This is a genomic window from Paenibacillus sp. EKM10P, from assembly GCF_011800655.1.
GTDB classification, from domain to species: Bacteria; Bacillota; Bacilli; order Paenibacillales; family Paenibacillaceae; genus Paenibacillus; species Paenibacillus polymyxa.
Genome location: NZ_JAALET010000005.1, coordinates 179,526 through 237,196 on the forward strand (window position 1 = coordinate 179,526; position 57,671 = coordinate 237,196).

Below are 57,671 nucleotides of genomic sequence, written 5' to 3' on the forward strand. Positions count from 1 at the left end.
GTTAATCCATCCGCCATTCGTCTTCTTTAAGCCTGATTTTCTGAATTTTCCGGGCTTTCCCATCGTCATCATTGAGCTCTACGCTGATGGCATGAAAGTGCCATTTGCCCATGTCCACTTGAAAGCGTACCGGAAGCTGGGTCTGAAATTTCTGTAATACAGCCTCTTTCTGCATACCAAGCACGCCCTCATAAGGACCTACCATTCCCGCATCTGTCTGATACGCAGTTCCTTGTGGCAAAATCGTATCATCATTACTTTGTACGTGTGTATGCGTTCCTACCACGATTGATGCGCGTCCATCCAGATGCCAGCCCATAGCAATTTTTTCGGAAGTGGCTTCAGCGTGAAAATCTACTAGAATATGTTTATGTTTTTTGCGTAGCTCGTCTACAATTTCATCTGCTGCCCGAAATGGACAGTCAATAGCTGGCAAAAAGGTTCTACCTTGCAGGTTAACAATGGCTAGTTCCTTACCTCCACCTTTTACAACAGTATAACCCCGACCTGGTGTCCCTGGTGGAAAGTTAGCCGGACGGATGATCCGCGGCTCATCATCTATAAAATCAAATATCTCCTTATTGTCCCATGTATGATTGCCCATCGTAATCCCATGAACGCCCCAATCAAAAAACTCTCTGGCGATGGCTTGAGTAATTCCTCTTCCCGAAGCTGCATTTTCTCCGTTCACAATAATAACATGCGGGTTGTATTTTGATTTTAGCGAAGGGAGATTCTCCCTCAGTGCCTTTCTGCCTACACTGCCGACGATGTCTCCAATAAATAATACGTTGATAGAAAACCCTCCCTAGTCTGCCTTACATAATGAAAAGTGGCCCTACAAGCAGCGGCCACTTTTCATTGAAATGCTTTTATTTTGCGTATTCTACCGCACGGGTCTCGCGAATAACGGTAACCTTAATATGCCCTGGATAATCCAGTTCATTCTCAATCGTTTTCGTAATATCGCGGGCCAATCGGAATGCTTCCGCATCATCAATTTTCTCTGGCTGTACCATGACACGAACTTCGCGTCCGGCTTGAATTGCGTATGATTTCTCAACGCCTTCAAAAGATTCGGAGATGCGTTCGAGCTTCTCTAGACGACGGATGTACGTCTCTAGCGTTTCACGCCGCGCTCCCGGTCTTGCTGCTGACAGAGCATCTGCCGCTCCAACCAGCATGGCGATCACTGAAGTCGCTTCGCAGTCGCCGTGATGTGAAGCAATGCTGTTGATAACGACCGGGTGTTCCTTGTACTTCTTCGCCAGTTCCACGCCAATTTCAACGTGTGATCCTTCCACTTCGTGATCCAGCGCCTTCCCGATGTCATGCAGCAATCCTGCCCGTCTTGCCAGTACAACGTCCTCGCCCAGTTCCCCGGCCATTAGACCTGTCAAGTATGCAACTTCCATCGAGTGCTTCAATACGTTCTGTCCGTAACTCGTACGGAACTTAAGACGTCCCAAGATCTTGATCAAATCCGGATGCAAGCTATGCACACCCACTTCAAAGGTAGCCTGTTCACCATACTCACGGATTCGTTCGTCCACCTCTTTACGGGATTTTTCCACCATCTCTTCAATACGAGCCGGATGTATCCGTCCGTCCGCTACGAGCTTCTCAAGAGCAGTACGCGCAATCTCTCTACGAATCGGATCAAATCCGGACAATATAACAGCTTCCGGCGTATCATCAATAATGAGGTCGATTCCAGTAAGGGTTTCAAGTGCACGAATGTTACGGCCTTCGCGTCCGATAATCCGGCCTTTCATTTCTTCGTTCGGCAATGTCACAACAGAAACCGTCGTTTCTGCTACATGATCTGCCGCACAGCGTTGGATGGCCAGTGTGATGATTTCGCGGGACTTTTTGTCCGCTTCTTCTTTGGCCTGCTGTTCAATTTCCTTAATCATCTGAGCTGTTTCATGACGAACTTCCTGCTCTACGTTGGTCAGAATAATACTTCTTGCATCCTCCATCGTAAGATTAGAAATACGCTCCAACTCAGTTACCTGGCTCTTGTAAATCAAATCAATTTGCTGCTGGGTTTCATCGATTCGTTTCTCTTTGTTGGCCACTTGTTCTTCTTTGCGTTCCAGCGATTCCAATTTTTTATCCAGCGATTCTTCTTTTTGCAGCAATCTTCGTTCCTGTCGTTGAATTTCATTACGACGTTCACGAGTTTCTTTTTCAGCTTCGGCACGGATGCGATGAATTTCATCTTTTGCTTCCAATACCGTTTCCTTCTTCAGCGCTTCTGCCTCTTTTTTCGCGTTCTCCACGATTTGCGCGGCAGCTTCTTCCGCACTGGAGATCTTAGCTTCTGCAATAGATTTGCGAATAAAATAACCAATCCCGAACCCAAAGAATAACGCGGCTACAGCAACGAGAACGAACCAGATCGCAGTCATCATACTGTTCACCTCCCCGTTGGTTCCTCCAAGGCATTCCTTGGGACTTTTTGAAATTGTCACATTTACTTTGATCGTCAAACTAAGATAACGACTCAAGGTCGCTTCATTTCATATGCACATGCTTTCACACGTACAATTCCGCCTGGCATAGCGGCATCACTTGTTATTTGGCGATGAGAACTTTACCGTGGATTCCGCTTTTTTGGAAGGAAAAAGGGCACTCCACAAATATCGTTTCATATATATTTTATTATTTGACAAATGGCATTGTCAAGGGAATGCAAACATTAGTAGACTACCGTGCAGCTGTCCATATCATAATTAGCTCATCTAGCCAGAAGTTCAGCTACCGTTTTGCAACTTATTCCTCCCAATGCAGTAATTCCTCGTCATCGAAAGCTCCGTCTTGCTCAGCCGCACTGAGATGATTGACCACGCGGCGTGTCATATCCCCCGAATATCCGCGTCTCATAAGAAACGGAAATGTTTTCCTTTTTTTATCCATTATATCACCACGTACCTGATTCCATTTTTTACGTCCAATCGACAATGCACTCTCCCACTCCTCATTGTCAGTGATCTCACCTAATGCTTCCCCGATAGAGGCTTTAGAGATGCCCTTCTGACGAAGTTCTTGTCTGATCCACATCTTACCCTTACGTCGGCTTGTTATACGCTGTCTTGCCCACTGACGGGCGTATAAATCATCATCTACAAGCTTCTCCCGTTGCAATCGCACCAATATCTCATCAATAACAGTCTGATCCACTTCCTTTTGCGCTAAACGCTGGGCAATTTCCTGACGTGTACGAGGCTTTTGCCCCAAATAGCGCAGCGCATGTACATAAGCCTGTTGTTTTTCATCTGCCAGAACGATATCTTCTAGTTCTTTTTTGACGAATGACGTTCCTTTGAACATGTTGTACTTGATCATTACATCTTCCAATACAGACAGTGAATATGGACCAAAATGAATGATGTATCTTCCACGGTTGCGTCTCTGCCCCTGCTCCACTCTAGTAATCATCAATTCCTCATGATCTGGAAAAAGAGAAATCCCTTGCTGTTTATCTTCTTCCGAAGTGTATTCATCTTTATCGTCCAACTGCACTATGTTTCCCTCACTTTGAAATTCACGAAAGCAGCCTATGATCACCTGCTACGCAAAAGTTAGATTCTGCTGACAAAGCAGACTGTATTTGATGCAAAAATGCCCTGCACAACTGTGCAGGGCATCAGAATTATGCTATTCAAACGGACTGTACCATAATCCCTAGGCTACAGTTCACATGACAGATCAAAAGCGAAGTCTCAGGCAAGCTTATTCAAGCTCCAGCAATTCCTGTTCTTCCTTGGCCTCCTGCGCTAACTCTTCTTCTGTCGGTGGAGCAATTGTTGTAATCAAATTACTGGCCACCCGGATTTTTTGCTCGATCGTACTAGCAATGTTCGGATTTTCCTTCAAAAATTGCTTTGCATTCTCACGTCCCTGACCAAGGCGCTCGCCTTCGTAGGAATACCAAGCTCCGCTCTTGTCGACAATGTCATGCTCCGTGCCGATGTCAATCAAGCTTCCTTCTTTGGAAATACCCTCACCGTACATAATATCCACTTCGGCCTGACGGAAAGGAGGCGCAACTTTGTTCTTCACGACTTTAATACGTGTGCGGTTACCCACGATGTCGTTACCCATTTTCAAGCTTTCGATACGACGAACATCCAAACGTACCGTAGAGTAAAACTTCAAAGCACGTCCACCTGGTGTAGTTTCAGGGTTACCGAACATAACACCTACTTTTTCACGGAGCTGGTTGATAAAGATAGCAATGGTTTTCGATTTATTAATGGCTCCAGACAGCTTACGTAATGCCTGTGACATCAAACGCGCTTGAAGACCGACATGGGAATCTCCCATTTCGCCTTCAATCTCTGCCTTCGGTACAAGTGCCGCTACAGAGTCTATGACGATAATATCCACTGCCCCACTACGCACAAGAGCTTCGGCAATCTCCAATGCCTGCTCACCTGTATCTGGTTGCGATAGTAACAACTCATCAATATTGACACCCAGCTTGCTCGCATACGACGGATCAAGCGCATGCTCGGCATCGATAAAGGCGGCTTGTCCGCCTGTTTTTTGCACCTCTGCGATAGCATGAAGAGCTACTGTCGTTTTACCGGATGATTCCGGTCCATATACTTCAATAATCCGGCCTCTTGGAAAGCCGCCCGTTCCTAACGCAATATCCAAAGCAATCGAACCACTGGGGATTGTTTCCACTTGCATGTGGGTAGACTCACCCAACTTCATAATGGAACCTTTACCAAATTGCTTTTCTATTTGACGGAGCGCCATATCCAGCGCAGCACGACGATCTGACAATAAACTCACATCCTTCATTGTTTGTACTTTAATAATACCTTGTTTTGACACGCTTGCCAAGCATTTTTTCGAACATACATTCGTTTTTTTATTTCCCACAACTCTCTTCTATAATTAAACCTTTCTCATAAAACGAAAAAAGAACCGCTGGCAAAAAGCTTTGCAACGGTTCTTCCGATAAGGAGATTATATCATGAATATCTATCTAAAACAACTCATCGATAATTAAGAGAGTTTCTCGTTCTCTACCAATCGACGCCACAATCTGTACAAGATAGCTTTGACGGATCGCAAGCGAATGGTCTCACGGTTACCGCTTAAATTTAGCTCATATACCTCCGTTTCCTTGTCACGCTGAGCAATACCAATATACACCAGACCGACTGGCTTCCGCTCGGAATATCCGGGCCCAGCTACACCAGTAACGGAAAGTCCGAAATCACTGTCCATAATCATTCTTGCCTGCTCTGCAAGCACAAGGGCTACTTCCTTACTCACTGCGCCTGGCGCATGATCGCCTTCCAAATAATCATAGGGCACATTGAGCAATTTCATCTTCATTTCATTGGAATAACACACGATGCCACCTTGAAACATAACAGCACTGCCAGGTATAGAAGTGATGTGTTCCATCAGCATACCGCCTGTACAGCTTTCCGCCGCACTCACAGTGAGTCCGCGTTTGGCCATTAAATCTACAATCACCTTCTCCAGCGTAACATCTTCACTTGCATACATATATTCGGAAAGACGTTGCTGAATTTGTACTTCCGTAGCCGTTAGCTTAATTAAAGCTTCACTCTCACTGGCCGCCTTGGTGGATATACGGATCGTAACTTCCCCTTCCTTGGCATAAGGAGCAATCGTGGGGTCCGTCTGGGATTGGATCAGATCTAGCAAGCGAGTTTCAAGAGCTGACTCACCGATCCCTGCAAATTTTAGCATTTTCGAATAAATTGGCATCTCCTCACCGCTCAATGCCTGCTGAAGCAACCATGGTTTAGCATGATTTGCAAACATAGGTTTAAGCTCCTTAGGCGGTCCGGGCAAAACCACATAAAATTTACCGTCCTGTGCAATCGCATCCCCTATAGCTAAACCTGTCTCATTTTCAAGCGGAGTGGCTCCTTCAATAGAAAGCGCCTGCCGGCGGTTATTCTCGGTCATTTCGACCCCGCGGTTCCGGAAAAACTGATCAAGCTTGTCCATGGCAAGACGATCTATCTGCAATTTCCGCCCCAATACAGCCGCTATCGCATCTTTTGTCAAATCGTCCTGAGTTGGTCCCAGCCCACCAGAAAACAAAATAATATCCGCACGCTTCTGAGCAAGTCGTACCGCTTCCTGAAGTCGATCCATGTTATCGCCAACTACAGTCTGAAAATATACATCAATGCCGATTGTAGCTAGCTCTTGTGATAAATATTGGGCATTTGTATTTACTATTTGTCCAAGTAATAACTCTGTTCCTACTGCAATAATTTCAGCTTTCATCAATTCGTCCTCCTATGATGCGTATATTGTGGGAATTATGTAAAGAAACAGCAATAAGTTAAGTCCCTATTGCTGTTTCCATAAGATTTATCCTGTTACACTTTAGAGGAGCTCAGCAAATGGATATTCTTTACAAAGTAATCAATACCCGAATAAATGGTGATTAACACAGCTGCCCATATCGCTATTAAATCAAACGGAATACCCAGAAAAACAAACGGGAAATTATTAATGAGCAGTGCTACAATAGCAACGATCTGGATGATCGTCTTTAATTTCCCCCAATTGCTTGCAGCAACCACAGAGCCATCCAATAAAGCGATCTGTCTTAGACCCGTAACCGCAAACTCACGACTGACAATCACAACAACAACCCATGAATCGATTTTTCCCATTTCTACCAAAGAAACCAAAATAGCAGTTACCAACAGCTTATCAGCAAGGGGGTCCAACAGCTTGCCCAAATTGGTGACCATATTATTTTTACGAGCCAAATATCCGTCAAGGCCGTCTGTGCTGGCTGCTACAAGGAAAATAATAGCCGCAATCAGCTGATTATACGGCAGCTTGAAAGCACCGATCTCAATCGGTGGCGGATAAAAATCAAAATCCACCAGCAAAGCCAGCATCATCACCGGGATAAGGCAAATCCGCGTTATTGTAATTCTGTTGGGTAAATTCACAACACACTCTCCCCTGATTATCGTACTTGATTACAAATGGCAGCTTTCGGATTGAAATCAATCCTATGTAAAATCGCTTTCGACGAGCGTTATACACCTTAATGTCTGCATTTTCGTTACAAGTATAATATGGCGCAAAACGCATGTCAAAATAACCTGCTGCACATCAAGCAACGTTTAGTCCTACAAAATCTATGAGAGAAAACGGCTTATTTCATGTTTGTAAATTGAAGCTCCAACGGCAGATCAGCTTTCCGCAGCAATTGAATAATGGCCTGTAGGTCATCCCTATTTTTTCCAGTTACTCGAATTTGATCACCTTGAATCTGACTTTTCACTTTTAGCTTGGAATCCCGAATAAGGATATTAATTTTTTTGGCGTTATCCTGATCAATTCCCTGCTTAAGAGAAAGACGCTGACGCACTGAACCTAAAGAGGCTGGTTCTAATTTTCCAAATTCCACATTTTTAAGGGATAAACCTCGTTTGACCATTTTAGATTGCAAAATATCAATCACCGCATTAAGCTTGTATTCATCTTCCGATGCAATCGTAAGAGCATCTTTCTCAAGCTTGAGGCTACTTTTGCTCCCCTTGAAATCAAATCTTGTTTCAATTTCACGCTCCGTCTGATGAACCGCATTTGTTAACTCCTGCATATCCATTTTGGAGACGATATCAAATGAATTTTCTGAAGCCATCGTTTCACTTTCCTTTCCACAACAAAGTTCAATATCTAATTATAGGCTAGTCATTTATAAAAATCCAATAATCCGTTCACTAAAAAGGCGTTCTTGCCAGTTCCCCGACAAAAACGCCTTTATTTACAATTACAGTTTAACATTTCTAATAGTGACTTCGTGTTGGATTTCTAAACATATCCAAAATTCCAAGCACAATGTGAGCAAGACCAAAGCCTAATATGCCATAGCCCCATGCATTCGGTGTTAGATAATAGCCCAGTAAACTGACAATAATCCCGAGCCCAGTCACAATCCAGCTGACGGTCATAACGTATACACCTCACTTTGCGGAAAATGAAATGACTGACTTTCCAAGAATTACAGTCATTAGTATTTCCCCGCAACAAGGCATTTATTCACCATCAGTAGTTGTACTAGAATCTGTCCCACTTTGTGTAGTATCCGTACTACCATTTGTCGTCGTATCCGTTGAACCCGTCACCCCAGTACTCGCTCCAGTGGAAGAAGCTTCCCCTTGCTGTATCAACACCCGAGTCGTCGATTTATTATCGGTTATCGGTTGGCCGGCGACGGAAATATCCGTGGCAGAAGACCGTCCTGATTTGATATATAAGCCTTCTGGACCGATATCGAAAGACATGGCATCTCCACTTTTAGTCATACCATAGCTCAGCTTTTCTCCACGGGAATTTTGTCCCTTGTACACCTCAAGCCAGCTTTCGCCCGTTGCTTTAATATCAACCTTGACCGTGGCCCCCGTTGCACTGGAGACTTTGAAGATCGTCGTCTTGCCTTGCTTACCATCCTGAGCCACAGTTACTCCCTGCGCTGGCGTAGTCGTATCCGGCTGCTGACCAGGATTTGGAGTAGTCGCATCTGTAGTTCCCGTACCACCTGGCTGGGTTTCCCCGTTTTTTCCCGTATCAGGGGTCTGCCCGCCAGCACCATTTGGTGCCGTTGTCTGACCATTATTCGGTGTCGTAGTTGTATTTGGAGTAGACGTGTTTGGTGTCGTACTTGGCGTTGTGTTAGGTGTTGTACTTGGTGTACTTGGTGTTGTAATCGGCGTTGTATTTTCTGCTGTTTTTGGAGTGGAATGGTTGTTACTCACCCAATAAGCATAAATAACCCCAACAATGAGAACTAGAAAAAGCCACATTAACGCTGTAGGCAACCATTTAAGATTCCCAATCGTCGCGGGACGGCTGGAGCGTTTTTGTGTAACAGGCTCCATGACTGCTTCCGGTTCAGGTTCAGGCACATTGCTTTGGTGCCCTTCCAGAAGCTCATCGGGATTCAACCCAACCGTTTCGGCGTATGTTTTAATAAAAGCTCTGACATAAAAGCTTCCCGGCAGCACTTTGTAATCGCCCGTCTCAATGGCTTCCAGATAACGTTTGCGTATCTTCGTCATTTCCTGAACATCGTCAAGGCTCAATCCTTTTTGCAGCCGGGCCTCCTTTAATTGCTGACCCAGTTCTGACATGTCATCATCTCCTTGTGTAATTACACTTATTTAAAGATCTTCTGTATAACTGGCTGTAAAGGTATCATAAATAATTTCCTCAGCCGGATTATTGCGAAGTTCAATAATGATATTGAAATCGTCAAAGCTGTATCCCGATTCACGCACAAATACATCAGGATGCTCAATCACTTTGGTACTTGGCATGCTCATAATTTCCTGAAGCAGGTGATAATGTCTTTCATTGGATCGAATGGTACTCACAATGCCGTCAATAATAAACACATTGTTGGGATTCATTTCTTCCTCAGAAAGCTGACTGCGTACCGTCTGTCGTAATAACGTCGACGACACAAAAGTCCAACGCTTCATTGCACATACACTACTGGCAATAATGGATTCCGTTTTACCAACACGCGGCATTCCGCGAAGACCGATTACCTGATTGCCATCCCTCTTTAATACTTCACCCAAAAAATCGACCAGCAACCCAAGCTCATCACGTGTAAAACGGAAAGTTTTACGATCATCCGAATCCCGATCGATGTAACGGCCGTGTCTTACTGCCAATATATCGACCAGTCTTGGAGCACGTAAGGCCGTGACTGTAATGTTGCTGGCTTTTTTCAACGTATCTCCGAGAATGCGTATTTTCTCGTCATCGTCTGTTTCGAGAAGCATCCCCCGTCTTTCGCCTTCAACACCGTTAATCGTCAGTATATTAACCCCCAGAATACCAAGCATGGAAGCAATGTCCCCCAGCAGTCCGGGTCGATTTTTATGTATCTTGTATTCCATGTACCACTGTTTTGTCTCTTCCGTCACGTTAGCACCTCATTCACATTCAAACCGTCAACAATGCCAAATCAAAGCCTTATTGTATCATAAGATAGCATCATTCGACAAAACCCAATTATTGAAATTCGATAGGCTACAGTGTGTTGTAAGCCTCAATCACGTTTATGATATATAAATTACAATGGAATTACAAGAACAGCTCTGTAACCATTACAGAAAAGCCCCCCAAAAGGGAGCTTTTCATGTTGGTTCCTACTTATGCGTTGCTCTTAGCTAATTTAACCATTAGCCGGGCGATGGTGTGACGTTCGTCCTCATCGGCAACTCCCCACAGTTCTTTCAGTGCGCGGTTGGAATGGTTAGCTGGATCGACCTTCTCATCCAGAAAATCACCGATTTCGTAAGCAAGCTCCGCAATGGTATCTTGACTGATTCCCAGCTTCTCTGCTTGCTCTACACGCTGACCAAGGAACTTTTTCCAAACATCAAAATTCTGAACAACTGTTGACATACTTAAATCCTCCTTAGATGATTCAGATTTAAAATCAACAGTTGTAATATGCTCTTCACAGACGCTTACTATACTGGTGAATTCCTCCAAGCGCTGTTTTCCTTACGTCACCCATCCTCCGTTAGGACTTATGACCTGGCCATTAATATAACCTGACTCAGGAAGCGCAAGAAAATAAACTAGGGACGATATTTCATCAGGCCGTGCCAATCGTCCAGCAGGGATTTCTTCTTCCAAACTGTTAATTTCGCCTGCATCCAAATGATCCAACATCGACGTATCTACCGCCCCTGGAGCCACAGCATTCACTGTTACGCCAGAAGGCGCAACCTCTTGAGCCAGTGCTTTAGTGAAAGCGTTAATGCCTCCCTTGGTAGTGGAGTACAATACCTCGCACGAAGCTCCACATATGCCCCACACAGACGAAACATTCACAATACGGCCATAGCGTTGGGAAATCATATGCGGCATAAAAACCTGCGTACACAAAAAAGTTCCCTTAACATTCACGGCCATCACTTCGTCCCATTCCTCTTCCGATACATCTGAAAGCAGCCCATAATGAGATAATCCAGCATTATTCACTAGAATATCTGGCTTCATTCCGTGATTATCCAGCTTTTCCCGCATACGTTCAATCTGCTCCTTACTCCGCAGATCGGCTGAAACAGTCATTACCTTGCCTGAATAAGTCATGCAACGACGAGCAACTTCATTTGCTTTTTCATGGGACTTCATGTAGTGAATGACCACATTCATCCCTACTGCTGCAAAACGTTCAGCAATAGCCGCACCAATTCCACCACTTGCTCCTGTAATCAGCACAGTCGTATCGCCAATAGCCTTTAACTCTCCGCCCTCGGTGGTCATCGGTTCCCTCTCCCTGGACATTACGGACTCACCACCAGCGATATTGCCATTTGATCCCACTTTATATGATCTTTCAGACGACGGTTTACATCCTCAAGCGTGATACTTTCATAAACCGGAAGCAATTGAAAAAAATCACTGTCGCGGAAGCGATGTCTTGTAAACTCATGCGCAATATTTTCGGGAGAATTGAGAGTGCGTAGATAACCGCCGATCTTCTTTTTGCGCGCTCGTTCAAAATGTTCTGCTGCAAACCCCTGCTTCTGAATAGACTCTACCTCTTCTCGTATCCTAGCCAACAGCCGATCAGGGTCTTTGGTATCCCCGCCGATCGCAGAAAATGCATACCGTTGCGTACTATTGTACTCATGGCCAAAACTGTCCGAAATCAGGTCCTCATCGTAGAGCTTCTGATATAGCTGTGTACTGGAACCAAACAAGAGATCAAGCATCAGCTTGGTTTCCAGATCATGACGTAGCAAAGCTTCTCCCGTTAGACCTACTTCAGCCTCCTTGAATCCAAACAGCAACTTTGGCAAAGAAACAGCCAGCTTTACCTCATGACGCGGCTCTGCAACCGTTGTGGGTTCATCATCGAAAATCCGCTCGATCTCCCCCTGCGGCTTATAGTCCTTTTTCGCCTGATTATTACGTACCAATTCGGTTATTTCGGCTGGATCCACTCCACCTACTACAAAAAGAATCATATTACTTGGATGGTAAAAAGCTTCATAGCAACTGTACAACGTTTCCTTCGTAATCGTACTGATGGATTGAATAGTACCTGCTATATCAATATGCACCGGATGGACCTTGTACAATGCCTCAATCAGACCAAAGTAACTCCGCCAGTCGGGGTTATCTTCATACATATTGATTTCCTGGCCTATAATGCCTTTTTCCTTCTCCACATTTTCATCTGTAAAGTAAGGATGCTGAACAAAATTGACTAGTGTGGTCAAATTCTCTTGAATGCGTTCGGTTGCCGAAAACAGATATACGGTCTGATCAAAGCTCGTAAATGCGTTCGCCGATGCTCCATTAGAGGAAAAGGTAGCAAAAATATCGCCTTCGGGCTCTTCAAACATTTTATGCTCCAAAAAATGAGCTATGCCATCCGGCACCTTGACGGACTGTTGACCTTCTACCCGGAAATGATTATCAACCGAGCCATATTTAGTTGCAAATGTGGCATACGTCTTCTGAAAGCCCGGTTTGGGCAACACATAAACGTGCAAGCCATTATCCATTACTTCATAGTACAGCGTCTCCTGCAAGTGCTCATACGATATATGCTCCAACGCTATTCCCCCTTCTGGTCTCTCAAGAAATAAATAGTGTCCAGTCGGAACGTCCGGGCGGCATCCTGAACATCCTGCACCTTGACTGCCTCCACCTGGCTCAGCAGCTCCTCGACCGTCCGCTCTTTGCCGGAAAGCTGTCTGTTAAAATCATAGGCAATCATCTCAAAAGCGGAGTCCTGCATTTCCTTTAGCAAGTTGCGTATCATTGCCTGCGTTTGGGTCATTTCCAGCTCGGTAATTGCTCCATTTTGTGTATCTTCCAGTTGCTTGCGGATAATAGTAACCGCTTTTTCATAATTAGGAATTTCGATACCGGATTGTATTGTGCCAATGCCTTTATGCCCGTCATAGCGTGACGAAGCATAATACGCCAAACTCTCCTTCTCCCTCACATTGACAAACAGCTTTGAATGCGGATACCCACCCAGAACGCCATTGTACATTAATGCAGAAGCATAACGTTCATCGCCATACGTAATAGAGGTTCGTAGCCCCATGTTGAGCTTGCCTTGGTTTACATCAAGACGCTCTACTATAGTTTGAACATCACGTTCTACCGATTTGGGCTGTTCAGGTACATATCCCGTTTCCGTCGAGCGGTTTAATTGAAAATAGCGATCCACAAACTTTTCAACTTCTTCCAGCGTGGTATCTCCCACGACGTATAAATCCATGCTGGCATTATTCAGCCAGTCTCCATAAGCCTCATACAAATTTTGTGCATTTATGCTGTCTAGATCTGATCGTTGACCAAGAGGATGCAGACGATAAGGCTCATCTTTGCACATCTCCTCCATACAACGCTCCCCAGCATAACGTATTTTATCATTAACTATAGATTCCAGCTTCTTACGAACATTTTCTCGTTCCTGCTGTACATATCCCGTTTGAAATGCACCGTTTTCCAATGCAGGCTTCGTCAGAACCTCTCCAAGGAAAGAAAACGAACGATCCAGCAAACTATCCGGACTGCTTACAAAGTTGTCATTAATTGTATCCATGCGAAATTGCACGATCTGATAATCTCCACGTTTATATACATCGAATCCAAAACCCGCACCATACAATTGTTCTAACTGCTCTCTAAATTGTGTAGTCTGCGGATACGATTCTGTACCCCGTCGCAGAACGAAAGGTACCAGTCCCACACGAGTTACAGTTTCCTCACGTAGCGGAGTACCTACATACAACGATATGGCGAACGTCTTAAAGCGCTTGGTGGGCAGTACATGAATCCTTAGTTGTCTGCGTGTGCCACGCTCGAAACCTGTTTTGTTCAAGTCCAAAACTCCTTTGTGACGTCAATTTGCGTCTAGCCTTTGATTAGCAATAGCTACTGTACATCTTTTTCCTGTAAAGAGGTAAAGTGTACCAATCTATATTCTAACCATGCAAAAGCCAAGAAGCAACCGGAGACAAGCTCCCGGCTGCTTCGGCGTTTTACATGCAGAAAATATGTTCCCCGATGGTTTTCACCTGCGGACGGCTCCAAATCCATTTGGAGGTAGCTGTTTTAGGGTTAAAATAATATAGACATCCTCCGCTTGGGTCCCAGCCGTTCAGGGCTTGACGTACCGCCTTTTGTGCAGTCTCATTCGGCGTGAGCCAGATTTGGCCGTCTGCTACAGCAGTGAAAGCCCCCGGCTGAAAGATTACCCCAGACGGTGTATTCGGAAAACTTGGCGACTTGACCCTGTTCAAAATAACAGCCGCCACGGCAACTTGTCCTTCAAACGGCTCACCGCGGGATTCACCATAGACCGCATTGGCCATGATTTTAAGATCGTTTTCAGACAGTCCCATGGTGTTGGCTGATCCCATCGTTTCCTCATTTTGATCAGATTTATCGTTTTTGTTCGCTGCCTGTCCCTGATCAGAACCTTGATTATTACGATGCATAGGCGTTTCCGTCGGCTTCCAGTGTGGAGTAGCATTCACCAGCTTTAATTTGGTTTTCGCACCTACCACTCCATCGGGTCTGATACCAAACTCCTTTTGAAAACCCTTTACAGCCTTTAGTGTACTGCTGCCAAAATGGCTGTCCACTTTTCCGCCAAAAAAACCCAGCAGCTTCAATCGTGATTGCAGTTCATATACATCCTGGCCATAAGTGCCAAAATCAACCGCTTCTGAACTGAATGTCGGCTGAACAGGCTGCGCCGCTGTTACTTTCTGCTGCGTGCTTGGCGACTCTACTCGCTGCTGTACAGAGTCGTTTTTAAAAAGTCCTGTGTACGTAATAGCCGAGGCTGCGAGGATACCCGTGCAAATCCAGACCATTGTTTTTTTCATATGCTGCGCTCTACCTTTCTTTTGTGGGATTAACAGGATGGCTACGTTTATTATGACAAGCTCCGCTAGAAGCTATTCACCCTTTTAATCTTCTTTGAGCAGGCAGTTCCACACCTCAAAAAAACATCACAAAAAAACGCTATTTGCGTGCATGGAGTTGTCATATTTAACAACTCATCATGCGTACAAACAGCGTTTAAATGGAATGCTGATAAAAGATAATGCTCAGGAGCTAACTTTATTTTGCTGATATTGTTCCATTGAGATAAGTACCTCACGGGGCTTACTTCCCTCGTAAGGACCGATGACACCGCGGGCTTCCATGGAGTCAATCAGTCGGGCAGCACGTGTATAACCGATCCGCATACGGCGCTGAAGGAGCGAAACGGAAGCTTGTTTAGCCTCCAAAATGATGTTGACAGCCTGATCATACAGCTCATCCAGCATTTCATCCGCATCAGTGGATACCTCTTCCACCTCAGGCACAAGCGTTTCATCATACTGAGCTTCACCCTGTTCACGCACATAGTTAACAATGTTTTCCACTTCCTGATCACTCATAAACGCTCCCTGAACGCGGACTGGTTTGGAAGCCCCCATCGGCATGAACAGCATGTCACCACGTCCAAGCAGTTTCTCAGCACCGCCCATATCCAGTATGGTGCGGGAATCCACCTGCGAAGAAACGCCGAAAGCAATACGTGAAGGAATATTGGCTTTAATAACCCCTGTAATTACATCAACCGAAGGTCTTTGTGTTGCAATAATCAGATGGATGCCTGCTGCACGCGCCATTTGGGCAAGTCGCGCAATCGCATCCTCCACATCTCCTGCAGCAACCATCATTAAATCTGCCAGCTCGTCCACAATAACGACAATGTAAGGCAGAAATGCATCCGGGTTATCCTTCATCAAATTGTTGTAGCCCTCAATATTACGGGTGCCTGATTTGGAAAACAGCTCATATCTTTTTTCCATTTCAACTACGATTTTCTTCAATGCCAGTGAGGCACGCTTGGGATCAGTCACGACCGGAGCCAATAAATGGGGGATTCCGTTATACACGTTCAACTCCACCATCTTGGGATCAACCATCAGAAATTTCACCTCATCTGGCTTCGCTTTGTACAAAATACTCGTGATAATCCCATTGATACACACCGATTTACCCGAACCCGTAGCTCCAGCTACAAGCAGATGGGGCATCTTAGCTAAATTACCAACAATCGTTTGTCCTGCAATATCACGGCCAAATGCAATCGACAAATTGGAAACTGATTCCTGGAAAACTGTCGTTTCCATTACCTCACGCATGGTTACGATAGAAACTTCATTATTCGGAACTTCTATTCCTATGGCGGACTTGCCGGGAATAGGTGCCTCCATACGGATATCCTTTGCAGCAAGCGCAAGTGCAATGTCATCCGTCAGACTTACAATCCGGCTAACCTTCACGCCAATGTCCGGCTGGATTTCATAACGTGTGACGGCTGGACCACGTACAACCTCCAGCACTTTCGCCCGAACACCGAAGCTTTCCAGCGTGGCCTCCAGCTTGCGTGCTGTTTGCATGTAATCCTTTTGTCCCATACCTTTGCCTGCATTTTGCGGTTTGGCAAGCAAACGGAACGATGGAAGCTTGTACGGCTTAGGCGGTGGTGGAGCTGGAATAGCTACATTGTTTCCTTCAGCTTCTTCGCCTGTCAATCCATTAGCAATCGTCTGAGCCAGCTCCTGAGCTTCTTCTGATGTCCCATGGATCGTTGCCGAATCATTTATATTTATATTCGTATTCGCATCGGCATCCATAAAATTACTATCCAGAGGTTCATCAATGGAATCGTTCCGCACTCCACCTGTCAGGGAGTCTTCAAGTTCAGCCTCTGATCTTTTTTCCTCATTTTTCACTTGTTCGAAGAAGTCCCTAATGATTGGCGATCTTTTTACCGGAATTGAGGCTTCCTGCTCAACGTGTTCGATTACGTCAGACAGCTCTTCTCCCTGATTGCCATTTCTCCACTGAGGCTGCACGTCACCAGCCTCATATAGAAGATCATGTTCATCTTCATCCGCATGTGCAGTTTGCTCTTCCTTGTCCGCCTTATCTGTATTTTTAAGGCCAAACAACTGAAAGAAAATTGGCTGCTTGCGTGCTGGAGGCTGCATTTCATCAAAATCATCATCCATATCCTCTTCATAGGCAGGAATAGGCTCAGATTTGGGTTTTCTATTTCCACTGCCTTTGCTAGATGCAGAAAGCGGAGTGGCTTTACCAGTCCATTTTTTCCGCACGCTTCCCCCGGCTGTCAGTAGCTTGGTCTTTACAATCCGCACTAAATCCACATAAGACAGCTGGGTCATCAGCATAAAACAAATGACGAACATGACAATCATGATCAGCTTAGCTCCTGTGAGACCAAACAGCCACAACAGAACGGTAAGCTGTAATGCGCCAACGTAGCCCCCGCTAATATCCTTATTCAGCATCGAGGTATGGCCTTGCTGATCAGGCGACAGCAACTGCTCACGCATATCTATATGTATCTGGCTCATCACTCCGCCCGGCTGAAGCGCGTTAATCGGTCCCAAACGCTGCTCCATAGATGAAATAGAACTCATAAGTGTAAAGGCAAATACCAACAACAGCAAACCCGTCTTCCGTGAGTTCCACTGGTTCGGCCACTTGCGGTGAATCATCACCATCAGACCATAATAAATGCCAATCAGGGGAATCACAAAATAGAATTTCCCCAGTACAAGCCCAAACATCTTGGATAGCGACCGACCAACTGCCGCTTCACCCGATAACGCAATGACCGCCAATGTAATCAGCACAATGCCGTAAATTTCATATTTTAAAACTCCGCCAAATATGGCTTTCTTTTTTCTTTTTCTTCTTCTGGACATACAAGGTCACCCCCCAGAAGAATATTATACCACGTCACTCGCTATCCGCACATATGTTCTTTTTCAGCAGCAAATGACCTATTTCTGTACTATTCGACAGCTTCTATGACCACTCAATGATCTGACCTGGTCCATAACGAGGATTGAGGTAGGCATCCAATGGACAGTCCAAGAGCCTTACTATGATCCCCCTACGACTTTCAAGCGGCTGTACCTGCATAAGCAGACCATCTACCCGGACCTCTACAAGCTCCTCTGCCTCCTTCCACATACCTTCCCACACCAATTCCATTGGCATTACAGTATATAGTGTCATTGGGGCAGCTCCTTGCTGTGCTCACTTGAAAGGGTTCCTGTAGGGGTGCCTGTGGCATTGGGCGAAAAAGGTGCATAAGGGGGCTGCTGTGGAGTCCCTGTCATGCCGTTCTGCTGACGGCGCGTCTCAATGATGGTATTCAACTGTTTCAGCGCCTCTCCTATACCACCAACCGCATCCATCAAACCGTATTTTACTGCATCAATTCCTCCGACCGCTGTACCAATGTCGCGGTTTAATTCACCAGTTTTGAACATCAGTTCCTTAAACCGCTCTTCTGTAATGCGAGAATGAGAAACGACGAAGCGGACGACACGCTCCTGCATTTTTTCCATATATTCAAAAGTCTGTGGGACTCCGATGACCAGGCCGCTCATACGAATTGGATGAATGGTCATCGTCGCACTCTCGGCAATATAAGAATACGTAGAAGATACAGCAATCGGCACACCGATGCTATGTCCACCTCCTATAACAATGGTCACTGTTGGTTTACTCATCGATGCGATCATTTCTGCAATAGCCAGTCCTGCCTCTACATCACCACCAACTGTATTCAGCAAAATCATTAATCCTTCGATACGTGGGTTTTGCTCTGCCGCTACCAACTGCGGAATAATATGCTCATATTTTGTTGTTTTGTTTTGAGGCGGTAAGATGAGGTGTCCTTCAATCTGACCGATAATCGTCATACAAAAAATATTGGACTCGCTTCCGGGCATGGAGGTTTGACCCAGCTGCTGTAAAGCCTCCATAGCAGGTAAAACGGGTCTTTGTCCAACCTCTGGTTGTTCTGGCGCTTCCGTTTCCTCGTTGCCAGAAGATAAATTGCTGTAATGTTCCATATGGGTGATCTTCCTTTCGCTATACGCATCTATGTGCCCCGTCTTCACCCTATAGTATGGGATGGAAATGGAATATTTTATACCCACCTCCATGCCTTTCCTCGACCCTAAAATCAAAAAAAGCCTCTCTTTCCGCGGAAACCGTCCAATATTTCCTGCGGGAAGAGAGGCGACTGTGTGCCTGTGACTTAAGTTTTTAATTCAAGTTTTTGAACATATTTCAATCGAATCACACTTCCATTATAATTGGCAGAATCATCGGTCTGCGACGAGTTTGCTCATACAAGAAGCGACCCAGTGCATCCTTGACATTTGTCTTCAGGGAAGCCCATTCATTTACATTTTCACTCATGAGCTTATGCAGTGTACTTGAAACAATACGATTTGCTTCATCTAGCAAACCTTCTGATTCACGAACATACACGAAACCACGGGAAATGATATCTGGGCCTGACTTAATCGTCCCATCTTGCTTGCTCAGTGTGACAACCACTACCAAAATACCGTCCTGTGACAACAATTTGCGGTCGCGCAACACGATATTTCCTACATCTCCTACACCTAGTCCATCGATCAGTACGTTACCTGCTGTAACTTTACCAGCTCTGCGTGCTCCGCCATTCTGAATTTCAATGACTTCACCGATATCCGTGATAAAGATATTTTCAGGCTCGATACCTACTCCTTCAGCCAGAAGAGCGTGACGACGTTGCATTCTGAACTCGCCGTGAATTGGCAAGAAGAATTTTGGTTTCATCAGATTCAGCATCAGCTTGAGTTCTTCCTGGCTGCCGTGTCCAGAAACGTGGATACCAGGATTAGCTGCGCTGTAGTATACATTGGCACCCAGACGGAACAGCTCATCAATAGTGCGTCCAACATATTTTTCATTACCTGGTACCGGAGTAGCTGCGATGATCACTGAGTCCCCTGGAAGAATATCTACCTTACGATGCGTAGAACGAGCCATTCTTGTCAAAGCGGACATCGGTTCACCTTGACTACCTGTGCAGAGAATAACTACGCGATCCGCTGACATTTTACCAACTTCTTCAGGCTCAATCAGCATTCCATCTGGAATTTCCAAGTAGCCCAAATCAGAAGCAATACCTACGACATTAACCATACTGCGACCAATCACCGTTACTTTGCGTCCGGTTGCCTCAGCAGCATTAATGACCTGCTGAATGCGATGTACGTTCGAAGCAAAAGTGGCTACGACCACACGCTGTCTCGACTTGCGGAAAATATCTTCCAACACAATGCCAACGCTCTTTTCCGAAGGTGTAAAGCCCGGTTTTTCGGCATTGGTACTGTCTGACAATAGAGCCAATACGCCACGTGTGCCAATCTCAGCCATACGCTGCAAATCTGCATATTGTCCGTTCACCGGAGTATGATCAAATTTGAAGTCTCCTGTATGAACAACAGCGCCTTCAGGAGTATCAATGCAAACACCTACTGAATCAGGAATACTATGGTTGGTTTTGAAGAATGTTACTTTCAATGTGGAGCCCAGTTTGATTTCGGAATCAGCATTGATCAAAATACGTTTGGTTTCACCAAGCAGATTCGCTTCCTTCAGCTTGTTTTCCACCAGTCCCAGCGTCAATTTGGTACCATATACAGGTACATTCAAATGTTTCAGCACGTAAGGCAAACCGCCAATATGGTCCTCGTGACCATGAGTCAGCACAATGCCTCTTACTTTGTCGCGGTTCTCTGTAAGGTAGGAAATATCAGGAATAACGATATCGATGCCAAGCATGTCCTCTTCCGGAAATTTCAGACCGGAATCCACCACGACAATGTCATTGCCGTATTGAACGACATACATATTTTTCCCGATTTCACCGACGCCGCCCAAAGCGAAAATCATCAATTTATCGTTGTTTGTTTTTTTAGACAAATGAATCTAAACCTCCTATGGTAGTTGGACGTCGTACCTTGATTTGTTATTTAATTTTCAAAAAAATACCGCACCCAGTCACTTGACCCCATTATACATGATTAAAATACGAAAAAACAAGTCATCCTGTTCGTTACGCTAGGTTTCCCATTGCCTTCCCAAACCATAAGTAAGTGTCATTTTATCTACATACCTGATTAACAGCATAGCAAAAAGGACGTTCTATAAGAACGCCCTTCATGCCAGAGGACCTTGTCAGACAATAACCGAGTCGGTGTTGCACCTACCGACTGCCCTTAACAAGGGTACTCCTTATATTTATAAACATCTTACAGCTATTTCTTTTTAGCGGGTAAATAAATTCTTAATAAACTTCGCTTCATCTTCGGTAGGAGGAATAAGCGGCAACCGAACTGAACCTACCTTAATCCCTCGTAATTCTAATGCATACTTTACAGCCACCGGATTAGGTAGAGGATGAGGACAGCCGAACATGCCCTTAAAAATTGGGAACAACTGCTGATGCAGTTTGGCTGCCTCCTGCGCGCGTCCCCCTACAAATGAATCCAACATCCGCTTCATTTCTGCACCTACCACGTGGCTCGCTACGCTGATAATGCCATAAGCACCTACAGCCATGGCTGGCAGTCCGGATGCATCATCCCCGGAATAAACCAGAAAGCCTTCTGGTGCTGACGCTGCAATCTGTGTGACCTGTGCAAGTGATGCACATTCTTTGGTTCCTACAATGTTCGGAATTTGTGCAAGTCGCAGTGTCGTTTCAGCTGTTAGGCTGGCTCCGGTACGGCTTGGAACATTATACAGTATAGCTGGAAGGGATGTGGAGTTTGCAATACTTTTGAAATGCTGATACATCCCTTCCTGATTCGGTTTATTATAATATGGCACTACCAGCAGCACACCGTCTGCTCCCGCCTGCTCCGCAGCACGGGTGAGATGGATGGAATGACGTGTATTATTGCTTCCCGTCCCGGCAATAATTTTACATCGCCCAGCTGCTTTTTCTACAACAAATGCAAACAACTTAATTTTTTCATCATCGCTCAGGGTAGGAGACTCCCCTGTTGTTCCAGATACAACAAGTGACTCTGAATGCTGTTCTTCTATTAAGTAATCAATCAACGAGGACAATGCAGTCCAGTCAATCTCTCCTTGCTGATCAAAAGGTGTCACCATTGCGGTAATCAATCTGCCGAAGTTCACCATGCTGCCTCCTTTTTTTGCAAGTCCGAGCACGGACAATGCGCCTATTGATGGAGTTCAAATTTATTATGCAATGCGCGTACAGCCTGCACCATATCTTCCTTTTTAACAAGTACCCAGATCGTGGTGTTGGAATCTGCCGATTGAAGGATCTGTACGTCTGATTCTGTCAATGCCTCCACAATTGTCGCCATAATACCTGGTACCCCGTTGATACCACCGCCTATGACCGAAACTTTAGCACATCCGGCCAGTATCTTAGGCTCTAGTCCTAAACCGTTAAGTACTTCAACCGCTTTGCTTCCATCATTATCAAATACGGTATAAACCGCCCCTGATGGAGTTACGTTAATAAAATCAACGCTGATTCCATGTTCAGCCATAGATTTGAACACTTGTAATTGCAAGTGCTCCAAACCTGACTTTAATTCAACAGTAATTTGAGTAACATTGCCGACATACGCAATACCGGTCACGAAACGGTCTACGATATCTGCCTGCACGTCTTTAAAGCCTTCTGGGTGGGTAACCAACGTCCCCTCTCCTTCGGAGAAGGTTGAGCGAACCCGTACCGGAATATTCGCCTGCATGGCGATTTCAACAGCACGAGGATGGATCACCTTGGCTCCCTGATGAGCCATATTACAAATTTCTGTATAGCTAACATGTGCAAGCGGCTTCGCATTTTCCACAATACGCGGATCAGCGGTTAATATACCATTCACATCTGTATAAATATCCACCATATCTGCATGTAGAGCAGCCCCCAGCGCCGTAGCTGACGTATCGCTGCCTCCCCGACCAAGGGTAGTCATATCACCATCAGCAGTTTGTCCCTGAAAACCTGTCACAATGACAACTCTGCCTTGGTTCAGCTCTTCCACAATCCGGTCTGGCTTGATATCCAAAATGCGAGCATTGCCATATTGATCATCCGTAATAAAGCCTGCCTGTGCTCCAGTCAGCACCGTAGCAGGAATACCTTCCTTCTCCATCAGGCTGCATAACGTAGCGGCAGAAATGATTTCACCACAGCACAGCAGTAAATCCCGCTCGCGCTTAGGAAGACTGTCACCGTTAGAAGCCGCCCAATCCAGCAGCGTGTCCGTTGCATAGGGCTCTCCTTTTCTCCCCATGGCCGACACAACAACAACCAATCGAAGATTTTGCTCCAGCTCCCGCTTCACATGTGCCAGCACAAGTTGACGCGCTTCAGGTGTGGACAGCGAGGTTCCCCCAAATTTTTGCACCAAAATACCCATTATTTTTCCCCCATATTACTCCCTGCTTTAGGAACGTTACTCCGCCTTTGCAGCAATAATTTCCGCGATTTGCACCGCGTTCCATGCCGCTCCCTTGAGCAGATTGTCGGATACGACCCACAAATTCAATCCACGGCTATTGCCCAAATCACGACGTACACGCCCTACGAATACGTCAGGTTTTCCTGCAGCTTCGGATGCCAACGGATAAAGCTGGGCAGTAGGATCGTCTACCAGCGTTACTCCAGGTGCGGAAGCCAGCAGATTACGAACTTCTTCTAGATCATAATCATTTTTAAGCTCTACATAGACAGATTCCGAGTGACCATATACAACAGGAATACGAACGCACGTTGCCGTTACGTCTACAGAATCGTCACCTAGTATTTTTTTCGTTTCGCGTACCATTTTCATTTCTTCCAGTGTATAACCATTATCCTGGAATTTATCAATTTGCGGAATAGCATTGAAAGCAATCTGATGCTTTACTGGCAACGAACCTACCGGCAGCAAATCTGGCTGAACTTCATCACCGTTAAGAATGGCTGCGCTTTGACGATTCAATTCATCAATAGCACGGCTTCCAGCGCCGGAAACGGCCTGGTACGTGGATACTATGATACGAGAAATGCCATACTGATCATATAATGGTTTCAAAGCAGCTACCATCTGAATGGTGGAGCAGTTCGGGTTCGCGATAATTCCCTGATGCTCGGCAATTTTGTCGCTGTTCACCTCAGGTACTACAAGAGGAGCTGTCGGTTCCATTCGGAATGCGTTGGTGTTGTCAATGCAAACTGCCCCATGACGAACAGCATGCGGCGCCAGTTCCTTACTCACGTCTCCGCCTGCACTAAACAAAGCAATGTCGATTCCTTCAAAGCTGTCGGGGGTAGCAATCTCTACTGGAATCTGCTGGCCTTTAAAGCTAATTAACGTGCCGGCAGAACGAGGCGAAGAAAGAAATTTGATTTTGTCCACAGGAAAATCGCGTTTTTCCAGCAGATTTACGATCTGTTCCCCTACAGCGCCTGTCGCTCCAACGACAGCTACATTAAACTTTCTATTGCTCATCTGGTGTATCTCCCCTTCTCGACTAAAAAACCATTTTTTATTCTGAAAGCATCCACCGCCAACAAGAAATTAGACCCGATGGATTATCGAATCATCTTCTAGGCGAGGGATGCTCAGCAGTTAATTATAGTACTTCATGGGGTCTTGCGTTCCACAATCATCGGCTGAATCTGCCTGCCCTGCAATGCTTCATAGGCAGCCTCGGGAATCAATTCCATATTGGCTACAAGCGAGTTCGGCTTTTTAACTGGATTATCCTGTCCGAACGGCACAAAAAAGATGTTCTTGGCTACTAGTAACTTGGCGATATTGGCAGCATTTAGACCAAGTCCATCATTAGTAGATATGGCTAAAAGAAGTGGACGGCCGTTGCGTAATTGCGCCTTGGCAGCCATCAAAACCGGACTGTCCGTCATCGCATTCGCTAACTTGCTCATCGAATTCCCCGTCAAAGGTGCAATCACCAGCACATCGAGCATTTGGGAGGGTCCCAGTGGCTCAGCCTCCACAATTGTAGAAATGATATCATTCCCTGTTATATCTTTCAACTGTTTTTGCCAACTTTGCGAAGTACCGAAGCGAGTATCCGTTGTTAGTACGGTATTGGATATAATGGGAACGACCTTCGCACCCTCATCAACAAAGCGCTGTATAACAGGCATTACCTCTTCAAATGTGCAATGTGAGCCTGTAATAGCATAACCTACCGTTTTCCCTTGCCAACTCATTGTGCATCCCCCCGATCAGGATTATCTTCCATTAACAACTGCACCAGCGTATTCGCTATAATGGTACCAGCAGTTTTGGGAGCAACAATACCGGGAAGACCGGGGGCAAGCATAGCCGTAATTCCACGCTTTTCCGCATACCGGAAATCACAACCGCCTGGGGCGGAAGCAAGATCTATAATCACGGTACTCAGTGGCAATTTAGACAGAATTTGCGCTGTGATAATCATAGAGGGTATCGTATTAAAAATCAAGTCAACTCCCTTTGTCTCATTCGCTAAATCCCTTGTCATAAAAGGCTTCCAACCCATCTCCACGGCTCTCGCTGCATCCTCCGCCCGCCGTACTCCAACTTTCACTTTGGCTCCCAACCCCTGTAGTGCCTTTGCCATGGTAAATCCAGTCCGTCCCATGCCTAGAACCATACAATCTGCACCATGGATCGTAAAATCAGTATGCTGAATTGCCATCATCAGTGCGCCTTCAGCCGTAGGTATAGAATTGTATATGGCCACATCATCTCTCTCCAGCAGCTCAACCAGCTTCAATTCATGCCTGGTACAAATTTCTTTTAAGTACGCTCGCGCCATTCCTGTATATACAACGCAATGCGGTGGAAGAGCAGCAGCATGCTCATTCAGAAACTGGAGCTTTTGTGCTCCGAAAAGTGCATTCACGTTGCCTTCCTCATCGCATCCCACCACTGGCAGAATCAGTGCGTCTGACGATTCCAGCAGCTTGACAGACAATGGCTCTAATGTGACTCCTTTGAGTGGTACTTCGAGCTTGTCAAAGCCGACCACAGTGACAGTAGCATCCATGTCGACACATTTGCGGATTACCTCAAGCTGCCTCGCATCGCCACCCAAAACAACGATGCGCATTCCTGTTAGCATCCGGATCACTCCTTTCCGAGACACGATATGCTTTTATTCTATGCAGATGCCCGGGAAGGGGTGAAAAAACACAAAAAAAGCCGCCCCTCTACGGAACGACTTTTATGTGTATGCTTACTCTTAAGCGAGTAATATTGAAGCTTCCTACAAAATGGACAATTGTATTACACTGCATGCAAGTGAACCGTAGACTCAGCGTCCTGTATGACCAAAGCCTCCAGCACCGCGTACAGTTTCAGACAAATGGTCTACTTGTTTTAACTCCACCTCAGGCACAACCTGAAATACCATTTGTGCAATTCGCTCATTGCGCGTAATGGTGAACGGTTCCTCGCCTAAATTGATAAGAAGCACCTTAATCTCTCCACGATAATCTGCATCAATCGTTCCAGGCGTGTTAAGACAAGTAATACCATGCTTGAGAGCCAGTCCACTACGCGGACGGATTTGTGCCTCTAATCCTGCTGGCATAGCTATTGCAAATCCAGTTGGAATGAGACAACGTTTGCCAGGTTCCAGAACCAAATCCTCCTGTACTGCTGCATACAAGTCAAATCCCGATGCAAGCTCTGACATTTTGCGGGGGAGCTCAATATCTTCATTGCCCCCGAGTCTGTTAATTTCAACGTAAGTTAACAAAATAGTCCCTCCTCATATCCTTAACCGCTGAATCGCTCGCTCCGACCATTGACAGAGCAAACGGCTCCGAAAACATCCGATCCAGCACTTTGTTCACATCATCAGCCGTCACTTGTTCGATGTGTTCGATCATTTGATCCAGCGTATAATGCTGACCCAACATTAACTCATTTTTTCCAAGACGGTTCATTCGGCTACCCGTACTCTCAAGGCTTAAGATCAGACTTCCTTTTAGCTGCTCCTTGCCTTTACGAAGCTCATTAGCGTCCAAACCATTGATAGCCACATCTCGTAACAGCTCCAGCGTCAAATCGAGCACATCCTTTGTTTGCTTAGGAGCGGTACCTGCATAGATTGTGAACATTCCACTATCGGCATGGGAGCTATGATAGGAATAGACCGAATAAGCCAGTCCGCGTTTTTCACGAATTTCCTGAAATAAACGTGAGCTCATGCCCCCGCCGATCGCGTTATTCAGCAAAACCATAGCATACTGGAGATCGTCGCCTATTGCAAATCCAGGCAGAGATAGACAAATATGATTCTGCTCCGTTGCTTTCTCATGGTACAAGAGCTGACCGTTAAACGCAGGTACTGTCAGTGGCGTAACGGTTCCGTGATTATCGAAATGCCCAAAATGTTGCTCCAGCAATTCTACAAGACGATCGTCAACATTACCAGCTACACTGATAACTGTATTGTCGATTGTATAGTGCTCCTTCATATAATGGCTGAGATGTGAGCTATCCATAGCTAGCAGGTGATCTTCGGTTCCGAGAATCGGATAAGCCAGTGGGTGTTCGCCATAGGCCGCCCGAGATACAAGATCGTGCACCATATCATCCGGTGTGTCCTCGTACATGGAGATTTCCTCCAAAATCACATTTTTCTCTCTTGCGAGCTCTTCCTGATCCAATTTGGAATTAAAGAACATATCAGACAGTACATCGACTGCGATCGGTAGATGCTCATCTAGCACTTTCGCATAATAGCACGTATATTCCTTCGAAGTGAAAGCATTAACATTTCCTCCGATGGCATCGAATTGCTCAGCGATTTCCTTAGCACTAAAACGCTCTGTTCCTTTGAAAAGCATGTGTTCAATAAAATGAGAAATACCGCTATTGTCAGGTGTTTCGTTCCGGGAACCGGTTTTAACCCAGATGCCGAAAGAAACAGAACGCACGGTTGGAATTTTTTCGATGACCACTCTTAGGCCGTTTTTGAGTTGAATTCTTTCCACGCTTGGCCCTCCTAAACTGAATTGCATACTTTGCCATAATGTTCAATCCTAACAGAAAAAAGACGTTCACTCAACCGGAGCTGGTAGCTGCCGATCAGGGGAAAGCGTCTGACTGACAGTTCCAAGCACAAGTCCTTTACTACGAATGGCATGAATCATACCTTTGAGAGCAGCAGCCGAGGATTCTGTTGGGTGCATCAATATCAGGGAGCCTGACTCAACCTTGCTGTTGATTTTATGAACCACCGATTCCGGTGACGGATGTTTCCAATCTACGGTGTCCAATGTCCACAACACAGTTTTGAGTCCATGCTCTGCGGCTATATCCACTGTTTGTTGATTAAAATCCCCCGATGGAGGGGCAAACCAATTATTTTTGACACCCAAAGTTTCTTGAAGAAGCATTTCCGTCTTTTCGATTTCTTGTACGGCTCTGGCTCGGCTCAAACGACTCATATTGGGATGAGAATAAGCATGATTCGAAAGCTCATGCCCTCTTCTTTGAATTTCCTTGGCGAGTTCAGGATTTTTCTTCAACCAACTTCCATCAAGAAAAAATGTAGCCTTAACCTTCTCCTGATCCAATGTATTCAATATAGGCACGATAAACTCATTCCCCCATGCTACATTGATCATGAAGGATACCATCGGTTTTTCAGGATTGCCCCTGTAAATGGGGACATTCCCCAGTTGATTTAAATGTATTTTGGGTGCCAATTGGCGATATACATATTGAATAGGCCGATCTGGAGCTGCAATGGCTTTGCGATAGGTAGCATCCAAATCGACTTCCAGTCCGTTATAACCTGGAATAGCCTTCCATACCCTGTCGACCTTGGCATCAACTGGTTCTCTCCGCTGACGTGCTGCTTCTGTCCTTAGTCGCTGCATAAGCGCATTATCAGGTAAAGCTGCCACCGCCATCGTGGGTGTAGCTTCAAGCTCTTCGACTCCTGTAGCGTTTCCATTACGTAATTGACTAGCGTAGTCACGAACCCCGCTAAACTGCCCGATTACCAGTGTGATGGCTAAAGTGGCTACCACCCACACTGCTCGTTTCACCCTACTCATCATTCCTTCATCCTCCCGCTCGTTTGTCCACATTGTATGCGGGGAGGACAAGATCTATGACGTAGTAAGCTATAGAAGCCCACTTGGGTGCAGCTTGTGCATATGTATGAAAAAAGAGCCAGAAACGTAGCTCTGCCTCTTTCCAAAAGCTTAATTTATGCTATTCAAATCCCTTATTCTGTACAAACGTATAGACTCCCTATTACAGTAGTTCGCGGTCTCACAACCTAGGACTTAGCAGGAGCTTCAGCCGTCAGTACTGCCTTACGGGACAAATTGACGCGACCTTGTTGATCGATTTCAGTTACTTTCACCGTAATCGTATCACCAATAGCAATGACATCTTCAACTTTGGCTACACGCTCAGTAGACAGTTGAGAAATATGAACCAGACCATCTTTACCCGGTAAAATTTCAACAAATGCGCCGAATTTTTCAATTCGTTTGACTGTACCGATGTAAATCTCGCCGACCACGACTTCTTTTACGATACCTTCAATAATGGAACGCGCCTTCTCATTCATCTCTTGATTTGTAGAAGCGATGAACACACGACCATCTTGTTCAATATCGATTTTCACGCCGGTTTCTTCGATGATCTTGTTGATGATTTTACCACCAGCTCCAATAACATCACGGATTTTGTCCGGGTTAATGTGCATTGTCATAATTTTTGGAGCGTACGGAGACAATTGCTCACGTGGCTTCTGGATCGCTTCCATCATTTTGCCAAGAATGAACAAACGTCCTTCTCTGGCTTGCTTGAGCGCATCCTGTAAAATATTGCGGTCAATACCGTCAATTTTAATATCCATTTGAATGGCAGTTACGCCTTCCGCTGTACCAGCAACTTTAAAATCCATATCGCCCAGATGATCTTCCATACCTTGGATATCTGTCAGTACGGAAACATGATCTCCATCCTTAATCAATCCCATGGCCACACCTGCAACTGGAGCTTTAATCGGTACACCTGCATCCATCATAGCCAGTGTGCTTGCACAAATACTAGCTTGTGAGGTCGATCCATTCGATTCCAGTACTTCGGAAACCAGACGGATCGTGTACGGAAATTCAGTTTCGGAAGGAATTACTTTGGAAAGCGCACGCTCACCAAGAGCACCATGTCCGATTTCACGACGACCCGGCGCGCGCAAAGGACGAGCTTCACCTACGCTGAATGGAGGGAAATTGTAATGATGCATGAAGCGTTTGGTTTCTTCCAGATCAATACCGTCCAGAATTTGTACATCCCCTAGCGCACCAAGAGTACAAACGCTAAGCGCCTGCGTTTGCCCACGTGTAAATAAGCCTGAACCGTGCGTACGCGGCAAAATGCTAGTGTCACTTTCAATCGGACGAATTTCGTCAAGCTTACGACCATCAGGACGCACTTTATCATGCGTAATCAGACGACGGACTTCTTCCTTAACGATATCATAGAGAACTTCGCTCACATCGCTCAAAAGCTCAGGTGTCTCTATGTATTGTGCTTCAAAATGGGCAACGGTCTCTTCATTAACGGCATCAATCGCCTCTTGACGAGCATGTTTTTCGGCAATTTTAACAGCTTCTACCAAACGATCAGCTGCATAAGCACGTACTTCACTGTTCACTTTTTCATCAACAGCATGCAGCTTAACCTGCATTTTCTCTTTACCTGCTACTTGCACCAATTGTTCAATAATTGCCACAATGTTCTTAATTTCATCATGTCCGAACATGATAGCTTCGAGCATAACTTCCTCTGGAATCTCATCGCCTTCTGCTTCTACCATCATAATGGCATCTTTTGTTCCGGCTACAACGAGATACAGATCGCTTGCGTTCTGCTGTGCAATGTCTGGATTAATCACAAATTGTCCGTTTACACGACCTACAGCAACTCCGCCAATTGGCCCATTAAAAGGAACATCCGAAATACTGAGTGCTGCCGAGGTTCCAATCATGGCTGCAATTTCAGGTTCGCAATCCTGATCAACACTCATGACTAGGTTTAACACCTGCACATCATTACGGAAACCTTCAGGGAACAATGGGCGAATTGGACGGTCTGTCAAACGACTGGATAAAATCGCCTTTTGACTCGGGCGTCCTTCACGCTTAATAAATCCGCCAGGAATTTTCCCCACAGCATACAATCTTTCCTCATAGTTCACGGTCAGCGGAAAAAAGTCCAAATCTTTCGGTTCACGGGAAGCGGTCACAGTACACAGCACAACTGTTTCTCCGTAACTCACCTTAACTGCCGCATTGGCTTGTTTTGCAAGACGTCCTGTTTCAAGCACCAGCTTTCTTCCGCCGAGTTGCATTTCTACGCGTTGCTCCATGGTATCCCTCCATTTCATTTCATTGTAAAAGTTCTATACACATCCAGTATTTCCTGCGCAGGTCTTATTCATAAGAAGCTCACAGACAAAATAGGATATGTAATTCAAAAAAAGATTCCTCATTTCAAAAAAGAACCCGGCTGCTGTCCGCCGTCGCCTTAGCAGGGACAAGCGGTGAACAACCAGGCTTCTTTTCTCATTACATGTCTGAAAATTAACGACGCAGTCCGAGACGCTCGATCAACGCACTGTAACGTTTAACATCAGTCTTCTTCAGGTAAGCCAAAAGTTTACGACGCTGACCGACCATTTTCAACAACCCGCGGCGGGAGTGATGGTCTTTCTTGTGCGAACGAAAGTGACTTTGCAAGTTGACGATGTTTTCAGTAAGGATAGCGATTTGTACCTCAGGTGATCCTGTATCGGATTCATGAGTTTTGTACTCCTCGATCAATTGCTGTTTACGCTCTTGAGTCAATGCCATCCTGTTCACCTCCTTCATTATAATCGCCATTAGCCTCGTAACCGCCGGTGAAAGCGGACAACCAAGCTAAGGTTCATCGTTGTTTACACAACATAAGTCAGTATAACACAGCGCCTGTCTTATGTAAATAAATTAGCCTAACAGCTTTTTAGCCGTTTGTGCGTCATTGCCAATTTGGCTGATCAGTTCATCCACTGAAGAGAATTTGCGTTCAGGACGGATGTAATGGTGAAGCTCAACAAGCACAGGCTCCCCATAAATTTGTTGATTAAAATCAAAAAGATGTACCTCAAACGACGGATTCAGCACACCTTTATGAAACGTAGGCTTAACTCCTACATTCATTACACCATTTATCCAATGATCACCCACGAGCGCCCGTACAGCGTACACACCCTTAACTGGAATGACATATGAATCATTCAGCTTGAGATTAGCTGTCGGAAAACCAATTGTGCGTCCGCGCTTCTCTCCATCCATCACAGTGCCCTGGATACGATAAGGGCGTCCCAACCAGCGCGACGCATGTGCTAAATCCCCCGTCTGTAAAGCACGGCGAATGCCGGAGCTGCTTACCTTATCCCCATCCAGTTCGAACGGTGATACAGTGTAAACAGACATCAGCTCCCCTCCCAGCTTCCGAAGCGTATCCTCATGCCCGGCTCCCCGGTGGCCAAACCTAAAATCAAAACCTACTACCGCCGTTCGAATTTGTAATGGAAGCAGCACGTCTGTTATAAAAGCCTCCGGGCTAACCTTGGAAAACTCTTCGTTAAAACTTAAAATATAAAGTACATCCACACCCATATCGGACAGAATAGTCTGCTTATCCGCAAGCGGTGTTAAATAACCTTCATAATCGCCTTTTTTCATGACTTCCTTCGGATGAGGGTGAAATGTCATGACAGATACTGGCACATTCTGTTCATGAGCGAGCGCGACAGCCTTACGTATTACGCTTGCATGTCCCAGATGAAGGCCGTCGAACTGGCCGATCGCCGTGACTTGTGGACGTCCCCATTGCTGTAATAACTCATCACTCAAAGGATAAGATAACGATACGGTAATCATATTCATTCACCTGCATTTCACATCATTTGACTAACTTCGTCAAAAATTATAGCACAATTCAAGGTGAAAAACGTCTATCAGCATAATTTCACGGAAGCCAAGCCGTGCCTTGGGGAAGATTTCTGGCGTTTATAGTATGGTTCAGCACCGCTGTAATTTTATAAATTCTATAAACTTAAAAAAACTTTAATTGGGGCGATTGCACCTGATTCATCCCGTCCATATATGCCTAAAAACGTTTTATCCTCTTTATATAATCGGAAAGGTTGGTTGTCTGTCACTGGTGGTGTAATCATACTCAGCGACAGGCGTTGGCCTTGCAGAGCTGCAGCTGCCTTAGCTTCAGCCACCGTATGCTCAGGCATATAGTCAATCGCTTTATCGGTGGCGATAAGCCGCTCACCCAGGCTACCATCGGCTACATAGCGCTCAATTTCTTCAAATGTTAAACAATGTTCCGCAGAAATTCCCGCAGACATCGTTCGCTCCAGCTTAACCATTGTTGAAGGATATCCCAATTCACGGCCAATATCAACACATAGTGTACGGATATAAGTTCCTTTGGAGCACAAAGCACGAAAAGAAATATCCACATGCGGCCCCATCTTCGCAAATCCTGTCATTTCCAGCTCATAAATGCTCACTTCACGGCTTTTACGCTCCACAGTTTTGCCTTCTCGAGCCAGCTCGTATAGACGTTTTCCATCTATTTTGAGAGCAGAGTACATGGGTGGGACTTGGGAGATCGTACCAACGAAACGTTCCAGAACCGCTTTGGCTTCCATTTCGGTAACCTCAACCGGACGTTCGCTCTCTTCTGTAATTGTCCCTGTCAGGTCTTCGGTATCAGTGGCAATGCCTAAGCGCAGTGTAGCCCGGTATTCCTTGGGCCGCTCTTGCATGTACTCCACCACTCGGGTGGCGCGTCCCAGACACAAGGGCAGAACACCAGTTACCTGCGGATCTAGCGTCCCAGTATGTCCGATTCGCTTCATCCCCAATAAACGGCGAGCCTTGGCCACGACATCGTGAGAGGTAAATCCAGCAGGTTTATAGACAGGTAGCACACCTTCCCAAGTTGCCTGTCCCTTCTTTATTGGGTTCATAGCTCAGACTTCACCCGCCCTACAACGGTCTCAATGATATCTTCCAGCTTACCCTCTAGCCGACAGCCAGCCGCACGTACATGACCACCGCCCCCGAACGATTGAGCGAGCGCAGCTACATCAACGTTCCCTGCCGATCTCAAACTTGCCTTGGTCGCTTGATCATTAATAACTTTAAAGAAAATGCCTACTTCAACCCCACGAATATTTCTTGGATAATTCACGATACCTTCCAAGTCCTCATTTACAGCACCGCATTCCGTCATATCATCAGGTGTTACAACGACCCAAGCAACTTTACCATCCTCTGACATCGTGAGCGTTTGCAATGCTTTGGTCAGCACTTTCATTTGGGGAAATGTCATTTCCTCGAGCAATTTCTCGGACAAAAATGGGCCATCAACACCATAAGCAAGTAGTTGCGATACCGTAGACATCACTTTCGGTGAAGTGTTGGAGTAGCGGAAGCCTCCCGTATCCGTTAACAACCCTGTATATACAGCTGTTGCTACTTCTACATCCCAAGTTACTGCAAACTTTTCCAATAAATCAAAAAGAATTTCCGCTGTTGCCGCAGCATCTGACTTAATCACATTAATCGCACCATAAGCGTCGTTCGTTGGATGATGATCAATATTCAGAATAATGGCATCTTCCGTAAAAAACTGCTCTGTCAAACCAACACGACGGTAATCCGCACAATCTACACAAATGATTCGGTTGTATTTCCGTTCTGGCGGTTGTTGACTCATATCCATAATCTCATCGGCATGCCATAAAAAATCCATGCGTTTAGGAATAGGTCCCTCATTCAGCATGGTAAATTTCTTCCCCAGACATGAGAGAAGCCAGCCCACCGTTACGGTGGAGCTGACTGCGTCTCCGTCCGGCTGTACATGCGATACGATCAGGTAATCATCATGCTCCAGAATAAATTCCTTCGCTTGTTGAAGCGCCTGTTCATAGGTATGCATTGCCGTCTCCTTTACATTCAGTTCATGGTTCTTCAGACTAACAAAAATCCCTATTTCTCATCCTTGTCGATATCAATCAACAGCTTTTCAATTCGGCTGCCATAAGCAATAGATTCGTCAATTTTGAAAATCAGCTCAGGAATATGGCGAAGCCGTATCCGTTTGCCAAGTTCAGAACGAAGATAACCGTTCGCTTTGTCCAGCGCCTTCAGAGAAGAAGTTTTTTGTTCTTCATCTCCAAGTACGCTCAAGTATACTTTCGCTTGGGACAAATCGTTTGTGACATCGACACCAGTCACCGTAATAAAACCGATACGTGGGTCTTTTAATTCGGTCTGTATGAGTAGGCTTAGTTCTTTCTTAATCTGTTCGCCAACTCGACCTGTACGTATTTTAGCCATGGGTGCTCACCTCTCTGCCGTTAGCGCTCCACTGTTTCCATGACGAACGCTTCAATAATGTCGGATTCCTTAACATCATTATAACCATCAAGGGTGATACCACATTCGTAACCTTGGGCAACTTCTTTTGCGTCGTCCTTAAAGCGTTTCAGTGAGTCGATTTTACCTTCAAAAATAACGATACCGTCACGGATCAGACGTGCTTCTGCTGAACGAGTAATTTTACCAGACGTTACCATACAACCAGCAATCGTACCGACTTTAGTAACTTTAAACACGTTACGAACTTCAGCGTGACCAATCACATTTTCTTTATATTCAGGGTCCAGCATGCCTTTCATAGCCTGCTCGATTTCTTCAATGACATTGTAAATGACGCGATGTAGACGAATGTCCACTTTTTCAGCTTCTGCTGTAGACTTCGCCTGATTATCAGGACGAACGTTAAAGCCAATAACAATGGCATTGGATGCCGCAGCCAAAATAATATCGGATTCGGTGATTGCACCTGCACCACTGTGAAGGATTTTGACGCGTACACCTTCAACTTCAATCTTGTTCAAGGAGCCTTTCAGCGCTTCGACAGAACCTTGTACGTCACCCTTAATAATGACATTCAGATCCTTCATCTCGCCATCCTTGATGTGTTGGAACAGGTCATCCAGCGTTACGCGGGTATTACTGCCCAGATCGGATTGACGTTGTGTAATCGCACGTTTATCAGCGATAGCACGAGCTTTACGCTCATCCTCGAACACCATGAACGGATCGCCTGCAAGTGGAACTTCTGTCAAACCAGTAATTTCAACTGGTGTAGAAGGACCTGCTTCCTTAAGACGACGGCCTTTATCGTTGACCATGGCACGTACACGTCCGAAGCAGTTACCTGCTACGAATGCGTCGCCGACTTTCAGTGTCCCGTTTTGAACGAGAATACGGGCTACAGAACCGCGACCTTTATCCAGCTCAGCCTCAATAATAGTACCACGTGCCCGTTTATCAGGGTTCGCTTTGTACTCATTCACTTCAGCTACGAGCAGGATCATTTCGAGCAAGTCTTCCAGACCCATTCTTTGTTTAGCGGAAACGTTGACGAAAATTGTATCGCCGCCCCACTCTTCGGGCACCAATTCATATTCTGTAAGTTCCTGCTTTACTTTGTCCGGGTTGGCATCCGGTTTGTCGATCTTGTTTACAGCTACGATTATTGGTAGACCTGCTGCTTTTGCATGGCTAATGGCTTCAACCGTTTGTGGCATAACACCGTCATCAGCTGCAACCACAATAATCGTCATATCTGTTACTTGAGCACCACGTGCACGCATAGCGGTAAAGGCTTCGTGGCCCGGTGTATCTAAGAAAGTGATTTTTTTGCTGTTGATTTCAACTTGGTATGCACCAATGTGCTGTGTAATACCACCAGCTTCGCCACCTGTTACATTCGTGGAGCGAATGGCATCCAGCAAAGTTGTTTTACCATGATCGACGTGACCCATAATGGTTACAACCGGTGGACGTGTTCTCAAATCCGCTGGATCATCATTTTCTTCCACAGTTTCAAAACGATCTTCTTCCACTGGGATTTTCACTTCTACCTCGACGCCAAAGTCACCAGCAAGCAAGAGAATGGTATCCATATCCAGTTCTTGGTTGATGGTCGCCATTGTTCCGAGCATAATCAGCTTCTTGATGACTTCTGACGCATCCTTATGAAGAAGCTTGGCTGTTTCACCTACAGTCATCTCACCACGCACAATAATTTTCTTAGGCGTGTTGTCGATTTTCTCGCGACGCTCCTGTTGTTGACCTTTACCACGGTTGTTGAATTTGCCGCCACGATTGTTTCCACCGCGGTTGTTGCCTCCACGGCCACCGTTACCACCCCGTCCTCCGCCTTGACGGTTATCGTCAAAACGTCCTTGACCGAAACGGTTACCGCTGTTGTTGGAGTTACCACCTGTACGGTTGCCACCACTGCGGTTGGAATTGTTGCTTCCTGCGGAAGAAGAAGTTCTTACTGCCGTACCACCCTGGCTGCTTCCCTGAGGACGCGAACCTGTGTTATTGCTACCGGTACGCTGTTGTCCTCCCTGCTGTTGACCATTACTGCGGTTCTGAGTGCCTTGCTGGCCGCTTGGTCTACTAGAACCTTGTTGACTGCGGTTTTGACCGCCCTGCTGACTGCTTTGCGCTTTTGGAGCGCTACTTCGGTTACTGTTTTGGTTGTTGTTTGTCCTATTCATACTTACCTGCTTTTCCTGTTGATTTTTGGTTTGCTCCGTTGAATGATTACTATTCTGGCTTGAACCGGTCTGATTCGAGCTTACTTGCGCCGTGCCTGCTTCGCCTTGCTTGACCGCAGCATTGGATTTAATATTCTTAAAAAAGTTTTCCACTTTACCTACGGCATCATGTTCCATGACGCTCATATGGTTGTTTACGGGAATATCCAGCCGTTTAAGAATGGTGATAATTTCTTTGCTGCTCATGTTCAACGATTTGGCGTATTCGTATACCCGCACTTTGTCTTTGCTTTCTTGTTTACTCAATATACTCCACCTCCGACATTATCCCCGCATGTTTCATGATCAATTTCGCGAATCCTTGATCCGTCACAGCCAGCACGACCCGTTCAGGTTTGCCGATGCTGCTTCCCAAGCTTTCCCGGTCAAATCCTATCAATAAGGGGATTTTGTACGTCCCGCATTTGTCGCGGAATTTCTTTTGAGTATTCATTGAAGCATCTTTCGCAAGAATGACCAGCTTGGCTTCTGAAGACCTGATCGCTTTATAAACGATCTCATCACCTGTTAGCAGCTTGCCAGCTCTCATGGCAAGCCCCAATCCAGACAGCGCCTTATTCATCCTGCACGCTGCCTTGTGCCGCCAGGAATTCTTCCTCGACGGCAGCAAAATCACGACTTAGCTGCTCATAAATATCAGGATGGACCGAGTGCTTCAATGCTCGATCCAGTGCCTTGCTCTTTTGAGCCAGCTTGAAGCAGGCGGCTTTGCCGCACAAGTAAGCGCCGCGTCCCGACTTTTTGCCAGTCAAGTCAATCAACACTTCGTCTTCAGGGGTTTTGACGACACGGATTAACTGTTTCTTTGGCATCATTTCATGACAGGCGACACATTTGCGCAAAGGTATCTTTCTCTGTTTCATGCATTAACCCCCCTACACTCCGCTTAATCTACAGAAACGGAATCCTGATGCATTTCATCGGTGGATGTTCTCGGTCTGCCGAGCTCTTCCTCCGCCTGTGTTTCACTCTTAATATCAATTTTCCAGCCAGTAAGCTTAGCAGCAAGGCGAGCATTTTGCCCTTTGATACCAATAGCTAGAGAAAGTTGATAATCAGGTACTATAACGCGAGCCATTTTCTCTTCTTCAAATACCTGTACTTCAAGCACCTTGGACGGACTCAAAGCATTAGCCACGTATTCATCAACATTATCAGAATAGCGTACAATGTCGATTTTTTCACCACGCAGCTCGTTTACAATGGTCTGCACCCGCGTTCCTCTTGGTCCCACACAAGAACCTACCGGATCAACCTCAGCGTTACGAGAATGAACTGCGATCTTAGAACGGAAGCCTGCTTCACGCGCTACGGAACGAATCTCTACAACACCGTCAAAAATTTCAGGTACTTCGAGTTCGAACAAACGCTTAAGCAGACCCGGATGTGATCGGGACAGCATAATTTGCGGTCCTTTGGTTGTGTTCTCCACCTTGGTAATATAAGCCTTAATCCGATCCAAATGGTTGAATTTCTCATTAGGCATCAGCTCGCTCAACGGAAGAACTGCTTCCACCTTGCCAAGATCAATATAAATATTACGTGGGTCTTGGCGCTGTACAGTTCCTGTTACAATATCCTCTTCCTTGTCCACAAACTTGTTGTAGATCAATCCCCGTTCCGCTTCGCGAATGCGCTGAGTCACAACCTGCTTCGCTGTTTGTGCAGCAATCCGTCCAAAATCACGTGGTGTGACTTCAATTTCAGCGATATCCTCCAACTGAAAATGTGGGTTGATCTCACGGGCTGCTGGCAACGAAATCTCGGTGCGAGGGTCCAATACCTCCTCAACAATCAGCTTGCGGGCATATACCTTAATGACTCCCGAGTTGCGGTTCATATCAACACGCACGTTTTGTGCGGTATTGAAATTCCGTTTGTAGCTGGAAATCAGGGCTGCTTCAATGGCCTCAAACAGCACGTCCTTACTGATCCCCTTTTCTCTTTCCAACTCGTTCATTGCTTCAATAAAATCCATACTCATGGATTACTGCTCCCCCTTTCAAATGATGGCACCTGCGTACTGGTCGGCACACGAGGCAAAAAACATGTAGTACATGTCAAACAGCAACAATCAAATCTGAATTAAAATATGATCGCGAGCCTTGCACCAGCTACCTTGTCATAAGGTAAGGTATGCTTCTTTTGTCCGCTTTGGACGGTAAGTTCCCCATCTTCAAAAGAAAGCAAACGGCCTTCGAATTCCTTCAGACCGTTAATCGGCTCGTATGTAGTAACGAATACGTTTTTGCCTACCGCTTTAGTGACATCCTCCGCTTTTTTCAGCGGTCTTTCGGCGCCTGGTGAAGACACTTCCAGAAAATATGCTGTAGAAACAGGGTCATTTTCATCCAGCTTTTGACCCAAATATTCACTGATCATACTACAGTCGTCCAGATCAATTCCTCCGTCTTTATCTACAAAAACGCGAAGAAACCAATTGCTACCCTCTTTGACATACTCGACATCGACCAGTTCAAAACCATGCTCATCGAGGTAAGGTTGGGCCATTTCTTCTACTACTGATTTGATCTTTGGTGTGCTCAAAGATTATAACCTCCAAAAGTGAACTTTCCTGTGGTGAAAAAGAGATACCCTCTTACTGTGGGCAATGCTTCTCCATCACCGGCATTTTCATTTTCATTTGATGTAATGTTCATTTTGGGCTCACTGCAAATAAACCGGCGTACCGGTTGCCTGCCCAAAAATAACCTTTTTTCACGTTGTACCTGTATATCAAACAGTAAAGAGTGGGTTTCCCCACTCTTTTAGCAACGGTTTTATCTCCATGATTACCAAAAAAATTATAACATAACCGTAGTTATGTGACAAGTGCCAGAGCTTGACTACTGTGGTTCAGATTAAAACAGAGACAGCTGATTACTCTCTGGCAGACCTCGAAAGCAACCCATTTGGGACAGCATTTCGACAATGGTTTTACTAGCCTTCGATTTCTGTTGAAAATCCTCAACGGACAAAAATTCACCCTGTTCACGGGCCGCTGCGATGTTACGTGCTGCATTATCTCCAATACCCTGAAGAGCTCCGAACGGAGGAATGAGCGAGTCCCCGTCCACTTTGAAACGAGTAGCTTCGGAACGGTACAAATCAATAGATTTAAAACTAAACCCGCGAGCCGTCATTTCCAAAGCCATCTCCAGAATTGGAAGCATCCCTTTTTCTTTAGGTGGAGCCTGAAAACCAAGCTGCTCAATTTCGACAATCTTCCGTGCAATCGCATCATACCCTTGACAGCACAGATCAATATCAAAATCGGCTGCACGTACTGAGAAGTAAGTTGCATAATACTCGATCGGATGATACAGCTTGAAATACGCTGTACGCACTGCTGAAATAACATAGGCTGCAGCATGCGCCTTCGGAAACATGTACTGGATTTTAAGACAGGAATCAATGTACCACTGCGGCACCTTGCATTTTTTCATTTCTTCAATCCATTCGGCACTAAGCCCTTTACCTTTACGTACGCTCTCCGTAATTTTAAAGGCCAGACCTGCATCCATCCCCGCCTTGTAAATCAAAAACAGCATAATATCATCCCGACAACCAATTACGGTCTTGATGTTACATGTATTATTTTTAATCAACTCTTGTGCGTTCCCCAGCCATACACCCGTACCGTGAGACAAACCGGATATTTGCAGTAAATCGGCAAAAGAACTCGGCTGCGACTCTACCAGCATCTGGCGTACAAATTTGGTCCCCATCTCTGGTACACCATAGGTGGCGACAGGTGTGCGGATTTGCTGCGGTGTTACACCGAGTGCCTCCGTGGAGTTGAACATGCTCATCACCTTGGGATCATTCATTGGAATGGTCGTAGGGTCAACCCCGGTCAAATCCTGAAGCATTCTCATCATGGTCGGATCATCATGGCCCAGAATATCGAGCTTGAGTAAGTTCGCATCAAAAGCGTGATAATCAAAATGCGTCGTTTTCCATTCCGAGCTCGTATCATCAGCCGGATACTGTACTGGTGTAATGTCCTCGACCTCAATATAATCAGGAACAACAACGATCCCGCCCGGATGCTGTCCGGTACTACGTTTTACACCCGTACAACCAGAAGCCAGCCTGTTCAGCTCGGCTCCGCGCCATTTTTTATGATGTGCCTCTTCATATTTTTTGGCAAATCCAAACGCCGTTTTCTCAGCTACTGTACCAATAGTTCCTGCACGGAAAACGCTTTTTTCACCAAACAATACTTTCGTATAATTATGGGCAACAGGTTGATATTCACCAGAGAAGTTCAAGTCAATATCGGGAACTTTATCTCCTTTAAAACCGAGGAACGTTTCAAAAGGTATATCCTGCCCCTCACCCTTAAGCTTGCCACCGCAATTTGGACAGTTTTTATCTGGCAAGTCAAAACCGCTTGGAACACTTCCATCCAAAAACCATTCGCTGTGTTTACAGTCAGAATTACCGCAAATATAATGGGCGGGCAGCGGATTTACCTCAGAAATACCGAGAAAAGTAGCAACTACAGAAGAACCAACAGACCCCCGTGAACCTACCAAGTATCCATCCTGGTTAGATTTTTTAACCAGACGTTCAGAAATGAGATAGTTAGCGGAGAAACCGTATTTAATAATAGGTTCCAATTCTTTTTCAAGGCGAGCTACAACAACCTCAGGTAAGGATTCACCATAAATGGATCGAGCCGTCTCATAGCATGTATTGCGTATTTCCTCATCTGCTCCGTCCAGTAATGGCGTAAAAAGCTTGTCAGGGAACAGTTCCAGTTCTTCAAAACGCTCTGCCAGCTCGCTAGTATTTGTCACAACAACTTCATACGCTTTTTCCTCGCCCAAAAACTCGAACTCTGCCAGCATTTCATCCGTTGTACGTAAATGAGCATCTGGCTTTCGGATATCCTTTAGCGGGCTAAATCCAGTAATGCCGTGAATGGTAATATCACGGTACAGCTTATCGCGAGTTTCCAAATAGTGAACATTGCCTGTAGCAATCACGGGCTTATCAAGACGTTTTCCTATTTCGCATACTTTACGTATGGCCGTTTTTAGTGCATCAGGCCCGCTTACCAGTTGCTTTTCCACCAGATGCATATACATCGTCAAAGGTTGAATTTCCAACACATCATAAAACTGTGCAATCTCCTCGGCTTCTTCCTCGGACTTGTTCAACACGGCCTCGAAGAATTCTCCTTTTTCGCAGCCAGAAATAATAAGCAATCCGTCTCTCATCTCAGACAATTTCGATTTAGGAATACAAGGCACACGCTTGAAATATTCGGTATGAGACATAGAAACCAGCTTGTACAGATTTTTTTTACCAACCGGATTGAGAGCATAAATGCAGCAGTGGAAAGGACGAACAGTCGATAGGTCCTTTCCCACATAATCATTCAAGCGGTCGAGCATTTTAAAACCCTTAATTTGCTCTGCATCGTTTAGTAGTCCGTTTAACACTTCTGCCAACGCAACTGTATCATCAATAGCCCGGTGATGGCTTTCCAACGCGACTTTATATTTAGTAGTCAGTGTGTTCAGACGGTGATTTTTCAACGTAGGAAACAGCAAACGAGCCAGTTCCAGCGTATCCAGCACCGGATTGGTCATTTCGGGCAAACCCATCTTTCGAAGAGTGGCCTGGATAAAGCCGACATCAAACCGCGCATTATGGGCAACCAATACAGCATCACCAGCAAAAGCTACGAACTCCTTCATAACAGGTTCGACATCCGGCGCATCCTTGACCATTTCATCATTAATGTTGGTCAGTTGCTGAATGTTGTAGGGTATACGTTCATGCGGATTGACAAAGGTTGCATAACGATCAATTTCCTTACCCTCATGCATTTTAACAGCAGCAATCTCAATGATTTTATTTTGTGTAACTGACAAACCCGTGGTTTCAATATCAAAAACGACATAAGTCGCTGTTTTCAAATTTAAAGGCTGTGCCTGCATTACAACCTCGACAGCATCATTAACTACATTGGCCTCAATGCCGTAGATCATTTTAATGCCGTTCTTCTTTGCAGCCTTAGCAGCATCAGGGTAGCATTGCACACCGCCATGATCTGTGACCGCAATCGCTTTGTGCCCCCATTTGGCGGCTGTTTTGACATATTGATCAATCGAGGCGACAGCATCCATGGCGCTCATCTTTGTGTGTAGATGAAACTCAACCCGTTTTTCCGCTGCATTATCCTTACGTCCGGGTGGAGCCTGTACTTCAACTAGATCGGAAGGAATCATAACCAGCTCAGGAATTTGCATAAAACGGTCATATTCAACTCGTCCCCGCACTTTGACCCATTTACCGTTAGCCAACAGACTGAGAATTTTTAGATCTTCTTTAGTTTTAGCAAACATTTTCATTTGCAAGGAATCACTAAAGTCTGTCAAATAATACGTAAACAACGTACTGCCATTGCGCAATTCTTTACTGTCCAAACCGAAGATTGTTCCTTGTAGGGTGACTTTCTTCTCTTCGTCCTGAATCTCTTGCATCGGAATAGCCGGTTCTTTGATGTCATAACCAAATTGAAGCCGCACGTCTCCTTCTTCTTCTTCCAAAGGTGGCATTTCAGCTTCCATACTTTCCATCATCTGCTGAATGACTTCGCGTTCTTCCTGCATTTTCTTTTCCTGAAATTCCTGTAATGCCTCCTGGTTACTTTCACCCACCTGAACTTTAATACGCATAGAGAGCCCGAAATATTTATCGTAAAACTTAATAATAGCTTGATCTATCTGCTTTTTACGCGCTAGTTCCAATGACATACTATCGCTCATTGTTAGTAATAATAGACCGTCTTCCCACTCATGCACAGCCCGGTTCATCCAACCGTTAACAGATGGAATTTCACGGTGCACCCACTCTAAAAAAAGCTTCCAGTATTCACCGATAATATCACCAGGTTGAACCTGCTCACTGTACTGAAAGCGGAATGTGATTTTAGCGATATGACTCATTTTTTCCTGTACTTGAATACAGAACGTACGATACACCTGAGCGGGGACCAGTGTCTCCTTGGCAATAGTGATATTCCAATCCTTGTTGGTACGGCTAATCTCAACCTGATCGATCCAACCGTCCAAAAAATAAGGATCCACCACTCCCGCCGGCATTACAACCTGCTTCATTAGCAGCTCCAGCCGCTTTCTCTTTTCTTCAGCTCCGCCCATGGCTCTCCCCCCGATTTCCAATCTACCTTTCTGAAAACATGAAAAGCTTCTGCGTCTAAAACATCTCCGACCGCAAAAGCTTTTCGTAGCCTTCTTCAACCTCATCACAATAATATAGATGTCCGGAATATTAATCCGTAACAGCTATTCCTGTTGGCGAAGAGAATGAAGTGAGTATAGGGTATTGCTCTTCTTAATTAATACGCCCGTGCGAACACTACTGTATGCTTGGCTGGTTTGCCACAGCACAAACATGTTGTCTTTTGCTCGGTTGTTTTAAACGGTATGTTACGGCTTGTAGCGCCTGTCACTTCTTTAACTTTGTCTTCACATTCTTCAGATCCGCACCAACCAGCCAAAGTAAAGCCACGTTTCTCTTCCATGAGAGTCTTCATCTCATCCAATGTATTGACGGAATAGAAGTTTTCTTCCATGAAGTTCTTTGCACGGTCAAACATCTCTTGTTGTACCTGTGCGAGCATCGCGTGTACTTCTTCAAGCAGATTGTCCTGTTGGACAATCTTTTTCTCGCCGCTGATACGGGATACGAGCACACAGACACCGTTTTCCATATCACGAGGGCCGATTTCCAGACGAACCGGTACACCACGCATTTCATATTCATTAAACTTCCAGCCTGGACTTACATCACTGCGGTCGTCCATTTTAACACGGACACCCGCTTGTTTCAACTCGGCAAACAATTCATCTGCACGAGCGATAACTGCATCACGTTTCTTAGGTGGTCCAATAGGAACCATAATAACCTGCGTAGGTGCCACCTTAGGAGGCAGTGCAAGACCACGGTCATCTCCATGGACCATAATCAATGCACCGATCAAACGTGTACTTGTTCCCCATGAAGTCGTATGCGCGAATTCCAGGTTGTTTTCACGGCTCAAATATTTAATGTCAAACGCAACGGCAAAGTTAGTTCCCATGTAGTGGGACGTTCCAGCTTGTACCGCTCGTCCATCTTTCATCATCGCTTCCAGTGAAAATGTATCCTTCGCACCTGCAAACTTTTCAGAAGGTGTTTTCTGTCCAGTAATAACCGGAATAGCTAGAACTTCCTCAATGACCTCACGATAAACTTCCAGCATTTTCATCGTTTCTTCACGTGCTTCTTCTTCTGTTTCATGTGCTGTGTGACCTTCTTGCCACAAAAATTCACTTGTTCGCAAGAAAGGCAGCGTACGTTTTTCCCAACGCACCACGTTAGCCCATTGGTTAATTAGCACAGGCAGATCACGATAGGATTGAATCCATTTCGAGTACATATGACCGATCATCGTTTCTGAAGTTGGACGGATTGCAAGACGCTCTTCCAGCTTTTCTCCACCAGCCTCAGTCACCCATGGCAGTTCAGGATTAAATCCCTCCACATGCTCTTTTTCTTTTTGGAAAAAGCTTTCTGGGATAAACATTGGAAAATAAGCATTGCGATGTCCCGTTTCTCTGAAACGCACATCCATAGCTTCCTTAATGTGCTCCCAAATCTCAAAACCATCGGGACGGAATACAATACACCCGCGAACTGGCGAGTAATCCATCAGCTCTGCTTTTTTAATAACATCAATATACCATCGGGAAAAATCTTCGCTCTGCGGCGTGATTTCCTCGACAAACTGTTTATCGTTCGACATAGAAATGCATGTCCTCCCATACAGACCATTTTTATAATGACCGTCTCTAATTAACCATTAATTAAGCGTAAAATATCGTTATACGTGACCGCAATCATTAGCAGGAATAGCATAGCAAAACCAACGAAATGGACCATTCCTTCCCTGCTCGGATCAACAGGACGTCCTCTTACCGCCTCAACACCAAGGAAAACAAGTCTACTTCCATCCAACGCCGGAATAGGCAGTAGATTGAATATCCCCAAATAAAGACTCATGATCGCAGTCCAATATGTCAACTGCTCAATGCCTTGCTTAGCGATTTGTCCCGTCACTTCAAAAGTACGTACAGGGCCTCCCAGGTCATTGATAGAAAAACGTTGGATAAGCTGGCTAAATCCTTGAAAAATAATATCTGTCGTTCTGACCATGGATTGTCCGGCAAATTTGAATGTTTCCCCTACACCAGCTTGGCGTTTTGGAAGTTCAGGCACAATGCCCACCTTGCCACCCTTTTGTCCTTCCATTGCACGAGGTGTAATCGTAAGATCAAAGGTTTTATCATCACGGCGAACTGTCCACTTCATCGGCTTGTCTTGGGAATCCGCAATCAGTTTGATCATGTTTTCAACATTCGCACCAATTGCAACTCCGTTCACCGATTCGATGATATCTCCCTTATGCAAATCAGCTTCAGCAGCTGGCATACCTGCTGTAATTTCACTAATTTGGACATACGTCGGGTTGTCCACTTGTATGCCGACCATCTGGATGTGCAAACCAAACAGAATAAAGGCAAGAATAAAATTCATCAGGGGTCCAGCAAATATAGCCATCGCACGCTGTCCTACTGTTTTACTCCCATACTGTCGATCCTTCGGTGCAATTTGAATGGATTGTCCTTTGGTTACCATCATCGCTTGTGGGTGTACAGTGTATTGCTGATCTTCGCCATCCACATCCAATTTTACAGTTAACGCTTGTTCCAGATCAATCTCCAACACTTCACCGCGCACTACATTCTTGCGGTTATCCAGTTGGTCCAAATAGATGGTCTTAACGACGCCATCTGTCACGCGCACAGCAATCGTTTGTCCGGTTTCAATTTCATTGACCTCCGGATCTTCTCCCGCCATACGTGCAAAACCACCGAACGGCAGCAACCGTAGCGTAAATCGTGTCTCGTTTCTTTTATAAGAGAACAGTTTCGGACCGAAACCGATCGCAAACTCCCGTACCAGAATCCCGGCGCGTTTGGCAAAATAATAATGCCCCCATTCATGCACCGTCACTATGACGAAAAACATGAGCACCGTCATCAACACTATTTGAATCGTTTCCAATCGTTTCCGTTCCCCTTTCAATGAGATCGAGTTTGTCTTCCTAGATTATCATTATTCTCCGAACCCGCACAAGAGAATCACAATTCGTTTCTTGACCCCAACATTAACCTACAACTTCGAAGCTTTACTACGAGTCTCGCGGTCACAAGTTTCAATCGCAGACAAATCAGGATCAGCCATATTGACATGCTGTTCTAGCACCTGTTCAATAATCGCTTCAATATGCAGAAAAGAAATTTCTCCACGTAAGAAACGAGCAACAGCAATCTCATTAGCAGCATTAAAAGCGGTCGGTGCTGTACCCCCCATTTTACCACATTCGAAGGCAAGCCTTAAACAAGGAAAACGATTAAAATCCATTTCCTTAAAGTGGAGTTTGCCCACTTCAGCCAATGACAGAGGCTTTGCCGGAGACTTCATCCGCTCAGGATAAGTTAATGCATATTGAATGGGTACTCTCATGTCAGGGTTCCCAAGTTGAGCCACAATGCTTGTATCTTGAAACTCGACGTAGGAGTGAATAATGCTTTCCGGATGAAGCAGCACATGGATCTGCTCATAGCTAAGCCCAAACAACCAATGTGCCTCGATGACTTCCAGCCCTTTGTTTACCATCGTTGCTGAATCAATTGTAATTTTGGCCCCCATTGACCAATTAGGATGCTTAAGTGCATCTTTCACGGTAACTTCACGCAGCTGTTCTCTTGTCAAATCTCGAAAAGAACCGCCTGATGCTGTGAGGGTAATATGTGCCACATCTTTCATACGCTCACCATTCAAGCATTGGAAAATAGCTGAATGCTCACTGTCAATCGGCAGCAACGGCACTCCTTTCGCCCGAGCTCGCGCTGTGACCAGATGACCAGCCGTAACTAGTGTTTCCTTATTGGCTAAACCGATCTGTTTTCCAGCCTCAATCGCGGCCAGCGTGGAGTGCAATCCGACACTGCCCATTACAGCCGTCACAACCATATCCGCCTCTGTGTTCGCGGCCAGCTCAACGAGTCCTTCATTTCCCCAGTGTAGTTCGATTCCAGAAGGCAGTAAAGGACGAATTTCATCCGCTAACTGCTGAGTACCGACAGACACTTTTTTGGGATGATAGAGACGCGCTTGCTCAGCAAGCAACTTTATATTGGAGCCACCTGCTAAAGCCTCAACAGTGAACTGATCTGGGTGCATGGACACCACATCCAGCGTTTGAGTTCCAATAGATCCGGTTGAACCAAGTACCGTAATTCTTTTCATGATGCACCTTCCTATCCTGAAAATCACTTTTATCAGGAGCTCATTGTTTGTTATCCAGGCAACTATGCAGCTGATTCTATCCTTCTAATAGCGCAAGGCTAACAGTATAAAGGTTGATCCTCAGCATAAGTTGTAATCACCAGGCTCATGGAAGCAGCATCAGCATATGTACAAATGGAAAAACGACAATCCAGCTGTCGCAGCGGTCTAGTATACCACCGTGTCCTGGCAGCAGATTACCAGAATCTTTGATGCCGTACACTCGTTTGTATGCAGATTGTACCAAATCACCCAGTTGTCCCACAACAGCACATGACAAACCGATGCCGAAGGCTTTGCCCCAGGGTAACAGTCCACCTGACAAACCAGCGAATACCAGAGCTATAACCAGCGCTAAAACAACTCCGCCAATGGACCCTTCGACCGTTTTATTTGGACTAATCGCAGGCCATAGCTTCGTCTTCCCTGCCATTTTGCCTACAAAATATGCCCCTGCATCACTTGCCCAAATACAAGACAACAACAAAAAAGTCCATAACAGTCCATGTTCCATATGACGTGATTCCGCAATATACGAAAATCCAAATCCTATATATACAGTACCAAGAAATAGTATAGCTACCGTTTGAATCGGGATTTTATTTTTCGTTCCTACCGTGATCATCATAAACACTATCATTACCAACCAGAGCAAACTAGCAAAGGGTAGCGGTGAATGCAAACCCAAAGGTTGATATGGGAATACAAATGCTAATATGCTTACGTAGCCAAGTATTGCTGTACCTCCAAAAGGAGATACCTGCGTCATTCGAGCGAACTCATAAAATCCGATTAGGGCCATCACCAATATAAGCAAATGGTAGGCCAAGCCGCCCCACAGGACCATTGCGAAAAAGAATATGCCTGCCAGAATACCGGTAATTAATCTCTGTCTCAACGGCTTTCATCCTCCATTTACTTCAGTCCGCCATACCGTCGTGATCTTTTCTGATATTCGATCACTGCTTCGTATAAGTGCTCTTTCTTAAACTCGGGCCAATAAATATCAGTAAACCACAGTTCACTATAAGCAAGCTGCCAAAGCATAAAATTACTGAGTCTAAGCTCCCCGCTTGTTCGAATCAATAAATCAGGATCTGGCATACCCGTAGAAAGCAACGTGTTGCCAATTAGCTCAGATGTTATATCTTCCGGCTTCAGCTTTCCATCCTCAATTTGACGGCCCAATGTTTGCATGCATTCTGTGATCTCCAACCGACTGCCATAATTTAATGCAAAATTAAGTACAAGTCCGGTATTATTTTCGGTACGTCGAGTCGCTTCAGTCAGCGCTTCAACGGTATGAGAAGGTAAATGCTCCTTGTTTCCCATCATACGCACTTGCACATTTTTTTCAACTAGCTCATCCAGCTCAATTGCCAAAAATTCTTGAGGCAGTTTCATTAGAAAATCAACTTCGTCCTTTGGACGTGTCCAATTCTCAGTTGAAAAAGCAAATAAAGTTAAATACTTAATACCCAGTTCATCCGCTGCAATTGCTGTGCGTTTCACTGCCTTCATTCCATTTTGATGCCCTACAATCCGCGGCATTCCAATCCGTTTGGCCCATCTGCCGTTCCCATCCATGATGACAGCAACATGCTGCGGAATATTGTCTTTTGAAATGGCCGGTGTTTGCTGTTTTTGTTCCCCGTTCCACCAAGACCGAACCCGTTTGATCATTCCAGTTCCTCCAGCATTCTCTGAAAATGTGCCTCAGGCTTGAAAAGAGACAAACCCCACCGTAAGGGAGGGGCTGCCAATCTTTTTAAACTTCCATAATTTCTTTTTCTTTTGCAGCTAAAACTTTATCTACTTCAGCGATAAACTTGTCAGTCGTCTTCTGGATATCTTCCTGATGCTTACGAGATTCGTCCTCGGAAATATCACTTTTCTCCATTTTTTTGATATCATCATTTGCATCACGACGAATGTTACGAATAGCGATTTTTGCTTCTTCACCGCTCTTTTTCGTCAGCTTCACCAAATCAGTTCTGCGCTCCTCCGTTAAAGCAGGAATACTCAGACGAATGGTGTTACCATCATTCGAAGGCGTCAAACCTAAATCGGATTTTTGGATAGCACGCTCGATATCAGCCAAAGAAGATTTGTCCCAAGGCTGAATCATCAAGGTCCGACTGTCAGGTGTATTGATATTCGCCAGCTGATTGACTGGAGTCATTGCGCCGTAATATTCAACCTGCACACGGTCCAGTAATGCTGGTGTTGCCCGTCCTGCACGCAAAGATGCAAGATCACGTTGCAATGCCTGGATTGCTTTTTGCATGCGCTCTTCAGCGCTCTTTTTCACAGATTGTGGCATTAATTTACACTCCCTTTGACGATCGTACCAATTTTTTCACCCAGTACGACACGTTTAATGTTACCTTGCTCTGTAATAGCAAAGACAATCAACGGAATATTGTTATCCATGCACAGCGAGGAAGCTGTAGAATCCATGACACCGAGATTTTTGTTAAGCACATCTAAATACGTAAGCTGCTCATATTTTTCAGCTGTGCTATCTTTAAACGGATCGGCGGAGTACACACCATCTACTTTATTTTTAGCCATCAGAATCACTTCTGCTTCAATCTCAGCGGCACGTAGAGCAGCTGTAGTATCAGTCGAGAAGAACGGATTACCCGTACCTGCAGCAAAAATTACGACCCGACCTTTTTCCAAGTGACGGATAGCTCTACGGCGGATGTAAGGTTCTGCAATCTGTTGCATCGCGATGGATGTTTGTACACGCGTAGGCACTTCAATTTGTTCCAAAGCATCCTGTAAAGCCAGTGAGTTCATCACGGTTGCGAGCATACCCATGTAATCTGCCGTTGCCCGGTCAATGCCATTGGCACTTCCAGCAATACCGCGCCAAATATTACCGCCTCCGCACACAATAGCAACTTCTACTCCTAGTTCCACCACGTCCTTGACTTGCTCAGCAATCGACGCAATTGTATCCGCATCAATACCATAACCGTTAGGACCTGACAGCGACTCCCCACTAACTTTCAGAACAACACGTTTAAACACAGGTTTTTCCAAATGATCACCCTCCAATTTCATATATTCTTTATGTAACAGGATAGGTGTCCTGTTGCAAGAAAAGGAACACCGATGTGTTCCATTTCTGTTTATTCATATGCAATTACCGATCGTTGGTAATTATTGTTTCACTTGAGACATAACTTCTTCGTAGAAGTTGTCTTCTTTTTTCTCCAGACCTTCACCCAGTTCGAAACGAACAAAGCGACGTACGGAGATGTTTTCACCAATCGTACTGATTTTCTCGTTGATCAGTGTGGAAATCGTTTTGTCTGGATCTTTAATGAAAGATTGCTCCAGCAAGCAGAATTCTTCATAGAATTTACCGATGCGGCCTTCAACCATTTTTTCAACGATTTTTTCTGGTTTACCTTCGTTCAAAGCTTGTGCTTTCAGGATTTCTTTTTCTTTTTCAATCTCTTCCTGAGGCACTTCTTCGCGACGAACATAACGAGGGTTCGATGCAGCGATATGCATTGCAATGTCACGAACAAAATCTTTGAACTGGTCAGTTTTCGCCACGAAGTCTGTTTCGCAGTTTACTTCTACCAGTACGCCGATACGGCCGCCAGCATGGATGTAGGATTCAACAACGCCTTCAGTAGCAATACGGCCTGCTTTGTTGGCTGCAGCTGCAAGTCCTTTTTCACGTAGAACTTCAACCGCTTTTGTCAAATCACCATTTGCTTCTTCAAGCGCTTTTTTACAATCCAGCATTCCTGCGCCTGTTTTTTCACGAAGCTCTTTTACTGCGCTAGCATTAACTGCCATATTATTTCCCTCCAAATTTGATTTTCAGTGGTATATGCGACTTTATTCCTTAAAAAAAGGGTAGTGAGAGGTTTTCCACCTACCAACCACCCTTTTCATTTAATTCGTATAGGTATTTCCGATTGGAAATATTATGCTGTAGTTTCTTCGCCTTGGTTAGCTTCCATAACTGCATCAGCCATTTTACCTGTCAGCAATTTAACAGCGCGGATCGCGTCATCATTACCTGGGATAACATAGTCGATTTCGTCTGGATCGCAGTTTGTATCAACGATACCTACGATTGGGATACCCAATTTGCGAGCTTCAGCAACTGCGATACGCTCTTTGCGCGGATCAATGATAAACAGAGCACTTGGAAGGCCCTTCATGTTCTTGATACCGCCCAAGAATTTTTCAAGACGATCTTTTTCTTTGCGAAGAATGATAACTTCTTTTTTAGGAAGAACAGCAAATGTACCATCTTCTTCCCAAGCTTCCAATTGTTTCAAACGATCAATACGTTTTTGAATGGTTTGGAAGTTAGTCAGTGTACCACCCAACCAACGTTGGTTGATGTAGAATTGACCAGCGCGTGCTGCTTCTTCTTTAACGGAATCTTGCGCTTGTTTCTTCGTGCCTACGAACAGAATTGTACCATTCTCAGCTGCAATGCTTTTTACGAAGTTGTAAGCTTCCTCAACCTTTTTCACTGTCTTTTGCAAGTCAATGATGTAAATACCGTTTCTTTCAGTGAAGATATAACGATCCATTTTCGGGTTCCAGCGACGTGTTTGGTGACCAAAGTGAACCCCAGCTTCCAAAAGCTGTTTCATGGAGATTACTGCCATCTTCACGCACCTCCTAAGTTTGGTTTTTTTGTGTGTCCTCCGCCGACATCATTTTTTATAAAGACTTCCTATTGGAAGCACCCTTTATAAAATTAACCGACGTGCGTTTTTAACACCGTCAATTAATATACCATAACACTTGCAGCGTTGCAACCAGCTTTTCGACAATAATTGAAACTGTGTAAAAAGCGGCCTGTACAATTCCATCTGCCTGGCTTCTTAGCAAAATGTTTGTGACAATAAAGCATTAGACTCTCGCATTGCATTGAACGGACAGATAGTTCGAATATGTGCCCTGTTAGCCGCATCTGTTCAAGTCTTTCTTATATAGATGGCGCCATGCTGGGCGTACAGTAAAAAGCCATGACCGACTAACGGCCAAGGCTTTTTACACACGATCGAAATTGGTACCAATTCCCGATTAGTGCCCCATCATCGCTGGGTCCTAGCTGTCCCCGCCGACGGTACCTTCTTCTTCCTGCTGCTGCGGTTTACGCAGAAGGAGCGACAGAGCTACACCCGCAGTCGTTAGGCACGCGGACAGGAAGAACGTATCGCCGTAACCCGCGACGACAGCATTCAACGGATTCGCGTCCGCTCCCGCATTTGCGGTGTGGGAAGCGATTTGCGACGTCAGATAACCCGTCAGGCCTGCGACCGCGAACGAGAGGACAACTTGCTGAGCCGCTGTTGTCAATGGTGTGTCTCGGCTCACCAGGCGGCGAGGCGCAGAGTTCAGAACATGCGTGTTGAGCGGCATCATGGAGAAACCCATTCCGAGACCCATGGTGCAGATGCATAGGATAATAACCCAGAGCGGAGAATCCACAGATATACGGGACAAGATGAATAGAGAAAATTAGGAATAGAATTGTTTTATTGTTTTTTTATTCATCAATGCCGCTATCGATTATTTCATAGCGTTAATTTGTGTTCAATTTATTTTATATCCCTCTCCGATATATCTGAATATTGATCCAAATTGAGGATAGTTTTAACAATACACCGTGGTGTAATCCGCTAGGAGATGACCTTTGAATCCTTCAGGGGTCTTTTTATGTCCAACTAGCTCTGAATTGCAATAGGCTATGCTGTAAGCTATTGTGGGCGCTTCATACCCACTTTGAACTAAACAATAAAAAATCACTTTCGTTCGCATCGAAAAAAATAAAAAGCCGTCCTCTTCCCGATTAGGTCAGTTGGACGGCTTTTTCGTTATTTTAGTAATAATAGAACTGAAATCCTCACCTTTAGCAAACTGATAGGTGCCTGTACGAATTTTGGTATTGATTTTTTGAGCCTTAGCTGCTGCCTCAAATGCACTAGCATCCGATACGACTCCTGCCCGTTCCAATCCAGATGCCACACTTCTTAAATTGCTCCCTGATGCAATGCTATATTGCACTTGTGGAGTGGCAGGCTGCTTGGGAATATTGGGAGTAGTTGTAGTGCCAGCTCTTTGAGTTTCCGGCTTGTTCGGACTTTGTGGTACTGACGTGCTGGTCGAAGGCTTAGAAGCAGCCGAGGATGTGCTGTTTGCAGGTACCTTAGGTGTTGAAGGCGTTTGAGCTGGTTTAGCCTTTTGAGGTGCAACTGGAGTCTTGTTGCCTTCCTTGATCAGCTTATTACGCCATTCCTCTTCTGTCATTTTCGGATCAGAACTGTCACTGATCTGAAGATTTAACTCGGCTGCTGCCTTTTCTAGTTGTTCTCGCGTCATGTTTTTCGGGTCTGCCGAAGATTGCTGCGACTGCCCCTGACCAATTATTGCCAGCTGCAGCAGCAATGCCCCCATGATAAGACCAGTACCCATGCCTAACATAAATGAGCGGTTTTTGATCATATCACATCCTCCCGTTCCGCGAGTTGTAATATGAGCTGTACTTCGCCCCGCTGGATGCCTGATTGCTTGGCTATATAATCCACCGACTTGCCTTGCTCATGCATCGCGAACAACTCTTGATAACGATCTCGGATGGACTCTTGTTCCTGCTCAGTTTTAGGCTCTTGCAATGCCGTTTGCTCCTCTAAAGTTACAAAAGAAACTTCTGAATCTGAGATTGGCATAGAGACGGTAGCAAGCATTGCCTGACGCTCAAGCTCCACAATACGATTCCGAAGCTCAGCTACTTGCTCCTGTAATGCTGCCTGCTTAACCGCATGCTCCTGCTTCATACCAGATACGAGTTCAATCAGCTCGTCATTATCGTTTTCAATATCGGCCATATATTGCTCCAATGTAGCCTCAACCTTTTGAACGACGGCCTCTTCTGTTCCCCGGCTTGGCTGGCGCTTTGGCAGAAGCCAGGCGTAGACAACAGCTGCGGCTCCCAGCAGAACAATATAAATCCATGGTTGATCCACTGCCCATCGTCTCCTTTTATAACGCTTCTCCACCCATTGGATCAGAGCGAAAAATCAATATGATGTCCCTTATACGGATGCTCTGCCGGATGCTCCTTAGGTAGCTCAGTCTCATCTGAGCGAGAGCGGCTCTGCTGGGAAGAATCTCTGCTCTGCCCACCTGTTTGCCTCTCACCGACGAATGTTTCCGCAGACTGATCTATGGCACTGCTTCGCTGACGCATGTTCTCTGTCTCCAGCGCAGTCTTTTGTCCAAGTAATGCCTGGTCATTCATTGGCCGCTGCTGGGACTCACTATGGTATTTGCCTGCTTCACTGGTGCGAGGTACAGCAATTTGCAATTCAACAGCCTTCAAGCTCATGGGACCACACCCTTTCCGATTGGGCATCCGTATCAGACTACCGAGAAATATAATAAATTGAATTATTATCAGTGTAATGAATTACATGTAGGAGGACATGCTGATATCTCCCTCATGATAATAAAACGCCATTCTTTCCACAGAATCTTTAATAAATTTTGTATATCTGCCGATAACTATCTTAGAGCCACCGTAAATCACATTTTTCACTTCTACCCGGGCGCGGCTCGTATCTTCTAATGTTCGTTCTATTTCAAGCATTCTGGACTTAGTTTCCAAAAGTTCCTGTTCATTAGATTTTTTAGTAGATGTCAGCTTGATTCGCATAGCCATTCTGTCAGGTGCAAGCTGTCCAGCAGCCGCTAGCTGATCCAATATTGTGAGAGCCTTGTTCGTTTTATCCTGGCTGTCTGTCTGTTGCTTCAACCGTGCGCGAAGTTCTGTCAGTTCATCACGCAGTTCGGGAAGCACACCCACTTCAATATTAGTAGCTGTGGACATCGTATTACCGACGGTACGAGCCACTACCTTTTTACCAGCTTGTACACTGCCACCTACGATAAGCCCTTTTGTGCCTTCGCAGATTACATTATTACTCGCTTTGATCTGGGAATGCATGATGCTCTGGGATACAAGCACATCGGCTCCCGCAATCACGTTACCATCTTGTATAAACGAGCATTTCACATTTTGTGCAGCTTTCACAAATCCTTTATGGTATCCGATAATACCGCCGCTGATTTCCACTGAACCATCTGCCTCAATTTCAGCGCCTTCCACACCGCCAATGACACGAATGTCACCAGCCGCCCGAACGCGAAAACCGGTCAAGACATTCCCGCGAATGACGACGGTTCCAACAAAATCAATGTTACCGACGCTATAATCGACATCCCCATTCACTTCATACACAGGGAACACATTAAGCTTGCCCTTTTCAGTTGTAGTCACTAAACCATCAATAGCCGCATACATCGCAACGCCTTCCGGATGGATCACTACATTTTTTCCAACTTTAAAGCGTGCCTCTCTACCTGGAAGAAAAGGGATTTCCTCTCCGGTTACAGCAATCCCTGGTACACCTGGCAGAGGATCCACTCGTTCGGCAATCAGTTGTCCACGTTTTACATTTCTTAAACGAGTTAATTCTTTATAA

The 57,671-nt window shown here is 45.4% G+C and carries 53 protein-coding genes (1 of these 53 only partly in view); all 53 read right to left on the minus strand.

All coding sequences use genetic code 11. From position 1 onward, the window contains the following. Window position 1: 1 nt before the first annotated feature. Window positions 2-796, minus strand: coding sequence for a TIGR00282 family metallophosphoesterase (locus HFE01_RS15360; RefSeq protein WP_025364670.1), 795 nt, complete (start codon window positions 794-796; stop codon window positions 2-4). 76 nt (window positions 797-872) lie between these two features. After that, a complete protein-coding gene (gene rny, locus HFE01_RS15365; protein WP_013309958.1) occupies window positions 873-2,417 on the minus strand; it encodes a ribonuclease Y in 1,545 nt (514 codons plus the stop codon). 361 nt (window positions 2,418-2,778) lie between these two features. After that, window positions 2,779-3,528, minus strand: coding sequence for a regulatory protein RecX (locus HFE01_RS15370; protein ID WP_107734217.1), 750 nt, complete (start codon window positions 3,526-3,528; stop codon window positions 2,779-2,781). A gap of 210 nt (window positions 3,529-3,738) precedes the next feature. Next, window positions 3,739-4,800 (minus strand): recombinase RecA, encoded by a 1,062-nt coding sequence (gene recA, locus HFE01_RS15375; protein ID WP_025364668.1) that lies wholly within the window; start codon window positions 4,798-4,800, stop codon window positions 3,739-3,741. Between the two features lie 225 nt (window positions 4,801-5,025). Then, on the minus strand, window positions 5,026-6,294 hold the full coding sequence (locus HFE01_RS15380) for a competence/damage-inducible protein A (RefSeq protein WP_016821004.1): 1,269 nt from the start codon (window positions 6,292-6,294) through the stop codon (window positions 5,026-5,028). A gap of 95 nt (window positions 6,295-6,389) precedes the next feature. After that, the gene (pgsA, locus tag HFE01_RS15385) at window positions 6,390-6,977 is read right to left on the minus strand and encodes a CDP-diacylglycerol--glycerol-3-phosphate 3-phosphatidyltransferase (RefSeq protein WP_016821003.1); all 588 of its coding nucleotides are present in this window, start codon (window positions 6,975-6,977) and stop codon (window positions 6,390-6,392) included. A gap of 209 nt (window positions 6,978-7,186) precedes the next feature. After that, window positions 7,187-7,678, minus strand: a complete 492-nt coding sequence (locus HFE01_RS15390) for a YajQ family cyclic di-GMP-binding protein (RefSeq protein WP_013370750.1) — start codon at window positions 7,676-7,678, stop codon at window positions 7,187-7,189. A gap of 145 nt (window positions 7,679-7,823) precedes the next feature. Continuing rightward, window positions 7,824-7,988 carry a hypothetical protein gene (locus HFE01_RS15395; RefSeq protein ID WP_013370749.1) on the minus strand — a complete coding sequence of 55 codons (165 nt, stop codon included), beginning with the start codon at window positions 7,986-7,988 and terminating at the stop codon, window positions 7,824-7,826. An 84-nt stretch (window positions 7,989-8,072) separates the two neighbouring features. Then, complete coding sequence (locus tag HFE01_RS15400; protein ID WP_107734218.1) at window positions 8,073-9,167, minus strand: helix-turn-helix domain-containing protein; 1,095 nt, start codon at window positions 9,165-9,167, stop codon at window positions 8,073-8,075. A gap of 30 nt (window positions 9,168-9,197) precedes the next feature. Further along, complete coding sequence (locus HFE01_RS15405; RefSeq protein ID WP_013370747.1) at window positions 9,198-9,971, minus strand: DUF3388 domain-containing protein; 774 nt, start codon at window positions 9,969-9,971, stop codon at window positions 9,198-9,200. A gap of 229 nt (window positions 9,972-10,200) precedes the next feature. Beyond that, window positions 10,201-10,455: a DUF3243 domain-containing protein gene (locus HFE01_RS15410; RefSeq protein ID WP_016821001.1), complete on the minus strand. Its 255-nt coding sequence runs from the start codon at window positions 10,453-10,455 to the stop codon at window positions 10,201-10,203. Between the two features lie 102 nt (window positions 10,456-10,557). Continuing rightward, on the minus strand, window positions 10,558-11,325 hold the full coding sequence (gene ymfI, locus HFE01_RS15415) for an elongation factor P 5-aminopentanone reductase (protein WP_016821000.1): 768 nt from the start codon (window positions 11,323-11,325) through the stop codon (window positions 10,558-10,560). A gap of 20 nt (window positions 11,326-11,345) precedes the next feature. Then, entirely contained in the window at window positions 11,346-12,626 is a 1,281-nt protein-coding gene (yfmH, locus tag HFE01_RS15420; protein ID WP_107734219.1) for an EF-P 5-aminopentanol modification-associated protein YfmH, read from the minus strand. Window positions 12,627-12,628: 2 nt separating this feature from the next. Next, window positions 12,629-13,909 carry an EF-P 5-aminopentanol modification-associated protein YfmF gene (yfmF, locus tag HFE01_RS15425; RefSeq protein WP_167438447.1) on the minus strand — a complete coding sequence of 427 codons (1,281 nt, stop codon included), beginning with the start codon at window positions 13,907-13,909 and terminating at the stop codon, window positions 12,629-12,631. A gap of 160 nt (window positions 13,910-14,069) precedes the next feature. Then, the gene (gene sleB, locus HFE01_RS15430; RefSeq protein WP_107734221.1) at window positions 14,070-14,921 is read right to left on the minus strand and encodes a spore cortex-lytic enzyme; all 852 of its coding nucleotides are present in this window, start codon (window positions 14,919-14,921) and stop codon (window positions 14,070-14,072) included. A 225-nt stretch (window positions 14,922-15,146) separates the two neighbouring features. Next, window positions 15,147-17,828 carry an FtsK/SpoIIIE family DNA translocase gene (locus tag HFE01_RS15435; RefSeq protein ID WP_167438448.1) on the minus strand — a complete coding sequence of 894 codons (2,682 nt, stop codon included), beginning with the start codon at window positions 17,826-17,828 and terminating at the stop codon, window positions 15,147-15,149. 103 nt (window positions 17,829-17,931) lie between these two features. Further along, window positions 17,932-18,144, minus strand: coding sequence for a YlzJ-like family protein (locus HFE01_RS15440; RefSeq protein ID WP_019687008.1), 213 nt, complete (start codon window positions 18,142-18,144; stop codon window positions 17,932-17,934). After that, complete coding sequence (locus HFE01_RS15445) at window positions 18,141-18,989, minus strand: ClpP family protease (protein WP_017427948.1); 849 nt, start codon at window positions 18,987-18,989, stop codon at window positions 18,141-18,143. Before HFE01_RS15445 ends, HFE01_RS15440 begins: the two co-directional genes overlap by 4 nt. 229 nt (window positions 18,990-19,218) lie before the next feature. Then, the gene (locus HFE01_RS15450) at window positions 19,219-20,898 is read right to left on the minus strand and encodes a ribonuclease J (protein WP_013370737.1); all 1,680 of its coding nucleotides are present in this window, start codon (window positions 20,896-20,898) and stop codon (window positions 19,219-19,221) included. Between the two features lie 345 nt (window positions 20,899-21,243). Beyond that, window positions 21,244-22,125, minus strand: coding sequence for a 4-hydroxy-tetrahydrodipicolinate synthase (gene dapA / locus HFE01_RS15455; protein ID WP_016820993.1), 882 nt, complete (start codon window positions 22,123-22,125; stop codon window positions 21,244-21,246). A gap of 41 nt (window positions 22,126-22,166) precedes the next feature. Next, window positions 22,167-23,384, minus strand: coding sequence for an aspartate kinase (gene dapG, locus HFE01_RS15460; protein WP_016820992.1), 1,218 nt, complete (start codon window positions 23,382-23,384; stop codon window positions 22,167-22,169). Between the two features lie 36 nt (window positions 23,385-23,420). Continuing rightward, window positions 23,421-24,458, minus strand: a complete 1,038-nt coding sequence (locus tag HFE01_RS15465; RefSeq protein WP_016820991.1) for an aspartate-semialdehyde dehydrogenase — start codon at window positions 24,456-24,458, stop codon at window positions 23,421-23,423. Between the two features lie 134 nt (window positions 24,459-24,592). Next, window positions 24,593-25,186: a dipicolinate synthase subunit B gene (locus tag HFE01_RS15470; protein WP_016820990.1), complete on the minus strand. Its 594-nt coding sequence runs from the start codon at window positions 25,184-25,186 to the stop codon at window positions 24,593-24,595. Continuing rightward, on the minus strand, window positions 25,183-26,082 hold the full coding sequence (gene dpsA / locus HFE01_RS15475) for a dipicolinate synthase subunit DpsA (RefSeq protein WP_107734223.1): 900 nt from the start codon (window positions 26,080-26,082) through the stop codon (window positions 25,183-25,185). The genes HFE01_RS15470 and dpsA overlap by 4 nt, the downstream gene beginning before the upstream one ends. 192 nt (window positions 26,083-26,274) lie before the next feature. After that, window positions 26,275-26,721, minus strand: a complete 447-nt coding sequence (gene dut, locus HFE01_RS15480; protein WP_016820988.1) for a dUTP diphosphatase — start codon at window positions 26,719-26,721, stop codon at window positions 26,275-26,277. Further along, window positions 26,705-27,964 (minus strand): M16 family metallopeptidase, encoded by a 1,260-nt coding sequence (locus HFE01_RS15485; RefSeq protein ID WP_107734224.1) that lies wholly within the window; start codon window positions 27,962-27,964, stop codon window positions 26,705-26,707. The genes dut and HFE01_RS15485 overlap by 17 nt, the downstream gene beginning before the upstream one ends. A gap of 66 nt (window positions 27,965-28,030) precedes the next feature. Beyond that, window positions 28,031-29,038, minus strand: coding sequence for a polysaccharide deacetylase family protein (locus HFE01_RS15490; protein WP_107734225.1), 1,008 nt, complete (start codon window positions 29,036-29,038; stop codon window positions 28,031-28,033). 224 nt (window positions 29,039-29,262) lie between these two features. Then, window positions 29,263-31,365, minus strand: a complete 2,103-nt coding sequence (pnp, locus tag HFE01_RS15495; RefSeq protein ID WP_107734226.1) for a polyribonucleotide nucleotidyltransferase — start codon at window positions 31,363-31,365, stop codon at window positions 29,263-29,265. A 214-nt stretch (window positions 31,366-31,579) separates the two neighbouring features. Then, the gene (gene rpsO / locus HFE01_RS15500) at window positions 31,580-31,849 is read right to left on the minus strand and encodes a 30S ribosomal protein S15 (RefSeq protein WP_007430074.1); all 270 of its coding nucleotides are present in this window, start codon (window positions 31,847-31,849) and stop codon (window positions 31,580-31,582) included. 132 nt (window positions 31,850-31,981) lie between these two features. Then, on the minus strand, window positions 31,982-32,920 hold the full coding sequence (locus tag HFE01_RS15505) for a bifunctional riboflavin kinase/FAD synthetase (protein ID WP_107734227.1): 939 nt from the start codon (window positions 32,918-32,920) through the stop codon (window positions 31,982-31,984). A 167-nt stretch (window positions 32,921-33,087) separates the two neighbouring features. Beyond that, window positions 33,088-34,026, minus strand: coding sequence for a tRNA pseudouridine(55) synthase TruB (gene truB, locus HFE01_RS15510; RefSeq protein ID WP_016820983.1), 939 nt, complete (start codon window positions 34,024-34,026; stop codon window positions 33,088-33,090). After that, window positions 34,023-35,000, minus strand: a complete 978-nt coding sequence (locus HFE01_RS15515) for a DHH family phosphoesterase (RefSeq protein ID WP_016820982.1) — start codon at window positions 34,998-35,000, stop codon at window positions 34,023-34,025. Before HFE01_RS15515 ends, truB begins: the two co-directional genes overlap by 4 nt. 50 nt (window positions 35,001-35,050) lie before the next feature. Then, on the minus strand, window positions 35,051-35,401 hold the full coding sequence (gene rbfA, locus HFE01_RS15520) for a 30S ribosome-binding factor RbfA (protein WP_167438449.1): 351 nt from the start codon (window positions 35,399-35,401) through the stop codon (window positions 35,051-35,053). A 20-nt stretch (window positions 35,402-35,421) separates the two neighbouring features. Next, entirely contained in the window at window positions 35,422-37,950 is a 2,529-nt protein-coding gene (gene infB, locus HFE01_RS15525) for a translation initiation factor IF-2 (RefSeq protein ID WP_025364655.1), read from the minus strand. Further along, window positions 37,943-38,266, minus strand: a complete 324-nt coding sequence (locus tag HFE01_RS15530; protein ID WP_007430068.1) for a L7Ae/L30e/S12e/Gadd45 family ribosomal protein — start codon at window positions 38,264-38,266, stop codon at window positions 37,943-37,945. The genes infB and HFE01_RS15530 overlap by 8 nt, the downstream gene beginning before the upstream one ends. Beyond that, on the minus strand, window positions 38,259-38,567 hold the full coding sequence (gene rnpM / locus HFE01_RS15535; RefSeq protein ID WP_007430067.1) for an RNase P modulator RnpM: 309 nt from the start codon (window positions 38,565-38,567) through the stop codon (window positions 38,259-38,261). Before rnpM ends, HFE01_RS15530 begins: the two co-directional genes overlap by 8 nt. A gap of 23 nt (window positions 38,568-38,590) precedes the next feature. Continuing rightward, the gene (gene nusA, locus HFE01_RS15540) at window positions 38,591-39,688 is read right to left on the minus strand and encodes a transcription termination factor NusA (RefSeq protein WP_016820980.1); all 1,098 of its coding nucleotides are present in this window, start codon (window positions 39,686-39,688) and stop codon (window positions 38,591-38,593) included. 101 nt (window positions 39,689-39,789) lie between these two features. Beyond that, a complete protein-coding gene (gene rimP, locus HFE01_RS15545; RefSeq protein ID WP_107734228.1) occupies window positions 39,790-40,251 on the minus strand; it encodes a ribosome maturation factor RimP in 462 nt (153 codons plus the stop codon). Between the two features lie 314 nt (window positions 40,252-40,565). Next, window positions 40,566-44,882 (minus strand): PolC-type DNA polymerase III, encoded by a 4,317-nt coding sequence (locus tag HFE01_RS15550; protein WP_025364654.1) that lies wholly within the window; start codon window positions 44,880-44,882, stop codon window positions 40,566-40,568. A gap of 197 nt (window positions 44,883-45,079) precedes the next feature. Beyond that, window positions 45,080-46,528 carry a proline--tRNA ligase gene (gene proS / locus HFE01_RS15555; RefSeq protein WP_107734229.1) on the minus strand — a complete coding sequence of 483 codons (1,449 nt, stop codon included), beginning with the start codon at window positions 46,526-46,528 and terminating at the stop codon, window positions 45,080-45,082. A 50-nt stretch (window positions 46,529-46,578) separates the two neighbouring features. Continuing rightward, complete coding sequence (gene rseP, locus HFE01_RS15560; RefSeq protein WP_017427940.1) at window positions 46,579-47,850, minus strand: RIP metalloprotease RseP; 1,272 nt, start codon at window positions 47,848-47,850, stop codon at window positions 46,579-46,581. 108 nt (window positions 47,851-47,958) lie between these two features. Next, window positions 47,959-49,098: a 1-deoxy-D-xylulose-5-phosphate reductoisomerase gene (locus tag HFE01_RS15565; protein WP_107734230.1), complete on the minus strand. Its 1,140-nt coding sequence runs from the start codon at window positions 49,096-49,098 to the stop codon at window positions 47,959-47,961. Between the two features lie 145 nt (window positions 49,099-49,243). Further along, the gene (locus tag HFE01_RS15570; protein ID WP_107734231.1) at window positions 49,244-50,035 is read right to left on the minus strand and encodes a phosphatidate cytidylyltransferase; all 792 of its coding nucleotides are present in this window, start codon (window positions 50,033-50,035) and stop codon (window positions 49,244-49,246) included. A 17-nt stretch (window positions 50,036-50,052) separates the two neighbouring features. Further along, a complete protein-coding gene (locus tag HFE01_RS15575) occupies window positions 50,053-50,820 on the minus strand; it encodes an isoprenyl transferase (protein ID WP_107734232.1) in 768 nt (255 codons plus the stop codon). Between the two features lie 85 nt (window positions 50,821-50,905). Continuing rightward, complete coding sequence (gene frr, locus HFE01_RS15580) at window positions 50,906-51,460, minus strand: ribosome recycling factor (protein WP_014599669.1); 555 nt, start codon at window positions 51,458-51,460, stop codon at window positions 50,906-50,908. Beyond that, on the minus strand, window positions 51,460-52,188 hold the full coding sequence (gene pyrH / locus HFE01_RS15585) for a UMP kinase (protein WP_013309918.1): 729 nt from the start codon (window positions 52,186-52,188) through the stop codon (window positions 51,460-51,462). The genes frr and pyrH overlap by 1 nt, the downstream gene beginning before the upstream one ends. Window positions 52,189-52,308: 120 nt before the next feature. Next, a complete protein-coding gene (tsf, locus tag HFE01_RS15590) occupies window positions 52,309-52,959 on the minus strand; it encodes a translation elongation factor Ts (protein ID WP_013370709.1) in 651 nt (216 codons plus the stop codon). A gap of 131 nt (window positions 52,960-53,090) precedes the next feature. Next, the gene (gene rpsB, locus HFE01_RS15595) at window positions 53,091-53,789 is read right to left on the minus strand and encodes a 30S ribosomal protein S2 (RefSeq protein WP_013309916.1); all 699 of its coding nucleotides are present in this window, start codon (window positions 53,787-53,789) and stop codon (window positions 53,091-53,093) included. A 445-nt stretch (window positions 53,790-54,234) separates the two neighbouring features. Further along, window positions 54,235-54,486, minus strand: coding sequence for a hypothetical protein (locus tag HFE01_RS15600; protein WP_038978160.1), 252 nt, complete (start codon window positions 54,484-54,486; stop codon window positions 54,235-54,237). A 498-nt stretch (window positions 54,487-54,984) separates the two neighbouring features. Continuing rightward, window positions 54,985-55,632, minus strand: coding sequence for an endolytic transglycosylase MltG (locus HFE01_RS15605; protein WP_107734234.1), 648 nt, complete (start codon window positions 55,630-55,632; stop codon window positions 54,985-54,987). Continuing rightward, window positions 55,629-56,153: a DUF6115 domain-containing protein gene (locus tag HFE01_RS15610; protein ID WP_107734235.1), complete on the minus strand. Its 525-nt coding sequence runs from the start codon at window positions 56,151-56,153 to the stop codon at window positions 55,629-55,631. The genes HFE01_RS15605 and HFE01_RS15610 overlap by 4 nt, the downstream gene beginning before the upstream one ends. 41 nt (window positions 56,154-56,194) lie before the next feature. Then, window positions 56,195-56,515 (minus strand): hypothetical protein, encoded by a 321-nt coding sequence (locus HFE01_RS15615; protein ID WP_031463324.1) that lies wholly within the window; start codon window positions 56,513-56,515, stop codon window positions 56,195-56,197. Between the two features lie 81 nt (window positions 56,516-56,596). Then, on the minus strand, window positions 56,597-57,671 hold the 3' portion of the coding sequence (locus tag HFE01_RS15620) for a DUF342 domain-containing protein (RefSeq protein WP_107734236.1). 335 nt of this gene lie beyond the right edge of the window; only the last 1,075 of its 1,410 coding nucleotides appear in the window; its start codon lies beyond the right edge, outside the window — the gene reads right to left on this strand; its stop codon occupies window positions 56,597-56,599.

What these genes read in the sequence shown, in the direction of transcription:
- HFE01_RS15565 (WP_107734230.1), bottom strand. Translation starts at nt 49,098, where the DNA reads ATGAAAAGAATTACGGTACTTGGTTCAACCGGATCTATTGGAACTCAA.
- ymfI (WP_016821000.1), bottom strand. Translation starts at nt 11,325, where the DNA reads ATGACCACCGAGGGCGGAGAGTTAAAGGCTATTGGCGATACGACTGTG.
- HFE01_RS15465 (WP_016820991.1), bottom strand. Translation starts at nt 24,458, where the DNA reads ATGAGCAATAGAAAGTTTAATGTAGCTGTCGTTGGAGCGACAGGCGCT.
- HFE01_RS15515 (WP_016820982.1), bottom strand. Translation starts at nt 35,000, where the DNA reads ATGCATACCTATGAACAGGCGCTTCAACAAGCGAAGGAATTTATTCTG.
- HFE01_RS15380 (WP_016821004.1), bottom strand. Translation starts at nt 6,294, where the DNA reads ATGAAAGCTGAAATTATTGCAGTAGGAACAGAGTTATTACTTGGACAA.
- dapA (WP_016820993.1), bottom strand. Translation starts at nt 22,125, where the DNA reads ATGGTGAACTTCGGCAGATTGATTACCGCAATGGTGACACCTTTTGAT.
- HFE01_RS15410 (WP_016821001.1), bottom strand. Translation starts at nt 10,455, where the DNA reads ATGTCAACAGTTGTTCAGAATTTTGATGTTTGGAAAAAGTTCCTTGGT.
- nusA (WP_016820980.1), bottom strand. Translation starts at nt 39,688, where the DNA reads ATGAGTATGGATTTTATTGAAGCAATGAACGAGTTGGAAAGAGAAAAG.
- dpsA (WP_107734223.1), bottom strand. Translation starts at nt 26,082, where the DNA reads ATGCTAACAGGAATGCGCATCGTTGTTTTGGGTGGCGATGCGAGGCAG.
- HFE01_RS15435 (WP_167438448.1), bottom strand. Translation starts at nt 17,828, where the DNA reads ATGTCCAGAAGAAGAAAAAGAAAAAAGAAAGCCATATTTGGCGGAGTT.
- HFE01_RS15530 (WP_007430068.1), bottom strand. Translation starts at nt 38,266, where the DNA reads ATGAATAAGGCGCTGTCTGGATTGGGGCTTGCCATGAGAGCTGGCAAG.
- rny (WP_013309958.1), bottom strand. Translation starts at nt 2,417, where the DNA reads ATGATGACTGCGATCTGGTTCGTTCTCGTTGCTGTAGCCGCGTTATTC.
- pnp (WP_107734226.1), bottom strand. Translation starts at nt 31,365, where the DNA reads ATGGAGCAACGCGTAGAAATGCAACTCGGCGGAAGAAAGCTGGTGCTT.
- HFE01_RS15395 (WP_013370749.1), bottom strand. Translation starts at nt 7,988, where the DNA reads ATGACCGTCAGCTGGATTGTGACTGGGCTCGGGATTATTGTCAGTTTA.
- rbfA (WP_167438449.1), bottom strand. Translation starts at nt 35,401, where the DNA reads ATGGCTAAAATACGTACAGGTCGAGTTGGCGAACAGATTAAGAAAGAA.
- rnpM (WP_007430067.1), bottom strand. Translation starts at nt 38,567, where the DNA reads ATGAAACAGAGAAAGATACCTTTGCGCAAATGTGTCGCCTGTCATGAA.
- HFE01_RS15390 (WP_013370750.1), bottom strand. Translation starts at nt 7,678, where the DNA reads ATGGCTTCAGAAAATTCATTTGATATCGTCTCCAAAATGGATATGCAG.
- truB (WP_016820983.1), bottom strand. Translation starts at nt 34,026, where the DNA reads ATGAACCCAATAAAGAAGGGACAGGCAACTTGGGAAGGTGTGCTACCT.
- dapG (WP_016820992.1), bottom strand. Translation starts at nt 23,384, where the DNA reads ATGGGTATTTTGGTGCAAAAATTTGGGGGAACCTCGCTGTCCACACCT.
- proS (WP_107734229.1), bottom strand. Translation starts at nt 46,528, where the DNA reads ATGTCGAACGATAAACAGTTTGTCGAGGAAATCACGCCGCAGAGCGAA.
- HFE01_RS15550 (WP_025364654.1), bottom strand. Translation starts at nt 44,882, where the DNA reads ATGGGCGGAGCTGAAGAAAAGAGAAAGCGGCTGGAGCTGCTAATGAAG.
- sleB (WP_107734221.1), bottom strand. Translation starts at nt 14,921, where the DNA reads ATGAAAAAAACAATGGTCTGGATTTGCACGGGTATCCTCGCAGCCTCG.
- HFE01_RS15440 (WP_019687008.1), bottom strand. Translation starts at nt 18,144, where the DNA reads ATGACACTATATACTGTAATGCCAATGGAATTGGTGTGGGAAGGTATG.
- frr (WP_014599669.1), bottom strand. Translation starts at nt 51,460, where the DNA reads ATGCCACAATCTGTGAAAAAGAGCGCTGAAGAGCGCATGCAAAAAGCA.
- tsf (WP_013370709.1), bottom strand. Translation starts at nt 52,959, where the DNA reads ATGGCAGTTAATGCTAGCGCAGTAAAAGAGCTTCGTGAAAAAACAGGC.
- HFE01_RS15445 (WP_017427948.1), bottom strand. Translation starts at nt 18,989, where the DNA reads ATGGAACATTACAGCAATTTATCTTCTGGCAACGAGGAAACGGAAGCG.
- HFE01_RS15505 (WP_107734227.1), bottom strand. Translation starts at nt 32,920, where the DNA reads ATGATTACCGTATCGTTATCTTATCCTTTGAGTGATGAGTTATTACAG.
- HFE01_RS15400 (WP_107734218.1), bottom strand. Translation starts at nt 9,167, where the DNA reads ATGTCAGAACTGGGTCAGCAATTAAAGGAGGCCCGGCTGCAAAAAGGA.
- HFE01_RS15615 (WP_031463324.1), bottom strand. Translation starts at nt 56,515, where the DNA reads ATGAGCTTGAAGGCTGTTGAATTGCAAATTGCTGTACCTCGCACCAGT.
- rpsO (WP_007430074.1), bottom strand. Translation starts at nt 31,849, where the DNA reads ATGGCATTGACTCAAGAGCGTAAACAGCAATTGATCGAGGAGTACAAA.
- rpsB (WP_013309916.1), bottom strand. Translation starts at nt 53,789, where the DNA reads ATGGCAGTAATCTCCATGAAACAGCTTTTGGAAGCTGGGGTTCACTTT.
- HFE01_RS15490 (WP_107734225.1), bottom strand. Translation starts at nt 29,038, where the DNA reads ATGATGAGTAGGGTGAAACGAGCAGTGTGGGTGGTAGCCACTTTAGCC.
- HFE01_RS15575 (WP_107734232.1), bottom strand. Translation starts at nt 50,820, where the DNA reads ATGATCAAACGGGTTCGGTCTTGGTGGAACGGGGAACAAAAACAGCAA.
- HFE01_RS15605 (WP_107734234.1), bottom strand. Translation starts at nt 55,632, where the DNA reads ATGATCAAAAACCGCTCATTTATGTTAGGCATGGGTACTGGTCTTATC.
- HFE01_RS15470 (WP_016820990.1), bottom strand. Translation starts at nt 25,186, where the DNA reads ATGAGTTGGCAAGGGAAAACGGTAGGTTATGCTATTACAGGCTCACAT.